Here is a 55,364-nt window from a genome sequence, read left to right on the forward strand (position 1 = left end):
GGAAAAACATTGTCGCCGGCCAGTCCGGCATCGACATTGTCACCCGCGTCAATCCAGACGATTTTCCAGCGAAAGTGGCGGCAGAAGTGAAAGATTTTGATCCGTCGTTGTTTATGGACCGCCGCGAAGCGCGGAAGATGGACCGGTTTACGCAATACGCCGTGGCGGCGGCGCTCATGGCGGTGAAAGATGCGAATTTGGAAATCGGTGAGCATAACGCCGAGCGGGTCGGTGTTTGGATCGGCTCTGGCATCGGCGGTATGGAGACGTTTGAGCAGCAGTTTGAAATTTTCCAGCAGCGCGGCTATCGCCGGGTGAGCCCGTTTTTCGTGCCGATGATGATTCCGGATATGGCTGCGGGGCAAGTCTCAATCATCCTTGGGGCGAAAGGAATGAATTCATGCACGGTCACCGCTTGCGCGACGGGCGCAAACTCGATCGGCGACGCGTTTCGGGTCATTCAGCGCGGCGATGCGGATGTGATGATCGCGGGGGGAACGGAGGCGCCGATTACGAAAATGTCGTTTGCCGGCTTTTGCGCGAATACGGCCCTTTCGACCAATCCGGATCCGAAAACGGCAAGCCGCCCGTTTGATAAAAACCGTGATGGCTTTGTCATGGGGGAAGGGGCAGGCATTATCGTGCTTGAAGAGCTGGAGCATGCGTTGCGCCGCGGGGCGAAAATTTACGCGGAAATTGTCGGCTACGGCGCGACGGCTGACGCATATCATATCACTGCACCGGCGCCGGGCGGTGAAGGCGGCGTGCGGGCGATGCGACTGGCGCTGCAGGATGCCGGCTTGCAGCCGGAGGACATCGACTACATTAACGCCCACGGCACAAGCACGGAGTACAATGACAAATATGAGACGATCGCCATTAAAGAAGTGTTTGGCGACCATGCCTATAAGCTTGCGATCAGTTCTACAAAATCGATGACCGGTCACCTGCTTGGCGCAACCGGCGCGGTGGAAGCCATTTTCTCTGTGTTGGCGATCCGCGATGGCGTCATTCCACCGACCATCAACTATGAAACGCCGGATCCGGAATGCGACTTGGACTATGTGCCGAACGAAGCCCGCCGGCAGACTGTGCGCGCAGTGTTAAGCAATTCGTTTGGATTTGGCGGCCATAACGCGACATTGATTTTCAAAGCGTATGCGCAATAGATAGCAATGAAGGCCATTAGCCTCGGCCGGACGAACCCGGCCCCGTTGGAAGACGGGCGCCGGGCTTCACTCCGGACGGGGCTTTTTTCGTTCACCGTCCCGGTTGCCTTGACATAAGGTAGCAAAAAGGGAGGGAAGACGATGGGACTGGCTCCAACTGATCGTTGGCTTGAACAAGATGAAGGCGATCCGCTCCGTGTTTGCGCCCGGCTGGCGCCGTTTTTTGCCGATGCACCAGCGCGCGCCATTCATCGTTATTTATGCTTATATGGCATGTATCGAAGCGCCCGGCAGGCCGTTCGCCTTTTGCCGGAGATGAAGGCAAAAGGCCTTTGGGAGCGGCTTGCCCGCTTATATGACGAACAGCGGGTGAGATGGAAAGGGCCTGACGTTCCGGTGTTTTTGCTGCCGGCCGATGATGAAAACCGGAAACTTTTGCGCGAGTTTCGCGGAAAAGGAGGAGTGGCGTTTGCCGATAAGCTCGTTTTCTTTTTGCTGCCCGATCATCGCGACGAGGAGGTCGCGGCATTGGTGGCGCATGAGTACAACCATGTTTGCCGGCTGAAGCAGCTGCCGTATGGCGGCAAAGAGGCGACGCTGTTAGATGCGGTGATTATGGAAGGGCTGGCAGAACATGCGGTCGCTGAAACAGTCGGACCGGAACAATGCGCCGACTGGACGTCGTATTATACTGACAGGGAGATCGAGCGGTTTTGGCGCCGCTACATCGCCCCCAATCAAGATGCCGCTGTTTCGCACCCACTCAGCTCCCGCATTTTATACGGCCTTGGGTGGTATCCGAACATGGGCGGCTATGCAGTCGGTTATGCCATCGTCCGCCGCTGTTTGGAGCGGGGGTATTCATTGGCTCAATTGATGGCGATGGAGGCGAAACAAATGGTTGCTTTAGCCGGTCTGGACAGCCGCGGGTAAGGCGGGATGGACCAGGGGCGATGATAGGCATCTTGTCCACCGAACAGGCATATACGTAAAGAAAGGACGTGGACAAGAAGGAAGGGAAGCCCGATGGTCCGCCTGTTTTTTTATTTGGTCGGCTTTGGTTTTTCGGTCGTCGGCGGCATGATGATGATCGTCTATTTAAACATCATCACCCCGGAGCGCGGGTTTGGTGAATACGCTGCTTATATCGCGACAAGGGCGGAATGTTATTTATTGCCGCTCGGCTTGTTGCTTATGTGGGCGAGCTTGTCGTTTCCAAGCCGTGGCTCATAGTGGGGAAAAGAGGGCGAAATGGAATAAAATTCTGCCCCTCTGCCTATACTGATGGACAAACACGTCTGGAAGTGAGGGGTATCACATGCTTTACCTGCACGACATTTGGGTGAACTGGTTTGAAGGTGAAGAGAACGGGTACAACGTCTGCCATTTTCACGAATGGCGCAAAGACGACCAAATTGAGTTGCTTGACCAAGTGCCGCTGTTAAAAGTGTCCCCGGCTCTATTCCAATATATTGAAAACAGTTTATCCGACCTTCCGAAGCCGCTTTTGGACGATGTGTACCAAAAAGCCTATGTCCGCAAAAACCATGAACGGATTCAGCTCGATTATTGTTTCGTTGTGACCGACGGAGCTGGCATTTTGGCCGTCGATACGATCGGCTATCATATTCCGATCCGCAAAAGCCGCCTCATTCCGCGGCAAGAGCAGCTTGTGTACGAGATGGCCGCCGAGACGGAAGAGCGGGCCTACCCGCTGCCGAAGTACGAAAAAGAGTACCACATTTTGTCGCCGGCGCCGGAGTTGATGTGCGGATTGACACGGAAAGAGCGGCAGTTGAAACAGCTGTTGTTTATGGCGCTTGACCAGCTGCATTCAACGAAAAACAGCGCCGAGGTGCGCTACTGGTATACAGAATGGGCCCCGGAAAAGTACGCAGATATTCAAAAAATGTCGTTTGAGGAAGCGTGGGAACGGCTGTACGAAGAAACGAAACACGGCTGGTCTGCACGGCACGAGCAGCTATGTGAAAACTTAATTAAAGGCCAGCCGTTTTTCGAAAAGCTTTGGGAAATGGAGCAAGAGCCGAAAGTGAATTAAAAAACGGGCCAGGGCGCTATGTGCCCGCCCGTTTTTTGTATGGCGCCTTCTTACCGCCGCCCGAGGCCCATCGCTTTCTCCATTTTTCGCACCATTTCTGAGGCGACGCGGTTCGCTTTTTCCGCTCCTTCATCCAATACGCGGTCAAGCTCCTCGCTTTCCATCCAATGGTGATACCGTTCTTGAATCGGCCGGAGCGTTTCGATGACCAATTGGGCCAGGTCGGCTTTGAAGACGCCGTATCCTTTTCCTTCGTATTGCTGTTCGAGCTCCTCGATCGATTGGCCGGATAACGTCGAATAAATATTGAGCAAATTTGAAATGCCCGGTTTTCCTTCTTTGTCGTAGCGGATCGTTCCTTCCGAGTCGGTGACGGCGCTTTTGATCTTCTTCTCGATCGTTTTTGCATCGTCAAGCAGTGTGATGTATGCTTTTGGGTTCGGATCGGATTTGCTCATTTTTTTCGTCGGGTCGACAAGCGACATGATGCGGGCGCCGACTTTCGGAATGCGCGCCTCAGGGATCGTAAACAGCTCGCCGTACCGTTTGTTGAACCGTTCCGCCAGATCGCGCGTCAGCTCGATATGCTGCTTTTGGTCTTCGCCGACCGGGACGATGTCGGTGTTATAAAGCAAAATGTCAGCGGCCATCAGCGGCGGGTACGTGAGCAGCCCGGCGCTGACCGCCTCTTTGCCGGCTGACTTGTCTTTAAACTGCGTCATCCGCTCGAGCTCGCCGATATACACAATGCACTGCAGCATCCACGCCGCTTGGGCATGCGCCGGCACTTCCGATTGGATGAACAGCGTCGCTTTTGTCGGATCGATGCCGACGGCCAAATACAAAGCGGCAAGGCGGCGGATGTTTTTCCGCAGTTCGTGAGGGTCTTGCGGAACGGTAATGGCGTGTTGGTCAACGATGCAAAAATAACAGTTGTATTCATGCTGCAATTCGACAAACTGCCGCAGCGCCCCGATGTAGTTGCCAAGGGTGATGACGCCGCTTGGCTGAATGCCGGAAAAAATGGTTTTCATCGATCTTCACTCCCTCAAGCCAAAAATAAAAAAGGCCCTGCCATCCCTCTAATAGGGACGGTAGGACCGCGGTGCCACCCTACTTATTGCGCGGAAAAGCGCAATCGCTCAGCCCATGCTTTGCGCATGGCCCCCTGTAACGCGGGGAACGTCCTCGCCTACTGCGTCGCCGGTTCGGCGGGAAGCTCGAAAGCCCATTCCATATGGCTAGCCGCTTGTTCGCACCTTCCACAAGCTCTCTGAAGGCATCGCCATATGTACTTTTCTTTCTCATCGCTCGGTCTATTCTAAACTTGCCTTATATTATACGGAAACCATTCAGCTGTTGCAACCTTATTGCACGGCATATCCGGCGGCGATCATCGCGAGAAACAAAAGGAGTCCGGCAAAAAGGAGCGGGTACGTGATGGCAAACCGCGCCGGACCGGGGGGCTCGTCCGCCTCGCTTTCCTCGGCCATTTCTTCCATATAGCGCTCCGCTTTCGTTGCGCTTTTGCGCAGCCGGCGGAATCCGTAGGCAAATCCGCTGAAAAACCCGCGCTCGTAAACGAACAAAAGCCCGCCAGCCGAAAGCGGCACAAGAGAGAGCAAAAAGGCGGTGTTAATAAAGGCAACCGCCGTCCATGCCCCTTGCCAGAAAACGATAAGCGCACTGGCCGCCAGCATAGCGGCCACCATCCACCCTGTTCGAACGGCGATCCGTTTCATTTTGTCTCTCCCGCCTTTCCAATTCGTTGTTTTTATTTTAACATATGTAAGAGGAAGGATTGTCAATGTTATTAACAACGTTATATCAGAAAATTTGTATTCATCTTGGAAACAGAGGAACAATTTGCTTTACAATAGGGATGAGGGGCGAAAAACCTATGTTGTAAGCGTTTTCTAATATATTGACAGAAATTTTTTATTTACAACAGCGTCAAAAGTCGGTAAAATGCAGATGTAAATACAAGCCGATCTTCCTGTCTGTTTTAAGTAATTAGAAATTTTTTATTTAACAAAATAAAAAAATTCTTTTCAGGTATACTAATACAGGATATAATAAAACATGTAAGTACAATCTTCTGAAAACTAATGGTTCAGAAGATTTGTAATACACTACATAAACCTAAGGGGGGTTTTTTAGTGAAGAAGCGATTTTCTTTCTTCCTCGTCCTGCTTCTCGCGCTGTCAACGTTCCTCGCGGCTTGCGGCGGGGGCAAGGACAACGACAACGCCCAAGGCGGCCAGGGCGGCGAAAAGCCGGCGGAGAAAAAGGAGCAGGTGCTGAACTTGCTTGATTCCTCAGAAATTCCGTCGCTTGATTCGGCGCTCGCCACCGACCAAGTATCGTTTATCGTGTTGAACAACGTCATGGAAGGTCTGTATCGTTTAGGCAAAGACAACAAGCCGGTTCCTGGGGTGGCGGAAAGCCATGAGGTGAGCGAAGACGGCAAAACGTATACGTTCAAGCTTCGCAAAGACGCCAAATGGTCGAACGGCGACCCGGTGACGGCGCACGACTTCGTGTTTGCTTGGAAACGGGTGCTTGACCCGAAAACGAAAGCGGAGTATGCGTACATTATGTACGACATCAAAAACGCGGAAGAAGTCAACACCGGCAAACTGCCAGTTGACCAGCTGGGCGTCAAAGCGCTTGACGACTACACGCTCCAAGTCGAGCTGAAAAACCCGATTCCGTATTTCATCAGCCTGACGGTATTCGGCACGTTCATGCCGCAAAACGAGAAATTCGTGAAAGCGCAAGGCGACAAATACGGTCTCGAAGCTAATACGACGCTTTACAACGGCCCGTTCGTCTTAAGCGAATGGAAGCATGAACAAGGCTGGACATATGAGAAAAACCCGAATTACTGGGACAAAGATACAGTTAAGCTTGAAAAAATCAACGTCAAAGTTGTGAAAGACACGGCGACAGCGGTCAACTTGTATGAAACGAAACAGGCCGACCGCGTCGGTTTGACGGCCGAATTTGTTGATAAGTATAAAAATGATAAAAACTTCAAAACGGAATTGGATCCAGCCCTCTACTGGCTGCGCATGAACACGAAAAAAGAACCGCTGAACAACGTCAATGCCCGCAAAGCGATTGCAATGGCAATCGACACGCAAGCGATGGTCGATACGCTCTTGAACAACGGTTCGATTCCGGCGAAGTTCACCGTTCCGAAAGACTTCGTCACTGGTCCGGATGGCAAAGACTTCCGCGATGTGAATGGCGATTTGGTCAATTACAATCCGGATGAAGCGAAAAAACTGTGGGAGCAAGCGAAAAAAGAGCTGGGCAAAGACAAATTTACGCTTGAACTGCTGAACTATGACAGCGACAGCGCGAAGAAAATCGGCGAGTATGTGAAAGCGCAGCTTGAACAAAACTTGCCGGGCTTGACGGTCAACATTAAACAACAACCGTTCGCACAAAAGCTCGAGCTTGAAAGCAAAATGCAATACGACCTGTCGTTCTCCGGCTGGGGTCCGGACTATCAAGACCCGATGACGTTCCTTGACTTGTGGACGACAACTAACCCGCACAACCAAACGGGTTGGTCGAACGCTGAATACGACAAATTGATTAAAGACGCGAAAACAACGTTGCTTGGCGATTTGCAAGCCCGTTGGGATGCGATGCTGAAAGCAGAAAAGATCGTCTTTGAAGAAATGCCGATTGCCCCGCTCTATCAGCGCGGTGTCGCCTACTTGCAACGCGAGTATGTCAAAGATATCGTTTCGCACCCGTTTGGCGGCGATTACAGCTACAAATGGGCATATATTGAGTAATCTGTTTTCTACAGCATGCCGAGGAGAGTATATGCGAGGGCATATACTCTCCTTTTGCCTGCCAAGGCGAAAAATGTCGAAAAACAACGAAGATTATAGAAAAGCAGAGGAGGTGCGGTCATGGCGCGGTATACGCTTCAGCGGTTCGTTTATATGATCATCACGTTGTTTATCATTGCGACGTTGACGTTCTTTTTAATGAAGCTGTTGCCTGGTTCGCCGCTTCAGAACCAAGAGAAATTAACGCCGGAACAGAAGGCGCTTATTTTAAAAGAGTACGGATTGGATAAGCCCGTGCCGGTTCAATACATTCAATATTTAGGGAATTTGCTGAAAGGAGACTTGGGGGTATCGTTCCAATATGACAACCGCCCCGTGACAGAGCTCATCAGCGATCGAATCGGCCCGTCGGCCCAGCTCGGGTTTCAGGCGATTGTGTTTGGGACGATCGTCGGGTTGATTCTCGGAATTGTCGCGGCGATTCGACATAATCATTGGGAAGATTACACTGCTACGGTCATTGCGGTGTTGGGCGCCTCGATTCCGTCGTTTGTGTTAGGGGGGTTTTTGCAATATTTTATCGCTGTGAAACTGCAATGGCTTCCGGTCGCTTTTTGGGAAGGCTTCAAATATACGATTCTCCCGACATTGGCGCTGTCTGTCGGGGTCATCGCTAGCATCGCCCGTTTTATGCGCACAGAAATGCTGGAAGTGTTAAGCTCTGACTACATTTTGACGGCTCGGGCGAAAGGGATCAGCCAGGCGGGGGTTATCATCAAGCACGCCATCCGCAACTCGCTTATCCCCGTCATTACCATTTTAGGACCGATGACCGTCAATTTAATGACGGGAACGCTTGTCATTGAGAAACTGTTTGCTGTCCCTGGTCTTGGGGAGCAGTTTGTCCGTTCGATTGAACTGAACGATTACCCGGTTATTATGGGAACGACGTTGTTTTATTCCGCCTTGTTGATTTTGGCAGTATTCATCGTTGATGTGTTGTACGGGGTTGTCGACCCACGCATCCGGTTAGCGGGAGGGAAAAAATGATGGCGAAACAACAATACGAACAACTGTCACCGGAATGGTTTCAGCCCGCCCCGCCGAACGTTGGTGAGCAGGAAAAAATCAATCGTCCAAGCTTGACGTTTTGGCAGGATGCTTGGCTTCGCCTTCGGGAAAACAAGGCAGCGATCGTCGGGCTCGTGATGATTATCATCTTGGCGCTCATGGCGATCATCGCCCCGATGGCGAGCGACCGGACGTATAAAGATCAAAACTTGCGGCATGCGAAACTTCCGCCGAAAATCCCGGTGCTTGAACATATTCATTGGCTTCCGTTTGACGGCCGGGATGCGAACGGCGTTGATGTGTATAAACAGCGCGGCGTGAAAGAGTACTATTGGTTTGGCACGGATGACTTAGGACGCGACTTGTGGGTGAGGACGTGGTATGGCACGCGTATCTCCCTTTACATTGGTTTGCTGGCGGCGTTGATCGACTTATTGATCGGCATTGCGTACGGCGGCATTTCCGGCTACTATGGCGGCCGCGTCGACAATGTGATGCAGCGGATCATCGAAATTTTAAACGGCATCCCGTATTTAATTATGGTCATTTTGTTCATTTTGATTTTTGAGCCTGGAATCATTTCCATCACGTTGGCGATGGTCATTACCGGTTGGACGACGATGGCGCGGATCGTGCGCGGACAAGTGTTGAAATTAAAGAACATGGAATACGTGCTGGCGGCAAGGACGCTCGGAGCGCCGACATCACGGCTCATTTTCAAACATTTGATCCCGAACGTCATCGGCCCGATCATTATTACGACGATGTTCACGATTCCATCGGCCATCTTCACTGAGGCGTTTTTGAGCTTTATCGGCCTTGGCATCCGTCCGCCGGAAGCGTCGCTTGGCTCGCTTGTCAATGACGGGTATAAATCGATTCAAACGTATCCGCATTTGATGATTATTCCAGCGGTTGTGATCAGCTTGCTCATTTTAAGCTTCAACTTGGTGGCAGACGGAATCCGCGATGCGCTTGACCCGAAAATGCGCAAATAACCGACGGAAGGGGTGAAACCGATGGAGAAAATTTTGCAGGTGAACGATTTGCATATTTCCTTTGACATCCACGCCGGTGAAGTGCAGGCGGTTCGCGGCGTCACGTTCGACTTGTATAAGGGAGAAACGCTGGCGATCGTCGGCGAGTCAGGGTCTGGGAAATCAGTGACTTCAAAAGCGTTGATGCGCCTGTTGCCGACGCCGCCGAGCCGAATCAAGCAAGGGGAAATTTTATTTGAAGGAAAAGACTTGACCAAGCTGTCGGAGAAAGACATGCAATCGATCCGCGGGGCGAAAATTTCGATGATTTTCCAAGATCCGATGACGTCGCTCAACCCGACGATGACGATCGGAAAGCAAATTATGGAAGCGATTTTAAAGCATCAAAAGCTGTCGAAAGAGGAAGCGCGCAAACGGGCGATTGAACTATTGCAGCTGGTCGGCATTAAAAACGCCGAGCTGCGCATGAAGCAATACCCGCACCAATTTTCCGGCGGGATGCGCCAGCGTGTTGTCATCGCCATCGCCTTGGCGTGCAATCCGAAAATTTTGATCGCCGATGAACCGACGACCGCGCTGGATGTGACGATTCAGGCGCAAATTTTGGAGCTCATGAAAGACATTCAGAAAAAGCTCGGCATGTCGATTATTTTCATCACCCATGATTTAGGGGTTGTCGCCAACATGGCCGATCGAGTGGCCGTGATGTATGCCGGGAAAATCGTGGAGATCGGCACGGTGGATGAAATTTTTTACAATCCGAAACATCCGTACACGTGGGGATTGCTGGCCTCGATGCCGAGCCTTGATCATAAAGATACGGAGCTGTATTCGATTCCGGGTTCGCCGCCGGATTTGTTAAATCCGCCAAAAGGCGATGCGTTTGCGCCGCGCAATCCGTATGCGCTCAAAATTGACTATGAGCTCGAGCCGCCGATGTTCCAAGTGTCTGATACGCACTATGCGGCGACATGGCTGTTGCATGAAATGGCGCCGAAAGTGGAACCGCCGGCGATCGTGCGTGAACGGATGAAACGGTTTGCTGACATCGTCGCCCGGAAAGGAGGAAAACCGCGTGGCTAGACAAAAGCTGCTTGAGGTCAAAAATTTGAAACAGTATTTCCCAGCTGGACGCGGTCAGGTGGTGAAAGCAGTCGACGGCGTCACCTTTGACATTTATAAAGGTGAAACGTTCGGCCTTGTCGGCGAGTCGGGCTGCGGCAAGTCGACAACGGGGCGGACGATCATTCGGCTGTATGAGGCGACAGACGGAGAAGTACTGTTTAACGGCGTTAACGTACACGGCAAAAAATCAAAAAAAGAGCTGAAAGAGTTAAACCGAAAAATGCAAATGATTTTCCAAGATCCGTATGCGTCGCTCAATCCGCGGATGACGGTCGCCGACATTATCGCTGAGGGCATCGACATCCATGGGCTGGCGAAAACGAAAGAAGAACGGATGCAACGCGTGTATGAATTGCTTGAGACGGTTGGCTTGAACCGCGAGCATGCCAGCCGCTACCCGCATGAGTTTTCCGGCGGTCAGCGCCAGCGGATCGGCATCGCCCGGGCGCTTGCCGTCGAGCCGGAATTCATCATCGCCGATGAGCCGATCTCGGCGCTGGACGTTTCCATTCAGGCGCAAGTCGTGAACTTATTGAAGCGCCTGCAGCGTGAAAAAGGGTTGACGTACTTGTTTATTGCCCATGACTTGTCGATGGTCAAATACATCAGCGACCGGATCGGCGTCATGTATTTCGGGAAAATGGTCGAGCTCGCTGAATCGGAAGAGCTGTACCGCAATCCGATCCACCCATACACGAAGGCGCTCTTGTCGGCCATTCCGCTTCCGGATCCGGAAACGGAGCGGACGCGCAAGCGGATCGTTTACGACCCGGCGCAACATGGCTACAAAGATGGAGAGGAACTTGAATTCCGTGAAATTACGCCTGGCCATTTTGTGCTTTGTTCGGAGGAAGAGTATAAGCGGTATCGGGCGATGTATGCCTAGCCGAATCGAAAAAAGCGCCGCTCTTTCACCGCCGCATGGTGCGAACGGCGAAAGAGGCGGCACCCACCTATGCGCCTGTTTTGGCGCGTTATTTTTTTCCCCCGACGACTTTCCATCCTTGTTGGATGCGGCGGGAGGCCTCGACATGCTTTCCACTTTTGTTTCGGCCGAACATCCGCTCTCCGATCGTGTTGCTGATGTTCCCCATCAATGCGGTGAGGACGACGATCAATGCCGAAGCAATGGCAAAGTCGATGAAATAGCCGGCCATCGGTTCTTCCTCCCTTTTCCTTTTCTACTTTGATTGTAGAGGATTTGCCTTTACTTTGGAAGAGGAAAGAAAGAAAATTGCATTTATCATCGAAAAACTATATCTTTCTTGGCCGATGTATTGTATAATATATCATGTTAAAGTCATTTCAATTTGCAAACGATTGGCAAAGCGGCTGATCGCCAGACTGGCGTTCAGGCCGTGTCGCTATGCTGTCAGACGTCAAACCGGCATAGCGGTGCACGTCTGTCGTCTGACGGACGAGGGAAGCAAGGGATTCCTTGTGAAAAAGGAGTGATCAAAATGGTCAAACTATACACATCACCGAGCTGCACGTCATGCCGGAAGGCGAAGGCGTGGCTCGAGAAGCACGATATTCCTTATGTAGAACGCAATATTTTCTCTGAACCGCTCACGGTTGAAGAGATTAAAGAAATTTTGCGGATGACGGAAACGGGGACGGATGAAATCATTTCGACCCGTTCAAAAGTGTTCCAAAAGCTGAACATTAACTTGGAAGCTCTGCCGCTGCAAGATTTGTACGAACTCATTCAAAAAAACCCAGGCATTTTGCGCCGGCCGATCATCATTGATGAAAAGCGGCTTCAAGTCGGCTACAACGAAGATGAAATCCGCCGCTTTCTGCCGCGCAAAGTGCGGGCCTACCAACTCCGCGAAGCGCAGCGGCTGGTAAACGGGTAAGAAAAACTTCTACATGGCTTGCCATGTAGAAGTTTTTTCACACTTGCCGGTCAGCGCACGGCGCGCGTCCGCCGGTGGGCCGCAAAGCCGAGCAAAACGGCAAGAATGGCCGTTAAGACCGGAAACAACGCCTCCCAGCGCGGGTCGTAAAACGGACGCAGCCGCTCTTCGGCAGTGATCATGTTTCCGGCTGTGTATGCCAAAAGGGCGCCGCCGGCATAAATGAGAATCGGGAACCGTTCCATGGCATAAAGGATGATTTTGCTGCCTAAAATGATGATAGGAACGGAACAGAGAAAACCGAACACAACAAGTCCGATATGGCCTTGAGCCGCTCCAGCGATGGCGATGACGTTGTCCATGCCCATAACGACATCGGCGGCGACGATCGTCTGGACGGCTTTCCAAAGCGACGGTTCGGCTTTAATGGCGGCATGTTTTTCGTCTTTTTGCCCCATGAGCTTCAAGGCGATCCAAAACAGGAGGAGGCCGCCAGCTAGCTGCAGAAACGGGATGGTCAACAGCCATACGACCGCTGCGGTCAGCAAAATGCGGACGGCGATCGCCAGCGCGGTGCCGACAATGATGGCCACATTCCGCTTTTGTTCCGGCAAGTTGCGGCTTGCCAGCGCAATGACAACCGCATTGTCCCCGCCAAGAATGACATCAATGCCGATAATCAGCAAGATGGAAACGATGTATTCATCCACCATAGGCGTCCCTCATTCCGTCCGTGTTCATCATCATTATAGTAGGGCATGGCCGGTTTCATAACCAATTTTTAAAAATACGTTTTTTTATTTCCCTTCTTTCGCTTTTTGTCATAAAATATAAAGTACAAGATAGAAGTTTTGAAGAATGTCCAGGGGAACGATCCCTTCCCTTTTTATTTCTTTGGTTTAGAAGGGAGAGTCGGAGAAGATGGAAATTGAACGCATCAACGACCATACGGTGAAATTTTACATTTCGTATGTTGATATAGAGGAACGCGGTTTTGACCGTGAGGAAATTTGGTACAATCGGGAGCGGAGCGAAGAATTGTTTTGGGAAATGATGGATGAGGTTCACGGCGAAAGCGATTTTTCGCTTGACGGTCCGCTTTGGATTCAAGTGCAGGCGCTTGAGAAAGGACTTGAGGTTGTTGTAACGAAAGCGCAGCTGTCCAAAGACGGCAGCAAGCTTGAGCTGCCGCTCCCGGAAGACAAGTGGCGCGAGTTTTCGCTCTCGGCTGATGAGAAGATCGAATCGCTGTTCGGCCATCACTTCCATTTCGGGCGGAACAATGCGGCCGGAGACGAAGAAGCGCAAGACGTGCTTCAATTTATCATTTCGTTCAAAGACATTGAAGACGTCATCTCCTTGGCTCACCGCGCCGACTTTTCAAGTTTGTCGAACCGTTTATTCCAGTTTGAAGGGCGTTATTACTTGTTCGTACAATTTACCGAACAATATAGCGAGCATGATATCGACAATATGCTCAGCCTTCTTCTGGAATACGGAAACGATTCACAGCTGACGATTTACCGCCTTGAGGAATACGGAACTGAAATTATGGGCGACAATGCGCTTGAGACCGTAAAACGGTATTTTCCAGCTCCATAACCTTTTCGTTCATTCGCCGATTTCGCCGCCAGAAATCGGCGTTTTCTTTGTTGGGGCGCTTGGAGGGGGCGGACAGAAAACGCGGGTTGACCCTGTTGTTTTCAAATGGAGAAGCTTTATAACAGCACGCTTTTTCGCACCCGTCGGTCACTTATTTAGAAAATGGCTGCTTTCCCGACCCTTCTAGATAGGAAAGAGAAGGGAAAACCGTGAAACCGTTGGCCGTGAAGTCAAGTATAAAGAATAAGGGGAAAGAGGAACATCAGTTGGAGGGGTTTGGTTGAGAAACGCATCAAGAGTGGCCATTCTTGCTGGCATCGTCGGCCTGTTGCTGGCTTTGACGCACGATTATTGGGAAGGGAAGCTCCTCGGCATTTTCAGCGTGCTCATCTCTTGTTCAGTGGTGTTTATTGCCTTTGTCATTTCGCTTGAAAACCGAAAGCCGGCACAAACGATCGCCTGGCTGGCGGTGTTAGGCAGTTTCCCGATCGTTGGCTTTTTGTTTTATTTATTGTTCGGACGCAACTATTGGCAACAACGGCGCTATAAAAAGAAAGCCGATTTTGATGAGGCGGTGCTGCTCAAGTTTCAAGAGCCGTCGCCGATTGCCGTCGAGCGGCTGCCGATGGCGCCCCATCAGCGTCCGTTGTTGCATCTTGCTTACCGCATTGGCCAACACCCTGTGTCATTGGCATCGCAAACGGCAGTATTGACCAACGGCGACGAGACGTTTGCGGCGATTTTTGCTGAGTTGGAGAAAGCGGAGCATCATATCCACTTGGAATATTATATTGTTCGTCATGATGAAATCGGACAAAAACTGAAGCGTGTTTTGATAGAAAAGGCGCGCCAAGGCGTGCGCGTCCGTTTTTTGTATGATGCTGTCGGCAGCTGGAAGCTGTCGAACGATTATATCGAAGAGCTGCGCGCTGCCGGGGTTGAGATGATCCCGTTTTCGCCGGTGCGCCTGCCGTTTTTAAGCAACCAAATCAACTTCCGCAACCACCGGAAAATCATCGTCATTGACGGGAGTGTTGGCTTTGTCGGCGGGCTGAATATTGGCGACGAGTATTTAGGAAAAAACGAGTATTTCGGATTTTGGCGCGACACGCATTTGTTGATCCGGGGCGAAGCAGTCCGGACGTTGCAGCTTATTTTTTTGCAAGATTGGTATTATATGACGGGAGAGCGGCTGCTGACGCCGGACTACTTGTCGCCGCCTCTCATTGTAGAAGAAGGGCAAGGCGGCGTCCAGCTCATCGCCGGCGGTCCGGATCAAAAGTGGGAGGTCATTAAGCAGCTGTATTTTGCTATGATCACAGCAGCGAAACGGTCGATTTGGGTGGCTTCGCCGTATTTTGTGCCGGATGAAGACATTTTGACGGCGCTGAAAGTGGCAGCGCTAAGCGGCATTGATGTGCGGTTGCTTGCGCCGAAGCGGCCGGACAAAAAAATCGTTTTTTACGCTTCTCGCTCGTATTTCCCAGAGCTGCTGGAGGCAGGGGTAAAAATTTATGAGTATGAACGCGGGTTTTTGCACAGCAAAGTCATTGTCGTCGATGGCGAGCTGGCTTCAATCGGCACAGCGAACATGGATATGCGCAGTTTTCATTTGAATTTTGAAGTGAACGCGTTTTTGTATTACACGGACAGCATCGAGAAACTAGTGCGTGACTTTTTGGAAGATTTCCGCCACTCGTCGCCGATTGACTATGAGCAATTTCAGCAGCGTCCATTGCGGGTGCGGATGGCTGAATCCGTTTCCCGCCTGCTGTCACCGCTGTTGTAACCTCGTTCGCCAGCGCGTCTGATTCCAGTCCGCCGCGCCCGGGCGGACTTTTTTGCTGCTTGGCAGGAAAAACAAGAACCATTGCCGAAGCCATAAACGAAGGATGGACAAAGGAGAAAAGGAGTGACCGAATTGTTTGTCGCGCTCTCGTCTGAAGGTCGTCCGGTCTCGCTTATCGGTGCAGAAGCTTGGGGGCGGGAGCGGCTTGAGCGCTTAAAAGGCGATGGACCGTTTTTTTGTCCCGCCTGCCGGAACGAAGTCGTGATGCGGTCCGGTGCCCATCGCCTGCCGCATTTCGCTCACCGGAAAGGAACGGCGTGCCCGTCTGAACATGAGCCGGAATCGGAACGGCATTTGACCGGAAAGCGTGATTGGTTTGTATGGCTGACGAGTCAAGGAATGGAGGCGAAGCTCGAGCCATATTTGCCCGCTATCGGACAGCGCCCTGACGTGCTGTTTCGCTGCGGCCCCCATTTGTATGCCCTCGAATATCAATGCTCCACCATCGATGAATCGCTCTTTTGCCAACGCAATGACGGCTACCGGCGCCTTGGCATCCGCCCGCTCTGGGTGCTGGGGGTCCACCATTTGCGCCGTCTGCCGAAACGGTCGGATGAGGTGAGGATTTCCCGCTTTCAGTGGCTGTTTGCCCAGCGCGCCCCGTTTTCCGTTGCTCTGCGTGTATGGTACTACTCCCCCGAAACGAAACAGCTGACTTGTTTATCCCGCCTGCAACCGCTGTCGGTGAGCCGGACGCTGGCGGTGATCGCTTCCTCCCCCCTTTCGCGGCTGTCCTTCAGTGATGTGATGACGGCTCATCCGCCGCTGCTTTCCCCTTCATTTTGGGAACAATGGCTTAACCAGAAAAAACAGTGGCGGCGGACGTTTCCGCTTTATCCTAACCGCAAGATGCGCCGCATTTGTTCGGATTTTTATCAGGCAGGCATCGTCCCGTCGCTGTTTCCGACGGAAGCCGGCTGGCCGTTGCCGCGCGGCTATGCATGGGAAACGGCCCCGTTCATTTGGCAGACGTACGTGCTTTTGCCGTTCCTCAGGCAGCCCGGGCGGCCGGTCACGATGGCGTCGTTGTTGGGATGGGTCGACGAGCAAATCCGCACCGGACGGCTTATGCCGCGCCGGCTGCCGCTTGTTGGACGGGATGATTACCGACAGGCGGTCAGCGAATATGTGCATTGGCTCAGGCTGCTTGGCTACGTACGTTGCAAGGACGGTGGACAGTTGTACTTAGCCAAACCGCTGTCATTCCCGGCGACGGTCGAAGATGTCATTCGCCAAGATGCCGCCCTTCTTGAGCAAATCGAGCGGACGCCGGCGCTTGCCTCGTACTGGACAGCGCTCGAGATGTCAGGAGGCGGAAAAAATAAGCAAAAGACAGGAAAAACAGCCAAAAATGGTGAATAATAATTCGTGTATCGATATTAAAAGGAGCAAATCGAGCGGACGCCGGCGCTTGCCTCGTACTGGACAGCGCTCGAGATGTCAGGAGGCGGAAAAAATAAGCAAAAGACAGGAAAAACAGCCAAAAATGGTGAATAATAATTCGTGTATCGATATTAAAAGGAGGGACATAAAGGTGGGAGACAATAAGGCCAAAAAATCGCTTCCATCCCGGAGCGAAATCCCCGTCGAGGAAACGTGGCGGCTTGAGGATATTTTTCCGACTGATGACGCCTGGGAGCAGGAGTTCCAACAGGTGAAAGCGATGATCCCGAAGCTCGGGGAGTACAAAGGACGGCTTGGGCAATCGCCGCAAGTGCTGTATGAAGCGCTGCAATACCAAGATGAAGTATCGATGCGCCTCGGCAAGCTGTATACATACGCCCATATGCGCTATGACCAGGATACGACCAACTCGTTTTACCAAGGGCTGAATGACCGCGTGAAGGGCTTATACAGCGAGGCGTCGAGCGCCATGGCGTTCATCGTCCCAGAACTTTTATCCATCGATGAAGCGGTGCTTCGTTCGTTTCTTGAGCAATACGAGCCGCTTCGCTTATACGCGCACGCCTTAGACGAAGTGACACGCCAGCGCCCGCATGTGTTGTCGGCGGAGGAGGAAGCGTTATTGGCGCAGGCGGCCGAGGTTATGCAGGCGACATCGAATACGTTCAGCGCGCTTAACAACGCTGATTTGACGTTCCCTACGATTGTGGACGAAAACGGCAATGAGGTAGAAGTAACGCACGGCCGGTTCATCCGCTTTTTGGAGAGCACTGACCGCCGCGTCCGCCGCGATGCGTTCCATGCGGTGTACCATACGTACGAAAAGTTTCAAAACACGTTTGCCAGCACGCTTGCCGGAACGGTGAAAAAACATAACTTTTTTGCCCGCGTCCGCCGTTATGAATCGGCGCGCCAAGCGGCGCTCGATGCCAACAACATCCCAGAGAGCGTGTACGACAACTTGATTGCCACGGTTCATGAACATTTGCCGCTTTTGCATCGCTATGTGCGGCTGCGCAAACAAGTGTTGGGGCTTGACGAGCTCCATATGTATGACTTGTACACGCCGCTTGTGCAAGATGTGAAAATGGACGTGACGTACGAGGAAGCGAAGCAATATATGCTTGACGGGCTGGCGCCGCTCGGCGAGGAGTATGTAGCGATCGTCAAAGAAGGGCTTGACAACCGTTGGGTCGATGTGCGCGAGAACAAAGGGAAGCGGAGCGGTGCGTATTCGTCGGGAGCGTATGGCACCCATCCGTACATTTTGCTCAATTGGCAGGACAACGTTCACAACTTGTTTACGCTCGTCCATGAGTTTGGCCACTCGGTCCATAGCTACTATACGCGCAAAACGCAGCCGTATCCGTACGCCCATTATTCGATTTTCGTCGCTGAAGTGGCGTCAACGTGCAATGAAGCGCTCTTGAACGATCACTTGCTGAAAACGATTGATGATGAGAAGAAACGGTTGTACTTGTTGAACCATTATCTTGAGGGATTCCGCGGCACTGTCTTTCGGCAGACGATGTTTGCGGAATTCGAGCATCTGATCCACCTGAAGGCGCAACAGGGCGAAGCGTTAACGGCTGAGACGCTCACCTCGCTTTATTATGATTTAAACAAAAAGTATTTTGGCGATGAGATTGTGGTCGACCAAGAAATCGGCTTGGAATGGTCGCGCATTCCGCATTTTTATTACAACTATTATGTGTACCAATATGCGACCGGCTTCAGCGCGGCAACAGCGCTCAGCAAACAAATCTTAGAGGAAGGCGAACCGGCGGTGAAACGGTACATTGACTTTTTAAAAGCCGGCAGCTCGGACTACCCAATCGAAGTGCTGAAAAAAGCCGGCGTTGATATGACGAGCGCCGAGCCGATCCGCCAGGCATGCCAAGTATTTGAGGAAAAACTTGAGGAAATGGAGCGGCTGCTTGGGAAATAAAATGGATGCAGCGCCACGCCTGCATCCATATCGAAAAACGTATATCGTCTTATTTTCCCTACAGCCGCAGCCGTTTTGACGAAAATCCCTTAAACTGGCGGCGGCGGTTCCAAGATGCCACGAGTCCAAGCAGCGTCAAAAACAACAGCGGCATCGTCGCCCACAAGGGAAGCAGCCGCATAAGGCCTAAAAGGTTAAGGAAAAATGCGGCGATGGCCGCTGCCGCCCAAACGCATAAAACGATTCGTTTTTTCACGTTGTTCGCCTCTTTCTCGGTTCTTTTATGTTCAATATATGTCCGCTGTCCATGCAGTCATGACAAACAGCGACGGGGAAGGGAATTATGACAATAATGTGAACAAACGAGCAAACGGGTTGTCAATCCGGTCGGGCGTTTGGTAAGATAAAGATGTGAACGGAAGACAAAACCTGATACCCCTTTGTTTGACCGTGAACAAATTCTCCCATCCCCTTTGTTGTCTTGACGACAAGAAAAAGCCCGGCTTCGGCCGGGCTTTTTCTTGTCGGTCGCACGCTACAGGCGGGCTTTTTCGATATAGCGCCAAAACGTTCCATGCTTGACAGGCACCCGCTCGACCTTTTGTTTCAGCTGCAGCTTTTTCATTTCCGTTTCCGCTTCTTGGATGGTCCAATTGTACACAACGGCAACTTCTTTCGTGGCGACGAACTTAAAATGGCTTAAAAATGATTCCAGTGGAGGGGGAGGAGACGGCTTGGGATGGAAGCCAAGCATTTCGGCGATCAGTTCGACGTAAATGTCATACGGATAGCATCCGGAAATTTTAATGCCTTCATCTTCAATGTTTTCATTAAATAAGACAAGCGTCGGTATTTCGTCGACATCCATTTCCGACGTGATTTTCAAATCACATTGGAACGCTTTTACCGCTCCCGGTGAGTGCATATCGCGCAGAAATTCATCGACGTCAAGACCAGCTTCGGCGGCGCATTCGGCGAGCACCGACAAATCAGAGACATTTTGTTTTTCGAGAAAGAGCTGTTCTTGCAGCTTGCGTAAAAAGCGGAGGCCGGCCCGCTTTCCTTGCATTTCCGCCGCTTTAATGGCGAGCGATGGGGCGAACGGGCTTGAAATCCGATTTTCGAGCCAAACGCTGCCGTCGCATGACATGCCGGTGCGGCAAGCCGCCCATTCCCATGCTTTGGCCATTGCCTCCGGCTTTGTTCCTTTGTGCGCGCCCCATGTCGCCCATGTTCCGCTCAATATGTGCCTTAAGGTAAAAAAACGGCCGTATTCGATTGTCAATTTTTTGATGATCGGTTCAAGCCCCCAGCATTCCGGGCATAACGGATCGATAAACAAATACAACTCAAGCGGTTTGTTCGTGTTGCCTAACGGCTGGGAGGAGGCGCAAGGCGGCGCCGCTTTCCCAGCAAACTTCTCACTCAAGGGAATGCTCCTTTCCGTCCGAATGATCCGGGGTGTTGACCATATGGTGGGCAGTGAGAACGAGCCGGTGATAAAACTGTTCGCGCGCCGGCCCGGACAGACCGATTTCATCCATGGCCGCCCGCATGCAGGCAAGCCATGCTTCCGCCCGCTTCGGCGTAATTTCAAAACGAAGATGGCGGGCCCGCATCATCGGATGGCCGTGTTCCGCCGTGTAAAGCGGCGGTCCGCCTAAATATTGTGTTAAAAACTGCTTTTGCTTGCGGGCGATTTCCGTAAAATCATCAGGGAAAATCGGCCGCAAGTCTGGATGAGCCGCGACGCGCCGGTAAAACGCTTCGACCAGCTTCGCAATCGTCTCTTCTCCGCCGATTGCTTCATAAAGAGTTTGCCATTGTCCTCCCATCGCGGATGCTCCTTTAGCTGTCGTTTGATTGCTATTTTATCAACAGCGGCTGTTTATCTCAAACAAAGTGACTCGCCTGCCATTTATGCACGGTAGCTTTGCAGCACGCGCTCGACGTAGGCGCGTGTTTCGGCAAACGGAGGCACGCCGCCGTAGCGGTCGACATGGCCCGGCCCAGCGTTGTAAGCCGCCAAGGCGAGGGCAACGTTGCCATTGTACCGGTCAAGAAGTTGGCGCAAATATTTAACTCCGCCATCGATGTTTTGCGCCGGATCAAGCGGATCATCGACGCCGAGCATTTTCGCCGTGCTCGGCATGAGCTGCATCAGCCCGAGCGCCCCCGTGCGGCTTTTCGCATCGGGGCGGAAGTTGGACTCGTGGCGGATGACGGCGCGAATCAGGCGCGGATCGACCCCATATTTGTCTGCCGCGGCATTGATGAGGCTATCAATGGAAGACGGTGCATGTGAAGCGGCTATCCCTTTCGCCTCCTGTGCGGCGAGGCTGCCGCCGGCAAATGTTGGACCCGGATTTTGCCGATCATTGGCCATCGCCTCCGCCTGGTTGCTGAGGTATTCGGCGAGCAAGCTTGAAAACAGCGGCGGAGCGGTCGATGGCAATAGGGTTGAGCGCCCGGGAGAGAACGTCTTGAGCGCCTGAAGCTCGACGAGCAACTGCAATGGTGAAATGGTCATGGTCTTTCCTCCATTTCGTATTTCCGGGCGTAGAAGCGGGCGATTTTGTTCGGCGCCGGGCGGCGCGGGATGCCAAGCGATGCGAGCAGGCGCAAAAATCGCTCCTCCCCCGTTTTGGCGTTGTCCGTTTCATATTCGAGTTCGTAATCTTCACTTTGCAAGTAGAAGTTGCGGTCAAGGAAAAGCGTACCGCCTTCGTACGGCCATTGGGCGCGTTCGGTGACAAGAGAGCCGAAATGGCGCACGTTGGATGGATCAATGCCCAGTTCCGCAAGCAAGGCCGCGATCGTTCCGTGCAGCGGCACGCCCGTGAGCAGCGCCTCCGCTTCGGAAGGGGTGAGCGGCACGTGCGTCTCGAGAAGCGCCCCATCCGCCCGCGTTTGTTTCAGCGTCAGCGTAAACCGCCCTTCTTTCGCCCGGATGCGCAGCGCTGCCGCCCGTTCTTTTAAGGCGAATGACGGAGTGTCAAAGTAATGGTTTTCCTGGCGGAAGAAAACGCCATCATCCAACCGGAAGGCGGCGCGGACGGCCGCAAATTCCGCTGCCGTTAACAAGTTTTTCAATTCGATTTCGACCTCTTGATGCATCGTGAATCTCCCTCGGGAAAGATCATCGTCTCCCTCTATTATCAGCTGTTTTTCGGCGAATATCAATTATTTCGCCCGCATAGGCTGAATATGGTAAAATAAAGGGCGGATGGTTGGTGTGGAAGGAGAGAAAGCATGAACGAAAAATGGATCGTCGAGCGGGCAGAGCGAAAAGACGGCCGGCTCTGGCTGAAGGTTGATGATGCGCTTGTTTTGCCCGCCGGTGTTATGCCGAAGCGCCATATGCTTGTTGACTCAGATGCATTGGCGTTTGTGTATATATTGGAAACCGAGGATCGCTTTCTATATGTCATGGTTCCGAAGCCATGGTGGCCCGAGCTGAAAGAGGCGCTTGACGCCAAGGAGCCGGTTTGGCTTCAATGCGGGGGAGAAGTGCTCGAACTTGAACAGTTTCACGATGAATTGTCATATTTGCTCGAAAATATTCGTGACAACGCCAACTATGGCGAGGCGCTTGAACGAGCAGTACAAGAGATGTTTTTTACCGGATGAGCCGTCCGGTTGCCTGCCTTTGGGCGTGAGGGGAGGCGGAGCGCGCCAAAGGCCGCTTACCGTCAAAGCGGCGCTGGGAAGGTGCGGATGCTTTCTCTTGGCCCAGGCTGTCAGGAAATTGAAAATAGATAGGCAGGTGGTACGATGGTAAACCATTGGGATTTGTTTTTAGCCCCGTATAAGCAGGCAGTCGAAGAGCTGAAAGTAAAGTTGCGAGGCATTCGCGCCCAGTTTGAGATGATTGAAGCGCACTCGCCGATTGAGTTTGTCACCGGACGCGTGAAGCCGGTTGCCAGCATTTTAGACAAGGCGCAAAAGAAAAACATCCCGCTCGACCGCCTCGAGGAAGAGATGCAAGATATTGCAGGACTGCGCATCATGTGCCAGTTTGTCGACGATATTAAAACGGTCGTCGAGCTGCTGCGCCAGCGCAACGATTTTACAATCGTCGAGGAGCGCGACTATGTCACGCAAAAGAAAGAAAGCGGCTATCGTTCATACCACCTCGTCATTCGGTATCCGGTGCAGACGATCCGCGGCGAGAAAAATATTTTGGCGGAAATTCAAATCCGCACGCTGGCGATGAACTTTTGGGCGACGATCGAACACTCTCTGAACTACAAATACAGCGGCCGCTTTCCGGAAGATATTAAAGCCCGGCTGCAGCGCGCGGCGGAGGCTGCCTACCGCCTCGATGAGGAAATGTCGAAAATCCGCGTTGAAATTCAAGAAGCGCAGGCCGCCTTTTCACGAAAACAAGAAGCAAAAGGGGAAGGACAATGAAACGAACTGATGCGCCGCTGGCCTTCGCCATTACGTCAAAAGGGGATGATGTGTCGAACGCCCTCGCGCAGAAGATGAAGACGTATTTGCTTGATTTTGATTTGCGCTATGATGAGGAAGCGCCGGATTTGGTCATTTCCGTCGGCGGGGATGGAACGCTGTTGTACGCGTTCCATCGCTATTGCCATCGGTTGGACAAGACGGCGTTTGTCGGCGTCCATACCGGCCATCTCGGCTTTTATGCCGATTGGGTGCCGGAAGAAATCGAAAAGCTCGTGATTGCCATCGCCAAAACACCGTATCAAGTGGTGGAGTACCCGTTGCTTGAGGTGACGATTCGTTACATTAACGGTGGGCGCGAGGCGAAGTATTTAGCGCTCAACGAATGCACGGTGAAATGTGTGAGTGGGACGCTCGTCATGGATGTTGAAATTCGCGGTGATTTGTTTGAGCGGTTCCGCGGCGACGGGCTGTGCATTTCCACGCCGACCGGGAGCACGGCCTATAATAAGGCGCTCGGCGGGGCGATTTTGCATCCTTCGCTTGAGGCGATTCAAGTGACCGAGATGGCGTCGATCAACAACCGCGTGTTTCGGACAATCGGTTCGCCGCTTGTGCTGCCGGCGCACCATACGTGCTTGCTGAAGCCGGTCAACCATATCGATTTTCAAATTACGGTCGACCATTTGTCGCTCGTACATAAAGAAGTCAAATCGATTCAATGCCGGGTCGCCGACGAGAAAGTGCGTTTCGCCCGTTTTCGGCCGTTTCCGTTTTGGCGGCGGGTGCGCGACTCGTTTATCGCCGACTGATGGAAAACCCGCCTCCTTGGTTAGGCAACGCTTCCCGTTTGCGGCGAGGTGATGGTCTTTTGGCGCGGATGCCGATTCCGTTTTAGCGGCGCCAAAGGAAAGTGGATGGAACACGATGAGCAAGACGGAGATTTTTGATCAGAAAGGTGACGAACATTGCCGCCGTTTACCATGACCTTTTCCATCGATGAACAGCACGACGGAAAGCTGCTGCGCCAGTTTTTGCAGGAGATGGGCATTTCAAGAACCGCGCTTACCGATATTAAATTCCATGGAGGGGCGTTGTTGATTGACGGCTGCCCAGTCACGGTCCGCCGCGTGCTGCGCGCCGGTGAGACGCTGTCGGTTGTGTTTCCGCCGGAGCGGACGAGCGATTGGATGGATCCGGAAGAGATGCCGCTTCATATCGTGTACGAAGATGATTACATCCTTGTCGTTGACAAACCGGCCGGGTTGGCCACGATCCCGTCGCGCCATCATCCGGGCGGAACGCTTGCCAACGGCCTGCTGCACCATTACCGAAGGCAGCGGCTCGATTCAACCGTCCATATTGTGACAAGATTGGACCGCGACACGTCCGGGCTTGTGCTCGTTGCCAAGCACCGCCACGTTCACCATTTGTTGTCCACGCTCCAGCAAAAAGGGAAGGTGGCGCGCACATATGAGGCCATTTGCCACGGCGTCATGGTTGATGACGAAGGGACGATTGATGCGCCGATCGGCCGCCGGGGAGACAGCATCATCGCCCGCGAAGTGCGGGAGGACGGCAAGCCGGCGGTCACTCATTTCCGGGTGCTCGAGCGGCTTCGCGGCTATACGCACGTGTCGCTGCAGCTTGAAACCGGACGTACGCACCAAATCCGCGTCCATTTGGCTTATGTTGGCCATCCGCTCGCTGGGGATGACCTCTATGGCGGGAGTCGGGAGATGATCGACCGCCAGGCGCTCCATAGCCGTCAGCTCTCGTTTTTCCATCCGTTTGCGCGCCGCTGGTTGACATTTGCCGCTCCGCTTCCCGGGGACATGGCGCATCTCATTGAAACGGTGCGCTCGTCAACTACCCCCACTTAGCTAACGCTTGAAGTGGGGGCTTGCAACTCCCCAGAAGTACAAGCGGACTTCGTCCTCCTTCCTTGACTTGGGGTTGCATCAGGGCAGGTTGACAACTACCCAACGACGCAGGTCATGCCTGCATCGTTACCGATTCTCTCGGTGTGTCTGTTGGCAGTACTTGGCTTCCACACACAACAGACGGATCTACGCTCGATGTTTTACGGTTACAACGTTTCCTGTAACCAACTCCATACATCGAGTAGCAGTTATTGGAGTGCCTTTATTAAACGGTTTTCTCCACGCCTTTATTCTATCATACACAAAAGAAAAGGGGAACGCGCATTCCTCTCCCACTTACTCCCTTTGGTCGTTGAAGTGGGAGTCTCCTGCGCGAAATAGGATGAAGCGCCGGTTACGGGAACGAACGGAATTTTTCCGGAACGTATGGCATCGATGACGGAACCGAGACGGTCTCCATTTCCGGGTAGCGCAACGCAGTGAGCGCACCGCCGAACACACAGCCGGTGTCAATGTTGACGGTTCGTCCGACAAACCGCGGAGTTTTGACAGGCGTATGGCCATAGACGACCCATGCGTCGCCGCGATACCGCTTCGTCCAGTCGCGGCGCACCGGCGTCCCGTCCGGGTTCGTTTCGCCGGTGATGTCTCCGTATAGGACGAACGTCTTGACTTTTTGATCCGTCCGCCCGATATAATCATGGCGAATGCCGGCGTGGGCGATGACAAGGCGCCCCTCATCCAAAACGGCGTACAGGGGCGCCTGCTCATACAGGCGGATAAATTTGCGGCGGACCATCTCCTGTTCGCTCGGGGGCAAGGCGCGATATTCCGCGACGGTCGTCTCAAGACCATGGGCGATTTGCACGTTGCGCCCTAAAAAGAAGCGGTACAGCTTATTGCAATGGTTGCCCGGCACGTAGTAAGCCAGCTTTCGCTCGACAAGGGCGGAGACGATCTCAATCATGTTTAGCGACTCGGGGCCGCGATCGGTCAAATCACCGACAAACCCGAGCTTTCGGCCGCCAGGATGAACGGGAATCCCTTCGTTCCATACATACCCTAGTTTTTCTGTCAACGCAACAAATTCTCGGCGACAGCCATGAATATCGCCGATAATGTCAATGGCCATAGGATGCTCTCCTTTCTGACTATGGTCGGTATACTACCAGTATGTCCGTCAGACAATAGAAAGAAAAGAGGAGATTGCGCCGGGACAGCCGCAAAATGGGTGGCGGCCGGCAAAAACGAAGCCGCCTGCCGGTGATGGGCAAGCGGCTATTCATCGCTCGCGAACATAAATTTCCGCGTCCGCGAATGGACATTTAAGACAAGGCCGATCGCCAGCATGTACGTGGCGAGCGAGCTTCCTCCGTAGCTGATAAACGGCAGCGGCAGCCCGGTAATCGGCAGCAGCCCGATCGTCATGCCGATGTTTTGGAACACTTGGAACGTGATCATGCCGACGACGCCGGCGCATAAATAGCTGCCATACAAATCGTTGCTCTCAAGCGCGATATGGACCATGCGGTAAACAAGCAGGAAAAAGAGCGAAACGACGATGCTCGAACCGACGAATCCGAACTGTTCGGCAATAACCCCGAAAATAAAGTCGGTATGCGCCTCAGGCAAGTACACTTGTAAATTGCCGAGCCCCTTCCCGTACAGCCCCCCCGAGCCGATGGCCATCAACGAACGGATGAGCTGAAACCCCTGGTCGGTCGAATATTCATACGGTGCGAGCCATCCGTAAAACCGGTTTAATTGGTAATCTTCTTCAATGATATATTTATGAAAAAAGTCCGGAAAATAAAAGTATATGAATACAATGGATGCCACGGCCGCCACTCCGGAAAAGACGATGCCGAAAATGATGCGCCAACGGATGCCGGAAACGAGCACCAAGGTGGCGGTGATGGCCGTAAATACCATCGACATGCCCATGTCCGGCTGCTTGGCCAACAAGATGAGCGGCGGCAACACGGTGAGGGCGATTTTGCCGAGCAGCTTGAAATCATCGCGGATCATGGGTTCAGGGTATTTTTCCCGATGATTGACGATGATGCGGCTTAGGACGATGATCATAAAAATTTTCATCAGCTCGGATGGCTGAAAGTTCCCGCCCGGGAGGCTGTACCAGCTTGTCGCTCCTTTAATCGTCACGGAGCCCGGAACGTTCAGTTCGAGTCCGAGCAACAGCAGCATCCCGAATCCGTACAAATACCAAGCGATTTGAAACAGCCGATCATAGTCGACGATCATGGTGAACGCAATCACGACGGCGCCGATCACGTACCATTGCAGCTGCTTGGAAGCGAAGTTGACGTTCTGCAGCTTCTCGGGAAGCATCGGCTCCGCGCTGTGAATGGCGATGGCGCTCACCACGGCCATTAAGAATAAAAGAAATAATAAGTGATAATCAAGCTTCGATTGGGAAAAACGGTCATGATCCATGGAACGATCCTCTCCATTCAAATGTACCATATACCATATTAGCGAATTGAGTCGGTTTTGCAAAGTGGGAAAAACCGCCGGCAGCAAGAAGGAGCCAAAAGGCAAAAAGAAAGCGCGCATTTACATTGTTTGCCGCATCGCCTATAATAGAATTATCACCTGGTGCTAAGAATAAATGATAATTGGGAGGATGAACGAATGGTCTTATCATTGGAAGGACGTACATATGTCGTAATGGGGGTGGCGAACAAACGAAGCATCGCCTGGGGCATTGCTCGTTCGCTTCATGCTGCCGGCGCTCGGTTGGTGTTTACGTATGCCGGCGAGCGGTTTGAAAAAGAGGTGCGGGCGCTGGTCGATACGCTTGGGGATGAACGCTCCCTTCTGCTGCCGTGCGATGTGGCAAAAGACGAAGACATCGTTCAATGTTTCGCGCAAATCAAAGAACAAGTCGGTGTCATCCACGGCGTCGCTCATTGCATCGCCTATGCCAATAAAGAAGACTTGAGCGGTGAGTATATGAATGTCAGCCGCGAAGGCTTTTTGCTCGCCCATAACATCAGTGCGTATTCGCTCACCGCGGTGGCTCGTGAAGCGAAAGAGCTGATGACGGAAGGCGGCAGCATCGTCACCCTTACGTACTTAGGCGGCGAGCGCGTCGTGCAAAACTACAACATTATGGGTGTGGCGAAAGCGTCGCTTGATGCGAGCGTGAAATATTTGGCGAACGATTTGGGCAAATACGGCATCCGCGTCAATGCCATTTCCGCTGGACCGATTCGCACACTGTCGGCCAAAGGGGTGAGCGATTTCAACTCGATTTTAAAGCAAATCGAAGGACGCGCTCCGCTCCGCCGGACGACGACGCAGGAAGAAGTCGGCGATGCGGCGCTGTTTTTGTTCAGCGACTTGTCGCGCGGCATCACCGGGGAAATTATTCACGTCGACTCGGGATACCACATTTTAGGATATTAAAAATGTGCGAGCAGCCGTTCCTGTTGATGGAGCGGCTGCTTTTTGCTTGACTTGGGCAATTATTGAGATCACGGGCATACATATATAAGGTAAGGCAAGCATGGAAAAGGGGGATCGACGTGCGGAAACAAAACGTTGTGGAGACGGAGCCGTTGCTTTACATTGTGCAGCCAAAAGCGATGCGGGCGGCGGCGCATATGCAAGAAACGTTTATGTGGACTAGCCGAACGCAACAGGAAGAGGAAGGAAATTCCAACGATGAACGAGGCGGCGAGGAGGAACCGACTGAATTTTTTGCCAAAAAAGAATTCCAAGCGATGGCGCTCGACGAACGGCTGGCCTTTTTGGCGGAGCTGCCCGGCCATTTGCCGCCGCTTAAATGTCAGTTTGTCACGCAGGAGCAAAGCTATGAAGGTGTGCTGAAGCGATGCACAGCGGATGAATTGGTGATCGCCGACGAGCGGGGGAACGAAACCGTTATCGGCCGCGCCGGACTTGTTTCCGTAACGATGATCGGATTTGTGCCATAACGGTTTCCCTTTCCCGCGTCGAAGCACAGCGTTGCCCGGATGCGGTGCATCGTCGGGAAAGGGATGGCCATAGTTCATGCCGCCCCCTCACTGTTGCAGGAGACATTCCCATTTGGCTTGCGGTTTATTTTTTGAGGCTTGCCGCTTTTCTTGCTGACGATGGTCCATTTGCGCCCGGAAGGCTTGCAATTACAAAAGGCTTGTCATCATGTTTTGCTTGAGCCCGTTTGCGGTTCAAATGCGTTTTTGTCGCCGAGCCTGGCATCTGTCGGTTGCCGCTTGCAATAGTAAAAGGTTTCGAATGGCGGCCGGTTTGCACGTTCCGGGGGGCAGGAGCGCCTTTTGCGCTTTCGGTTTGTGACGCCATCGCCTCTTTTTGTTTGGCGCTCTGTTGATCGTCTGCCAGTGAGGCGGCACGTTTTTTCTTCCGTTTTTCGTTTTTCACATTCGCTTTTTCTGTTTTGGGAGGCATTGTCCGCGCCGCTGTATTCTTTTTCGACCGTTCCGTTTCTTTTGGGTCCGTTTGAGGCGACACCGGTTGTCCGAATGCCTCTTCTGTTTGCAGTTCGGTTGTGAGAGCAGCTGTGGATTCGAATTCTTTGGCTTGCTCCCACACTTCCAATAGAAGCCATACTTTTTCCTTTTTTAGCTCGCCGGCGATATCCCCCTCGGTTTCCGACAGGCCGTAGCTGTGCAACACTTCAAACAACAGGCGGGATCGTTTTGAGGCTACGATCAGTTCCTCCTAGCGCCAATGGTCGGTTAATAAGAGTGTATGTAAAGGGAAACGAGTTGGTATAGACAGGTGCACTAGGCCATGGCGAAAAGGGGCGGCAAAAAATAAGGCCGACCGCGCTCTTTGGCGCTGGCCGGCAAGGCTTTTCTTGATTATTCTTCTCTTGTCTCTTGTGTTAAAAACCTATACTCCATCATATGATTGGCGTAGGAGAGCGTTTGGGTAAACGTCCGCACCGGAGCAGGTTCGCCTGCTGCCGGGCCGAGGAGGCGGAAAAAGCGCACGCCTCCTTTTGCGGCCGCGGCGAGCGGAAAGGGGAGAGGAACGTGGATGACCCGTTTTCCTTTATTCTTCTTTGTTTAGCCAGCTTTCGCCTGACGAGGCTCATCGTATACGATACGATCACCGCCTGGCTTCGCCGGCCTTTCCATGAATGGGTGGAGGAGGAGCTTCCGGACGGAAGAAAAGAAGTATTTCTCATTTTGAAGGGCAGCGGATTGCGGCGCTGGATCGGCGAACTGCTAAGTTGCTACTGGTGCACCGGGATATGGTGTGCAGCGTTTTGTTATATTGGGGTTGTTGCTTGGCCGGCCGTTTTCCAGCCGCTGATCGTGCTGCTCGCAGTCGCCGGCGGGGCGGCGCTGATTGAAACGGTTGTCAGCAAGTGGCTCTCGTAAGGGGAGAGACGCTATATAGATGCAACAAAGAAGTTTAACATATCCTTGACAGAAAAGTGGTTTGCCCATTTTCGACTGTCGAAGGCAAGCGTGTGGCTTGCCTCCGTCACGCCTTAGCGTGACGGAAGACCGAACAACGACTCGCTTCACAGACCCATTCATGGGTCTTTAAGCGGCGTTGTTCGGTCACTCGACAGTCGGATGCAATGACCGGCAAAGACGAAAAATGTTAAAGCTTTAAATTGCATCTATATAGCTTGCGTCATCCGGACCGGCTGCAGCGGAAAGCTGCCGCCTGGATGGCTGGCCGACGGCTTCCGCCGGTGGGAGATTGTCTTTCGGTTGGTCTTGGACACTTGAAGCATCATGCCCCCGCTGCTGCTGTCAAGCAAAGATCGTTGCTGCCGACAAGACGAGGCCGGCTGAAGCCGGCCGGGAAAAGCAGCCGCTCCATTGGATGGGGCGGGCTCCGTTTACCATTGGACGGTGATGCGGTTGGCCGCGGCGGCTCCTTTGGGCAGTTCAGCGCCATATACGAAGCCGTCGACTGTCAGGGAGCGGACGTTGCCGGACGGTCGAACCGCAATCTCAAACTGGGAAAAGCGCCGTTCTTCACCTGGTTCAATGGGGACGCCATGGAGCGGGGCAATCCAATATTCGCCGTTTTGCCGCACTTTTTCCCGCCAGTTTTCTTGGATGAACGTCCAACCTTCGGCGCCGCTGTCAGCCAGCCCCTCCTGTGCGGCGCGCCCGCTTTGGGGGAGCGCAATTTTTCCGCTCAGCACCGCTGCTTTCGGCGGCGAGATGCGGAGGCAGACGACCGGATGGTGAAGCGGCGCGGTTCCGCTGTTGCGGATGATGAAGTCGCCAATCACGACAATTTCTTCTTCATCAAGGTGCGTCGGGATCATAACCGAGTAATGAAACAGCGCCAGCACGGAAGCGGCTGGATCGGCGCCGGTGGTTTGTTGCGGTCCGGAGACGCGATGCTCTGCCTCTTCGAGCGCGATTTCATACAACAAAAGCTGGCGCTCCAAGGCCGCGATCTTTTTCTTGTACATTTCGGCGTTGACTGTTTCGGCTTCACGCAATTTTTCTTTTAGATAGGCGCTGCGCATTTTTTCTTTTTCCAGTTCGGCCTCAAGCTGCTTGATCTGTTGCCTGCACGAGGCGGCTTCAGACCGGTAGTGAATAATTTGCTGCTGCAGGCGGAGGTGCCGGTCATCATTCGCATTTTTCACTCGTTTTCCACCCCTTCCATTTTTATCTTATGTATACGCGGAAGGCAAATGCCATATAAAAAAGGCTGTTGTTGAGAACAACAGCCTAAGCGGTGCGGGACGTTACATTGCTGGGAATACGTCCGGGCATTGTGGCGGGAATTTGGTTGTCGGGCACAGCGTAGCTTCGGCAAGTTCTTCGCGCGGTTGGCAGAAGCGGGCTTCAACTTCGATTTTGACGTCAGCTTCCACTTGGACTTCAAGGCATAAGGTGATGGAAACGTCGAGTTGAGTGAAGTTGTCCGTGCAAACTAAGCTTGTATCGCATTCAAAGAAGGAAATATGGCAATTGAGCTGCGTGCCTTCCGGAGCGCATAAGATGAATGTTTGCGCCGTGGCAAACGGAATCGGCGCCGATTGGCTAATCACCGTGCCGGTCGGGCTGACAATTTGCACAACGACGTGTCCTTTGACGAGCGCTTTGACTTTTTGCAATGTCACGGTCTCCCCGGAAGGAAGGGTGACGTTGACGGGCTGCCGGCCGTTTGGCTGCATGATTTCTTGGCAAATCAGCGCATCCTGGTCAACAACCGGATCGATTGGATTTCCGGCAGCGTCTGTCAAGAAACAACGAATGGCAAAGTTTTGCGGGTCCATGTTTTGCGTTGCCAAAAAGTCGCAAATCGTCCCGTCTCCTGGACAAGTGTCCGATGGGAAAATCGTTTCCAAATCATCGCCGTTGAAGCTTTTTAATGGCACGTCGATTTGCCGCGTCACCCAGTCATAAATTTTGCGTGTTCTGATGCATACCCTTTCCGTATCGCGACGGTAATGGCCCATTTTCTCGTTCCTCCTATCGTTCATTTGTTCCCCAACGCCTAATGGTTTGGGACTACTGTATACTATGAATGATATAGGTAAATGTGTTGGGACAGATGTGGATTTTTTATCGGCAGGCGTCTGCCGGACGATGAAATAAAGGGGGAGATGACGAATGAGAGAACAACGGGGAGCGGCGAAGGCAGGAACAAAAGGGATAGATGAACGGCGGCTGGCTGAGCGGATTGCTGAGCTGGAGCGCCGGCTCGAAGAAGCAGAGGCAGAAAATGTAGTGTTAAGGGAACTGGCTTACCAAAGCAAGCAACGTTATGAGCAAATAAAGCAGCTGATGAAACAAAACGACGAACTTCGCCGCCAGCTGCAGCAGCTGCAAGGAGAGACGGGAGGAGTACGTGACGAAGAACGGCCGGACAGCTGGTTTTTCCGTACGCTGCGCCAAGAAAACGCGATTGTGCCCCACCCGGACGAGCGCAAGGAAAAATGAGGCGCACCCTTGGCCGATAGGGCCATACAATAGCAGTAGCCATACATTTTTTTTATCTGGAGGGATGAGGCCATGACGAAACCAATCTCGCCCAAACCGACGGCTTGGGTGCTCACCTCAACAACCCAGCCAGTGCGGCGCCCGAGAGGCTGCGGCTGCGGCCGGCCGCCGGTCGTAAAGAAATAGCACAAATCCGTGAGAAGCGCCTATACTCCGCTTCCTCTCCTTGCATAGTCTAACAGTGCAACTAGGCGAAAGGAAGGGGGGAAGGGCATGTCGGATCGGAAAAAAGCGAAAGTGATTCATGTCGATAAATTGATCATTCATGCCGATGACATCGTCATTATGCCGCGCGGCCGCATCCGCGATCCATGGTTGTTCCCGCACCGCGATGATACGGAAATGGGAGCCGTTGAAGATGCGCGGGACCGGGATAAGGAAGAACATGGTGAAGGAGGCTATGATCGAAACGAAGGAGAACAGAGACCGTTCTCGTGGATCTAGCCATAAAGCAAATGGGGGACGCCAACGGTGGAGCGTTTTAAAAATTACGGGCTTTGGCTGGCAATCGGATCGTTTGCCGTGATTGCGCTTGAGACATTCGGCGTCGACATTGATCTTGGCAAATATGAACAACTGTACCATGCCTTCTTAAGCATTTTGGTGATGGCCGGTATTTTAAACAACCGTCGCTCGGCCGCGGTTATTCCGATAAAGTTGATGACAAGTCGTAACCCGCATGGGCGCCTGCAGAAGGCGCCCTTTTCGTGCCCGGAAAGGCTGGAAAGGCGGGAGAACGTTTTGCAGAAAATGACAATTATAATTTGGCGGAAAAAAACCATTCTAAACATTGTCACCACCAATCTTACACCATATAAGGAGGACATGAATCATGACGGTTGCAACACAAGTGAAACAAACATTGGCGGGGTTAAAATCGGCTCAAGCGAGCTTCGAAACGTTTGCTTTGCAAACCGAAAACCAAGCCGCGAAACAGCTTTACCAACAAGCTGCCCAACAAACGCAGGCGGTCATTGATTTGGTGAACTCGCGCATGCAAGAAATTCAAAACGAAGAGCCACAATATAAACAACAATAACCTTCGCAGAAGCGAATGGGATGGTTCAGGCGGAAAGGTTGGCACAGCACGCCAACCTTTCCCGACTTGGCGGAAATACATAAAAACGAATGGGTTGATGAAGATGAAAAAATGGTGGTTGGCGGCCGTCGTTGCGATGATCGCGGTCGGCGGCTGCGCCAAAGAAGAAACGGAACAAAAACAATCGCTGCAAGGGGCAAACCTACTGAGAACCCAAACGTCCGGGACGGCGAAACATGCGGAGCTGAACCAAGGTCCGGCCGAGCGGGCGGCCAGCTATTTGCGCGGGCGCGACGATGTTCGGGACGTGGTGGCGGTCAACAGCGGGGATCGGTTGCTCATTGCTTATCAAATTCCCCATATGAAGCGGTGGAGTCGAAAACAAATTGAGAAAGACATTGACCAAAAACTGCGCGACCTGTTTCCTGGCTATGACGTTGTTTCCTCGAGCGATTTGAAAATTTTTTGGAAGACGAAGGAATTAAAAGCCAACATGGACAATCGACGCTGGGATGAACGAAAAGTCAATCGGGAAATCAGGCGTATTGAAAAGCTAAGCAAAGAGCAAACATAAGAGGTGTCATTATGGCGAATGAAAAACGGAAAAAGCTGACCCCGGTTCAGCAGGAATATCATTTATTCGAAAAAGAGCGGGAAACGAAGCGCCCGATCGTCCGCAACTGCGCCTGCGCGTTTCTCGTTGGCGGAATCATTTGCGTGATTGGACAGGCGATCTCTTATTTTTACATGTATTTTTTTGACTTTACCGAGCAAACGGCAGGCAATCCGACGGTGGCGACGATGGTCTTTTTGTCGATGATTTTAACTGGGTTTGGCGTTTATGACCGGATCGCCCAATTCGCTGGGGCGGGAAGCGCCGTGCCGGTGACAGGGTTTGGCAACGCCGTCATCTCGGCGGCGATTGAGCACCGGACGGAAGGATTTGTGTTAGGCGTCGGCTCGAACATGTTCAAGCTCGCCGGATCGGTCATCTTGTTCGGTACGTTTTCCGCCTTTGTTATCGCCCTTGTCAAAACGATTGCGACCCAGTGGGGGGGATTGTAATGCTGAAAGGGCACCGCACATGGGTGTTTGCGAACAAGCCGGCAATCATCGCAACAGCGGCGGTCGGCGGGCCGTTTGAGGCGAACGGCCGCCTCGCGGAAGACTTTGATCTTCTTCACGAAGATTTATGGCTCGGAGAGGAGTCGTACGAGAAGGCGCACCGCGTGTTGCTTGAGGAGGCGGCGTTTCAGGCGATGGAAAAAGCCGGCCTAGAGAAAGAAAAAGTGCAATTTCTCATCGCCGGCGATTTGATCAACCAGATGACGCCGACAAGTTTTGCCGCCCGAACGCTCGGCATGCCGTATCTCGGTGTTTTTGGCGCCTGCTCAACCTCCATGGAAGGGCTTGCGCTCAGCGCTTTTATTACCAACTATGGCGGGGCAGACTATATCTTAACTGGTGCGTCAAGCCATAACACCGCTGTCGAAAAGCAGTTCCGCTATCCAACCGAATACGGCGGGCAAAAGCCGCCGACAGCGCAGTGGACGGTAACGGGAGCTGGCGTGGCGATCGTCAGCCCGAAAGGGGACGGGCCACGCGTGACGGCAGCGACGATCGGCCGCGTTGTGGATATGGGCCTTGCCGACCCGTTCAACATGGGTGGAGCGATGGCGCCGGCGGCGGTCGATACGATTGAAGCGCACTTGCGCGACATGCAAATCGATGCATCGTATTACGATTTGATCGTCACCGGCGATCTAGGGCGAATCGGACGCCAAGTCTCCCTTGACTTGCTGCGTCAGCACGGCATTGACATCGATGAAGAGCGCTACCAAGATTGCGGACTTCTCATTTACCGTGACGGACAGCCGGTTTTATCCGGAGCGAGCGGGGCGGCTTGTTCCGCTGTCGTCGTTTACGGGCATCTCATCAAACGGATGCGCCGCGGCGAACTGAAGCGCATTTTGGTGGTGGCGACAGGGGCGCTGTTGTCGCCATTGTCGTTTCAGCAAAACGAAACGATCCCGTGCATCGCCCATGCGGTGGCGATCGAGTACGGAGGTGAGGCGTAGCGTGTTGGCCATGTTTTTTTGGGCGTTTGTCGTCGGCGGGCTGATTTGCGTGATCGGGCAAATTTTGATGGATGTGTTTAAACTGACACCTGCGCATACGTTGACGAGTCTCGTCGTCGTCGGGGCGATTTTGGATGGATTCGGTTTGTATGAGCCGCTCATTGATTTTGCCGGCGCCGGGGCGACGATTCCGATTACAAGCTTCGGCAATGCGCTCGTCCACGGCGCGATGCAAGAGGCGGAAAAACACGGCATTATCGGCGTATTGACCGGCATGTTTGAAGTGACGAGCGCCGGCATCTCCGCGGCGATCGTCTTTGGGTTTATCGGGGCGCTCTTGTTCCGCCCGAAAGGATAGGAGGGATCTTCCATGACCGTTGCTTCGCAGGTGAAACAAACGTTGGCGAGCTTAAAAGGCATTCACGCTGGGCTGCAACAGCTGGCGCTCACTTCCCAGGATGAAACGGCGCAGCGGACGTTTCATGAAGCGATGCTTGCGACAGAGGAGATCATCGCGGACATCAAAGACCGGATCGGCCGGCTCGAGTTCGAGGAGCCGCAATATCACGGAAAGTAAGGAGCATGATCGATGCCTATATGGTTAGAAACCGCCATTCGTTCGATTTGCATTTTAATCGGGTTGTTTGTGATCACCCGCATTCTCGGCAAAAAACAATTATCAAAATTGTCGTTTTTTGAATACATCGCCGGCATTACCGTCGGCGATATCGCTGGAACGATGTCGCTCGATTTAGGAATTTCGTTGCAAGAAGGCATCACCAGCATTTTGATTTGGGCGCTGTTTCCAGTGGCTGTCGCTCGTCTCTCGCTGCGCAACAAGAAATTTCGCAATTTTGTCGAAGGCAATTCCACGGTTTTTATTAAAAACGGCAAAATTTTAGAGGAAAACTTGAAACGGGAGAAATATACGGTTGACGAGCTGCTCGAACAGCTGCGCAAAAAAGATGTGTTCCGCGTCGCCGACGTCGAGTTTGCGGTGCTTGAGCCAAACGGCGACTTGAACGTGTTGCTGAAGCGGGAAAAGCAGCCGCTCACCGTCGGAGATGTGTTCCCAAACCCGTCGCGGGAAAAAGAGCCGCAAACGGTGATTATGGACGGCATGATTTTGGATGAGCCACTCGCTACGATGGGGCTTGGCCGCGGCTGGCTGAAGGAACAGCTTGACAAACAAGGAGTGGCAGTGGAAAACGTCTTTCTTGCCCAAGTGGATTCGTATGGGCAGCTGACGGTCGATTTGTATGACGACAAAATTCAAGTGGCGGAACCGCAAGAGAAAAAGCTGCTGTTGGCTGCGATGAAAAAAGTGCAAGCTGATTTCGAATTGTACGCACTGCAAACCGATTCGCAAGAGGCAAAAGTGCTCTATGAAAAACAGGCGGCAAAAATGACGGAGCTCATTCAAAAAGTCGAGCCGCTGCTGCGAAACTAACGTTGAGGAGGACAAAAACAATGGAAAACAAACGAACGAAAACAACCGATGAGGAAATCCAAATCCAATTAAAAACGAACGGCCGTCCGGAGCGAACGCGGACGACCGATGAGGAATTTTCGATTGAATTCATGTTTGACAGCCCGCAGCTGATGCGCCAGCCGAAAGACTACGACGAAATTGAATATTGACGGCTTCCGTTTCCACAATCAGCGATCCATAAGGAGCTGTCTGTTCATTCGCATGGCTGTCCGAGAAGGAAAGCTTCCTTCTCGGACAGCCTCTTTTTGTTGCCCTTCTTCTCTGGCGAGGCAAGGATGCCGCCCCGTCTTACTCCGGCAGGGACTGCAAAAAGGCGCGCACTTCTTCCGGCGTTTTCGCATCAGCGCTATGCAGATGGGCGATTTTTTCCCCGTTTCGGAACACAAGAAGACTTGGAATGCCAAGCACTTGGTATTTCTCACCAAGATCTGGAAACTGATCTCGGTCGATTTCGAACCAGTCGTACTGCCCGTAATCGCGGATGATGTCATCGATGAACATGTTCAGGCGCACGCAGTCTGGACACCAAGTTGTGTAAAACTTCATAATCGCTGGCTTATCGCCGGAAATGGCCGCCTCGAATTGCTCAACTGTTTCAATTTGTCTCACATTCGTTCCCTCCCTTTCATGTTGCCGTTCATCTTTACTTTACCATATGGCAAGGCAAAAAAAGAACGGGGACGCCTTCACCTCGGGCAGTCGTTTTTGCATACAACAGTAAGAGAGGAGGGGAAAGTGTGAGCAAAGAGTTGGAAAAAGCGCTCGAAAATTGGGTTGCGTCGCGCAAAGAAGGGCATGAAACGTTCATCCGCCTGTTTGAACAATGGGGAAAGGACTTTAACAAACAGCTGCAAGAAATCGAAAAATTGAACAATGGATTTTTAAAAAGTGTACAAGGCAACTTGGACTACATCGAGCAATGGTTTGCGAAGAAGGAGCGGGAATTTGCCGAGCTGTTCCGCCGATTTGGATGACAAAATGGCCTTTGCGCCCATACGCTCCGCTAAGCCGGTGAATACGATACAGTAAACGGAGAAGGAGGTGAACATTATAATGGGCTTCTGCGGTTATGGTTATCCTTACGGCTATGGCGGTGGCTATGGCGGTGGCTTTGTGCTGATTGTCGTGTTGTTCATTTTGTTGATTATTGTCGGCGCGGCATTTGTCGCCTAACGGAAAAAGCGAATGGGATACGGGCCGTTTCGGCGCCACGGAGCGGCTCGTATTTTTCTTTCCCTAATTTGATGCACGCCGAGGCGGGAGCATCATACGATATAGCAGGGAGAAGGAGGCGGAACGATGGATCAGCAATTTTTTAAAAACATCGAACAGAAAACAGGTGTCAATATGAAAGACGTTTTTGAGCTCGCCAACTCGCTGCAAAACGCCAATTTCAGCGATGAAAAAACGGTGCGCCAAGTGGTGAAGCGGGTGGCGCAAATTGCCAACCGGAAAGTGCCAAAAGAACTTGAGGATCAAATCGTCAAGGCGATCGTCCATAACGGCAAACAAATTGATTTGAACACGATCGCCAATATGTTGAACAACAAAAAATAAGCAAAAGGGAGCTTGCGTGCGCAAAGCTCCCTTTTGCTCTGCTTGGCTCAGGAGAGCGAAACGATGTTCGATGATCCCAAGCCTTGGATCAGTGTAGACGAGGCTGTTCTATGGCCATCATTCGAGTGATTTCACCATCGTGACATGTGGGATGCCGGCGTCCATAAAGACGCCGGAGACGGTCGTATAGCCGAGCTTTTGGTAAAACGGTTCTGCGTGCGTCTGGGCGTTCAGTTTCGCCGTTTTCGCCCCTTTTGTTTTCGCAAGCTGCTCCAACGCCTCCATCACCATCCGGCCGACGCCGCGGCCGCGGTAAGCCGGCAAAACGCAGATGCGCTCCGCTTTGCCAACCCCTTCATCGACCAGGCGAAACCGGCCGGCTGCGACTGCTTGTTCGCCATCGTATAGGACGAGATGGAACGATTCATGTTCAAATGCATCGATTTCTTCTTCTTCCGGCACGTTTTGCTCTTCGATGAATACAATCCGACGGACGCGCAACGCGTCTTCATACAACGCGCGGTCTTCCGTTGTTCCAATGGCGACGTTCATTCTCCCGTTTCCTTTCCTCCAACGATAAAGGTTTCATAGACAGTCCATGATCCGTTCTCGAGCTGGTAAAGAAGGTGGAACCGGTCGACCGTCTCTTCAAAATGGACGTTTTGCAGCCGCAGTTGGCTGTAGACGTCAGCGTATTCCGCATTCGGCAAATCGCGGCCAATTGTAATGTGCGGCACGAACACGAATTCCGGCTCCCCGGCAAACAAGCCGCTGTGCAGCTGCTCGTGCAACCGTTCCAGCACTTCGTTTGGCTCGACTTTCAAATAAATGATAGGGCTTGTCGGGTAAAACGAGCTGAATTTCGTCACTTTGATCGGAATTGGCTCCGTTTCCGCTGCGATGCGGCGCAGCTCTTTCGTCATTTCTTTGATTTGCTCCTCATCCGCCTCAAACGGGTATTTCAATGTAATGTGCGGCGGGATGAGGGCGTAATGGCTGTCGTACCGCTTCCGGTACGAGTTGGCGAAGTCTTGAATCCGCTTTGGCGGAAAAATGACAATGACGTACTTCATTCCGCTTTCCCTCCTTCAGATGGTTCGTTTGCCGTTATTTACAGCGACAAAATGGCCGATACCGCCCGGGGCACATCCGGCTGCCAATACGTCCATGCATGCCCGCCGGCAAATTCATGGTACGTGTAGGGAAACCGCTTTTCGATCAATAAGTCCCGTGCGGCCCGGTTCGGGGTGATAAAATCGCGTACATGGCCGTCCGTCGTTTTGACCGCCGTTTCTTCTGCGCCGACGGAATGGTAAAGGGAAAGAAGCGACGGGGCGCGGAACGCGCGGATGCGTTCGAGCACCGAGTCGTCAATGTAAGGAGACTGCATGGCGATTTTTCCAAATGTATGCGGATACAACAGACCGGCTAGAAGCGATACGGTTCCTCCCAGCGAATCGCCAATCAGCGCTCGTCCTTTGCCCATTTGATACGTCGGCAACTCGCGATCCAAAAACGGCGCGAGCTCATGGGCCAAAAAGCGGATATAGGCTTCGTTTTTTCGACCGGCTGGGTGGTATTTCTCGTAGCGGTCGCTGACGTTCCGGTACGGGATGCCGACAACGATCGTTCGGTCGATCGTTCCTTCGTCCATGAGTGTCTCGATCACGGTTTTGATTTTTCCGTACATAAAATAATCCTTGCCGTCTTGCGCGATTAATAAAGAATATTTATGCAACGGAGAAAAATTGCTTGGCAAGTAGACAAGCAACCCGATTTCTTCTTGCAGCTCCCTGCTGTAAAGCGTATAATCGCGCATCGTTCCTGATGCTGTCGCCATGATCATCCTCCATGAAAGCGCAAGTTCACTTGTTATTGTAACATATTTAGGCAAAAAGATGTTAACGAAGGGCTCGAATTTTTCGTGAACTTGCCGAACATTGGCGCCGGCAAAAAAAATGACTTGCAAAAATGGCCGGAATGCGTTACAATTTTCTAACATCTTTTTCCAAAAGAAGTATCCCACTTCTAAACGAAGTGAAAGTGGGAGATGAATTTCGGTTGGCGTTAGCCAACGAATATGATAGAATATGGTTAGAACGGACACCTTCGGAACGAAGGGAAGCGTAAAGGGTTCTTGTGTGTGGCTTACCGTTCGGCGAACACACACAAGTCGCTTGAAGCCCCCACCTCTAAGCGAAGTGTAGGTGGTGGGTAGTTCACTAAATTAACAATTAACAAAATTAAATACGCAGCGGTTCTTATCAAGAGAAGCGGAGGGAACTGGCCCAATGAAGCTTCAGCAACCAGCCGCCCGACGGCCAGGTGCTAAATCCAGCGAATTGAGCATTCAATTCGGCAGATAAGAAGAAGCATGACCATGTGCGTATGGAAAAGTCTTCTTCTTAGAAGACTTTTTTTATTTGCTCAAGCGGCTGTTCCCTCAACCGAGAGGCGTCGAGGATCAAGGCCCTCAGCCGCTGCTTGACCAACAGCGGCGCTTCGTTGGGCGTTAAGTGGTTGGTTGTTGATCCATGATGGAATTTTCAACAGAAGGAGAGAGATGAGATGGAGAAACTAGAGACGTTGTTAGCGCAAATTGGCAACCGGAGCGAAACGGTGACGGGGACGGTCAACCCGCCAGTTTATTTTTCCACCGCCTACCGCCATGCCGGCATCGGGGAGTCGACCGGGTTTGACTATATCCGCACCGGCAACCCGACGCGCAAAATCGTCGAAGAAGCGATCGCGAGACTGGAAGGCGGCGACCAAGGCTATGCGTTCAGCTCCGGCATGGCCGCCATTCAGACAGTGCTCGCCTTGTTTGAGAGCGGAGACGAGTTTCTCGTATCGGCCGACCTTTACGGCGGGACGTACCGCCTGTTTGAGCGCGGCTGGCGCAAGTATGGTCTTGGATTCCATTACGTCGATTTTGCTGATCTCGCTGCGGTGGAAGCGTGTATCACCGAAAAAACGAAAGCGATTTTCCTGGAAACACCGACGAACCCGCTTATGCATGAGACCGATATCCGCGCCGTCTCCGAATTCGCCAAGCGGCATGGGCTTTTGTTGATCGTTGACAACACGTTTTATACACCGGTGCTTCAACGCCCGATCGAACAAGGCGCCGATATTGTCATCCACAGCGCCACGAAATATTTAGGCGGCCATAACGACGTGTTGGCTGGCCTTGTCGTCGCCAAGGGCGAGGAGCTCTGTCAACGCCTGGCCGAGTATCAGAACGCCATCGGCGCGGTTTTGTCGCCGTTTGATTCGTGGCTGTTGATTCGCGGGATGAAAACGCTGGCGCTAAGGATGCGCCAGCATGAAGAAAACGCCAAGCGCATCAGCGCCTTTTTGCGCGAACATGAAGATGTTACAGACGTCTTATATCCAGGAAGAGGCGGGATGCTGTCGTTCCGGATTGCCGATGAAAAGTGGGTGAACGGGTTTTTAAAAAGCTTGCGCCTCATTACGTTCGCGGAAAGCCTGGGCGGAGTCGAAAGCTTTATTACGTACCCAGCGACGCAGACGCATGCGGACATTCCTGAGGAAATCCGCATCCAAAACGGTATTTGCAACCGGCTGCTCCGCTTCTCGGTCGGCATCGAACATGCGGATGATTTAATCGCCGACTTGGCGCAGGCATTGAAAAACATGAAAGAGGTGTAAGCGATGGAACGGGAATGGTCGTTTTCAACGAAACTGCTCCACAATGAATGGAAAGTCGATCGCCACACGGGAGCGGTGAGCGTGCCGATCCAGCACGCCTCCACGTTCCATCAGTTCGATTTCGATTCATTCGGCAAATACGACTACAGCCGCTCCGGCAACCCGACGCGCGAGGCGCTCGAGGAAACGATCGCGGCGTTAGAAGGCGGCGTGCGCGGATTCGCCTTCGCTTCTGGCATGGCGGCCATTTCGACGGCGTTTTTGCTCTTGTCCCGAGGCGACCACGTCCTCGTGACCGAAGACGTCTACGGCGGCACGTACCGGATGATTACGGAGGTGCTCGGCCGCTTTGGCATTGAATATACGTTTGTCGATATGACCGATTTAAACGCAGTAGCGGAAAACATCCGGCCGAACACGAAAGTCATTTATATGGAAACGCCGTCCAATCCATTGTTAAAAGTGACCGATATTCAAGGCGTCGTCAAGCTGGCGAAGGCGCATGGCTGTTTGACATTCTTGGATAATACGTTCATGACGCCGGCGTTGCAGCGGCCGCTTGACCTTGGCGTCGATATTGTCCTTCACAGCGCCACGAAATTTTTAGCCGGCCATAGCGACGTCGTCGCCGGATTGGCCGTGGTGAAAGATGAAGAGTTGGGAAAAGAGCTGTACAAACTGCAAAACGCGTTTGGCGCCATCCTTGGCGTCCAAGATGCGTGGCTTGTGCTGCGGGGATTAAAAACGCTCCACGTCCGGCTGAAGCAGTCGTCCGAATCCGCACTGGCCATCGCTGAGTATTTGGCGCGCCATCCGAAAGTGGAAGATGTGTATTATCCGGGGCTTTCGCACCACCCAGGCCATGACATCCAGCGCCATCAGGCGGCCGGGTTTGGCGCTGTGCTGTCGTTCCGTTTAGCCGATGAAGAATCGGCCCGGACGTTCGTGCAAAACGTCCGCCTGCCCGTGTTCGCCGTCAGCCTTGGGGCGGTCGAGTCAATTTTATCGCACCCGGCGAAAATGTCGCACGCCGCCATGCCGAAAGATGAGCGGCTTCGTCGCGGCATTACCGACGGCTTGTTGCGGCTGAGCGTCGGGCTTGAGGATGTCAACGATTTGATCGCCGATTTTGAGCAGGCGTTGTCGTTTGTTCAGGAGCGGCCGTCAGTTTCAACGCCATAGCCATCAGCCCGCCAAGCCTTCACAGCTCGGCGGGCGGGTCAAGATGCCGCTGAGGTTGACAACAGCCGCTCCTCTTTTAAGTGCTTCAAAAAGAGATCGACGAGTTCGCCGTCCCACTGGGTTCCCTTTCCTTTTCTCAAGATGTCTGCCGCTTGATGAATATCCATCCCTTTACGGTACGGACGATCCGAAGTCATGGCGTCAAATGCATCGGCCACGGCGATGATTTTGCCAAACAACGGAATCTCGTCGCCTGTTAAACCGTCTGGATATCCTTTCCCATCGATGCGTTCGTGATGGGAGCGGATGCCGGCTAACAGCGGCTCAATCGCTTCGATCGGCCTAATCTCGCGCAAAATGGCTTCTCCAAGGGCGGGGTGTTTTTTGATCCGGGTAAATTCATCATCGCTTAGCTTTCCCACTTTAAGCAAAATGGCATCGGGAACGCCGATCTTTCCGATATCATGCAGTAGAGCGGAGCGATACAAGGCATCAAGCTGTTCATTCGGAAGGGAAAGCTTTTCCCCAATCGCGAGTGCGTAACGGGCCACGCGCAGCGAGTGCCCAGATGTATAAGGATCGCGGACGTCAAGCGCCGCTGTCAGGACAGTGATGAAACGGTTGAGCAGTTCTTTGTTCGTTCGGTCGCGTCGATGCACAGCGTCGATCATATGATTAAATCCGCGAAGTAAATAAGCAAATTCATCGGTATACACATTGTGGGCGACGGGTTTATACGTTTCGTTTTCCGCCCGTTTCATATGACTTAACAGCACACTGACCGGCTCATGGATCTCATCGACCAACAAGCGAGTCAAGAAAACGGAAAACGCGATCGAAAACAGCAAAATCACGGCTGCCCAGGGCCAATACGACCAATGGGATGCACTCGGTCCGGCGAGCGACCATTTGATTTCCATCGCTAAGCTGAACAATAAAACAGGAAATGTGCTGCTGAACAAGACCGTCAGCTGCAATTTGGTTTTGAGTGGCACCGGAAGCGGCGTGCGTTTTTCATCAATTCCCCCAGCCTTTGCAAGCAAATTCTCGTTTGATAGAACAATCAAAAACATATCAATTTAAGGCTCTCATTCCTCTTAAAGATTTTTTGGATGAAATGCATCCTGCTATAGATGAAAACGACAATCATAACGATAATAGCATGGATAACACGGGGACGATAACTATTCAGAGCCATAAATCCCCTCATATTCCTTGTAATGATTATAATGGCGTAGATTCAGATGGCAGACATGTGCATGACTGGACCCACTTCAAAGGAAGCGATTGCTATTGGGTATTTGCGGTTTGGATGCGTACACCTCAATGCGCTTTAGATAAATGGGACAGCACAGAATATTGTGATGGTACGAGAAATTGCTCACCAGCTATGGGACATCCTACAAAATTCCACTGGCACGATAATTTCGAAGGAACTAAATGGCATTACTAATATAAAAAAATAAAGGGGCTTGCCGAAAAGCATTCAGCCCCTTTATTTTTTGCTTGGTATGTGATCTGCATAAGGATCATATATTCCTGTTACAAGTAAAAATACAATAATAATTAAAATACCAATAAAAGTTAGCCCCATTTTGAATAAATTAGGTTTAATTTTTTTTAAAGGAATTAAAAACATTGATAAGAGAATAATAATTATCAGGCGTGTTGATTAACCAATAATATCCATAAAAAACATAGAAAAAAGAGCACCTTTCCTGTAGAATGTAAGTAACAACACAAACAAACCTAGGAGGTGCTCTCTATGCACAAGCATACCACACTCCCAAATTTGATGCAAAAAATTGTTTCTGATGAAGATCTCCAGTCGATTACCGAAGCCGTTGGCTACCATGACACTTCGCGGACGTTTACGGTGCGCACGTTGGTTGATTTTTTTCTGCTGGCGGCACTTCACGAATGGAAAAGTTTCCGTCATGGTGCCGATGTGGCGAAAATGTACGGATTGCCGACGTTTCATTACTCGACGGTTTCTAAGAAAGCGAAAGAAGTTCCGTACGAGGTGATGAAGCGCTTATTTGCTTTGGTTGTTTCTAAGTGCAATCGCCAAACCCGCCGTTCGCTTCGCTTTCCAAAAGCATTGCGTATAGTAGACTCCACGACCGTCACCGTGGGGAAAAACCGCCTGACATGGGCACCCTATCATGGGGAACGATCCGGAGTGAAAATGCACGTCGCGTATTCCCCTGAGCAACAAATGCCGAGCGACATCGTAGAAACCGTAGGGTTGCGCCACGATGGACCGGTGGGAGAGCGGCTCACAGACGTACAAACGGTTCTTGTCGAAGATCGAGCGTACTTTAAAATTGAACGCCTCGATCGGTTTGTCGAACAGAAGCAACCGTTTGTGATTCGGATGAAAGACAATGTCGAGATCCATCAAAAAAAGAGCCTAAAGCGCCTTTCTTCCTCCTCTTCTTCTATTGTGGCGGATTTTACTTGCCAGTTAGGAACGAAACAATGTCGTTCCAAAAAGCGCCATCGCGTCGTGATCTTTCAGGATGCGAACGGGCATGAAATCCGTGTGGTCACGAACGTCTTAGAGGCATCGGCGGAAAAGATTGCCGAGATGTATCAAGAACGTTGGACAGTGGAAGTGTTTTTCCGATGGATCAAGCAATATCTAAACGTTCCGACCTTATTTGGCAACAACGAGCATGCGGTATACAACCAACTTTTTGCGGCATTTATCGCTTATGTGTTACTGAGATGGCTATATCATCGAACGGAAAAACGGACAACCTCGTCCCTTACCTTTCTTTCGTTTGTCCGTCGTTTTTTCTCTGGGCAACTTCCTCTCGAATGGAAATCCGAGATGGCAGCTGTCTTATTTGAGTATGCCCGAATATATGGGAGGAGTATGCCTAATTTTGGATAATCAACAGCCGTGAATAATTATAATTAATAAAATGGCTAATCCGATATTCATTGTTTCACCTTCTTGTTTTTGATTTATAATCAAAAAACACACTTAAAAATGTTTGTGTTGTAAATCGTATATGAGTAGATTGCAATTATAAAAAACTTAGTACCATAAGAACAAATCAAGGAAATATAACCAATAATTACAAAAACAATTTCGAATTTATTCTAACATTAAAAATAATTTTGATCAACAAAAATATTAAATTGGGGACAGAGAGGTTTATCAAAAAACAAAAGCTCAAATTTACCCGACTAAAATTCCAGCATAATACCAAATTATTTCCATTAATGAAAGCTCTTTACCTGTTCTCACACAACGGCTTATTTAAAAAAGCAATAAGTAAAATTGGCATGGAAAAGTTCCATGAGCAATTTTTGCTCTCCACCCGGGCATGAAAATCCCCCTTTTCTTCCCATAATGAAGAATAGGCGCAAACAGTTCAACAGGACGTTATGCTTAATGGTGGCTTAGACCCTGTACGGAAAAGTGTTTGAATCCACTGGGTGCACCACCCATTGTCCGCCCTTTCCCGATGCGGAGGAAAGGTGACGACGAACGGAAAACTGCCGCATTTCTCCCGTGGATTCGCTGTTTGCGCACTCGATCATCGAAAAGGAGGATTTTCATCATGGATGTCATCTATCCTCGCTGCGCAGGATTGGATGTTCATGCCGAAACCATCGTCGCCTGCGCGCTATGGGAAGAAGATGGACACATTCAAAAGGACATTCAAACCTTCTCCACGTTCTCGAAGGGACTTGGTGACCTGCTCGAGTGGCTCGAAGAACATGGCGTTACCCATGTCGCCATGGAATCCACCGGCGTGTATTGGAAACCGGTCTTCGCCTTCCTCGAGGGCTATGTCGACTTGACACTGGCCAATCCGCAGCGGATCAAAAATGTCCCGGGAAGAAAAACCGATGTCTCTGACGCCGAGTGGATCGCCAAGCTGCTCCGCCATGGACTCGTTGAAAAAAGTTTCGTCCCCCCAGCGGATATTCGCGAATTGCGGGATTTTACCCGCCTCCGCAAAAAGTGGGTCGGACAGCTGACTTCGGAGAAAAACCGGATTCAAAAAGTGCTCGAGTCTTCCAATGTCAAACTCGGCTCGGTCCTCTCCGATCTCTTCGGCGTTTCCGGAAAAGACATCCTCGCCCGGCTGCTGGAGAAGGGATACGTGGACAAGGACGAGTTGGATCAATGCCTGCGCGGAAGGCTCAAAAAGAAAAAGCAAGCGGTGTACGATTCGCTGCTCGGCACCTTGACCGAACACGAGCTCCGTCTCCTTCGCCTCTTGTGGAAACACGTTGAGGAATTGGAGCAGTTAATCGAAGAAGTCGACCAACACATCGACCGCCTGCTCGAGCCGTATCGCGAGGAAGTGAACCTGCTGATGACCATGCCCGGAGTGAAAAAACAAACCGCCGCCGTCATCATCGCCGAGATGGGAACCGACATGAGCGTCTTTGAAACGCCGGAACGGGCGGCTTCATGGACTGGATTGTCCCCCGGCAACCATGAAAGCGCCGGAAAGCGAAAGAGCACGCGCACGACAAAAGGCAATCCCCATCTCCGATCGGCGTTATGCGAGGCGGCATGGTCAGCAGCTCGATCCAAGACGCATCCCTTGTCCCGAAAGTTTTGGTCGTTGGCGGCCCGGTGCGGGAAGAAAAAAGCCCTCATCGCCATTGCTCGGCGGATGTTGGTGATCATCTTTTGCATGATCTCCCGCAAAGAGCCGTTCCGCCAACCACAACTTATTTAGTCTAGCCAAAAGGCAGACAGGTTATACGAGATGCCTAAAATCGGGCACCTCTGCTTTCCTATTGCCTTTTTTGGCCATTTTCAGTATACCCTCACGGATCAGGAGCGTATACCGCACTCACCAAGTGGTGGGGATTTTCACGGAAAAGTTCCATGAGCAATTTTTGCTCTCCACCCGGGCATGAAAATCCCCCTTTTCTTCCCATAATGAAGAATAGGCGCAAACAGTTCAACAGGACGTTATGCTTAATGGTGGCTTAGACCCTGTACGGAAAAGTGTTTGAATCCACTGGGTGCACCACCCATTGTCCGCCCTTTCCCGATGCGGAGGAAAGGTGACGACGAACGGAAAACTGCCGCATTTCTCCCGTGGATTCGCTGTTTGCGCACTCGATCATCGAAAAGGAGGATTTTCATCATGGATGTCATCTATCCTCGCTGCGCAGGATTGGATGTTCATGCCGAAACCATCGTCGCCTGCGCGCTATGGGAAGAAGATGGACACATTCAAAAGGACATTCAAACCTTCTCCACGTTCTCGAAGGGACTTGGTGACCTGCTCGAGTGGCTCGAAGAACATGGCGTTACCCATGTCGCCATGGAATCCACCGGCGTGTATTGGAAACCGGTCTTCGCCTTCCTCGAGGGCTATGTCGACTTGACACTGGCCAATCCGCAGCGGATCAAAAATGTCCCGGGAAGAAAAACCGATGTCTCTGACGCCGAGTGGATCGCCAAGCTGCTCCGCCATGGACTCGTTGAAAAAAGTTTCGTCCCCCCAGCGGATATTCGCGAATTGCGGGATTTTACCCGCCTCCGCAAAAAGTGGGTCGGACAGCTGACTTCGGAGAAAAACCGGATTCAAAAAGTGCTCGAGTCTTCCAATGTCAAACTCGGCTCGGTCCTCTCCGATCTCTTCGGCGTTTCCGGAAAAGACATCCTCGCCCGGCTGCTGGAGAAGGGATACGTGGACAAGGACGAGTTGGATCAATGCCTGCGCGGAAGGCTCAAAAAGAAAAAGCAAGCGGTGTACGATTCGCTGCTCGGCACCTTGACCGAACACGAGCTCCGTCTCCTTCGCCTCTTGTGGAAACACGTTGAGGAATTGGAGCAGTTAATCGAAGAAGTCGACCAACACATCGACCGCCTGCTCGAGCCGTATCGCGAGGAAGTGAACCTGCTGATGACCATGCCCGGAGTGAAAAAACAAACCGCCGCCGTCATCATCGCCGAGATGGGAACCGACATGAGCGTCTTTGAAACGCCGGAACGGGCGGCTTCATGGACTGGATTGTCCCCCGGCAACCATGAAAGCGCCGGAAAGCGAAAGAGCACGCGCACGACAAAAGGCAATCCCCATCTCCGATCGGCGTTATGCGAGGCGGCATGGTCAGCAGCTCGATCCAAGACGCATCCCTTGTCCCGAAAGTTTTGGTCGTTGGCGGCCCGGTGCGGGAAGAAAAAAGCCCTCATCGCCATTGCTCGGCGGATGTTGGTGATCATCTTTTGCATGATCTCCCGCAAAGAGCCGTTCCGCCAACCACAACTTATTTAGTCTAGCCAAAAGGCAGACAGGTTATACGAGATGCCTAAAATCGGGCACCTCTGCTTTCCTATTGCCTTTTTTGGCCATTTTCAGTATACCCTCACGGATCAGGAGCGTATACCGCACTCACCAAGTGGTGGGGATTTTCACGGAAAAGATCCATGGGCAATGGTTTGCCCTCCACCCAGGGATGAAAATCCCCCTTTTCTTCCCATAATGAAGAATAGGCGCAAACAGTTCAACAGGACGTTATGCTTAATGGTGGCTTAGACCCTGTACGGAAAAGTGTTTGAATCCACTGGGTGCACCACCCATTGTCCGCCCTTTCCCGATGCGGAGGAAAGGTGACGACGAACGGAAAACTGCCGCATTTCTCCCGTGGATTCGCTGTTTGCGCACTCGATCATCGAAAAGGAGGATTTTCATCATGGATGTCATCTATCCTCGCTGCGCAGGATTGGATGTTCATGCCGAAACCATCGTCGCCTGCGCGCTATGGGAAGAAGATGGACACATTCAAAAGGACATTCAAACCTTCTCCACGTTCTCGAAGGGACTTGGCGACCTGCTTGAGTGGCTCGAAGAACATGGCGTTACCCATGTCGCCATGGAATCCACCGGCGTGTATTGGAAACCGGTCTTCGCCTTCCTCGAGGGCTATGTCGACTTGACACTGGCCAATCCGCAGCGGATCAAAAATGTCCCGGGAAGAAAAACCGATGTCTCTGACGCCGAGTGGATCGCCAAGCTGCTCCGCCATGGACTCGTTGAAAAAAGTTTCGTCCCCCCAGCGGATATTCGCGAATTGCGGGATTTTACCCGCCTCCGCAAAAAGTGGGTCGGACAGCTGACTTCGGAGAAAAACCGGATTCAAAAAGTGCTCGAGTCTTCCAATGTCAAACTCGGCTCGGTCCTCTCCGATCTCTTCGGCGTTTCCGGAAAAGACATCCTCGCCCGGCTGCTTGAGAAGGGATACGTGGACAAGGACGAGTTGGATCAATGCCTGCGCGGAAGGCTCAAAAAGAAAAAGCAAGCGGTGTACGATTCGCTGCTCGGCACCTTGACCGAACACGAGCTCCGTCTCCTTCGCCTCTTGTGGAAACACGTTGAGGAATTGGAGCAGTTAATCGAAGAAGTCGACCAGCACATCGACCGCCTGCTCGAGCCGTATCGCGAGGAAGTGAACCTGCTGATGACCATGCCCGGAGTGAAAAAACAAACCGCCGCCGTCATCATAGCCGAGATGGGAACCGACATGAGCGTCTTTGAAACGCCGGAACGGGCGGCTTCATGGACTGGATTGTCCCCCGGCAACCATGAAAGCGCCGGAAAGCGAAAGAGCACGCGCACGACAAAAGGCAATCCCCATCTCCGATCGGCGTTATGCGAGGCGGCATGGTCAGCAGCTCGATCCAAGACGCATCCCTTGTCCCGAAAGTTTTGGTCGTTGGCGGCCCGATGCGGGAAGAAAAAAGCCCTCATCGCCATTGCTCGGCGGATGTTGGTGATCATCTTTTGCATGATCTCCCGCAAAGAGCCGTTCCGCCAACCACAACTTATTTAGTCTAGCCAAAAGGCAGACAGGTTATACGAGATGCCTAAAATCGGGCACCTCTGCTTTCCTATTGCCTTTTTTGGCCATTTTCAGTATACCCTCACGGATCAGGAGCGTATACCGCACTCACCAAGTGGTGGGGATTTTCACGGAAAAAACAAAAGCTCAAATTTACCCGACTAAAATTCCAGCATAATACCAAATTATTTCCATTAATGAAAGCTCTTTACCTGTTCTCACACAACGGCTTATTTAAAAAAGCAATAAGTAAAATTGGCATGGAAATTAAGTAATATCTTCAAAAAAGAGAATGTAGAAAAAATACGATGTCGAACCGTTCCAACACGCATTATTCCTTTCGGGGAAGGCACCTTTCCTTTTTTCATCATGAATAGCGATTTTTTTAAAAAAGTTGTTGACAACCAACTTGCCCGTCTATATAATTAAAAATGTGTTCGATAGCGAACAACAAAATATGATTCCGTAGCTCAGCTGGGAGAGCGCCACCTTGACAGGGTGGAGGTCGCTGGTTCGAGCCCAGTCGGAATCATCAAGTGAAATCCCTTGAGCCACAAGGCTTCAAGGGATTTTTTATTTCTGTTGTCATTCTTTATTTTTGGTGTTTTTGGTGACTTGGTGTGATTTTTGGAGTGATTGATTTAAAACTTTATTCCTCCTCAAACAATTGCTCGAATTTTTCGGCTGCTGTTTCTTGTATGCTTGGAAGCAAATGAGAGTAAGTATCCATTGTCATTTTGATACTCGCATGTCCTAACCGTTCCGAAACGATCTTCATATGAACATTTTGTTGTAACAGCAAAGCTTATTTGAATATAATAAGTGCCCTATTCAAGAAACTGGGTCTGCCTCAATTGATTGACCATCTCGTGCCCGTCGATCCGCAGTGCCAAACGCGAGTCAGCGATGCCGTTCAGGCCATCCTCTACAATGTGTTTGACGGCCGGCAAGCCCTTGTTCACTTGGAACATTGGGCTCAGGAGGTCGATTGTGAGAAACTCATCCGTCCCGATCTCCATCCCTCCTGGTTGAACGACGATGCGTTGGCCCGTCATCTCGATCGCCTGTATGAGGCTGGCATTCACAACGTCATCAGCACTTGCTTGATTCATATTTATCGAAAAGAAGGCCTTTCCCTCCGAGCCTTCCACGCCGATACGACGGACAAGACCGTTTACGGCGCGTATGAATCGGCCTCGTTAGAGGCCTTACAAATCACACATGGCTACAACCGCCATCATCGTTGGCAAAAACAGATCGGTTTCGGACTGGTCGGCAACGAGGACGGCATCCCGTTTTACGGCGATGTGCACGATGGCAACCTGCCCGATAAAACATGGAATCCCGAGGTGCTGTCTCGTGTCCATGAACAGCTGAAGCAGGCCAAAATCGAAGACGAATGGATTTACGTGGCCGATTCCGCCGCGATGACGAAAGAGACCCTGGCGCAAACCAAAGCGGCCAACGCTTAAGGAATGGAAGGGCCAACCCATGGATGCCCAAGAGATCTTGAAGCTGTATAAAGGGCAGATCTCGGTGGAAATGAACTTCGCTTTTTTGAAAGATCCGTTTTTCACGGATGAGATTTACGTCAAAAAACCAGAACGGGTCGCCGTATTGGGCTATTTGTTTCTGTTGGCCTTGGCTATTTACCGCGTTTTTCAGCGCCGAGTGCGTCAGTTTATTACTCCAGAACACCCGTTGAAGGGTCCTGGAGGCCGCAAGCTGACCCGGCCGACGGGACAGGCGATTTTTCAGCTATTTCAATATGTGAACGTCGTCCTGTTCAAGCTGCCGGATGGGCGCATCCAACGCTCACTGGATCGCTCCCTTACCCCTGATCAGCGAAGGATTCTGCAGGGATTGGGCATGGATGAGAGCATCTACGTGTAACGTGATACGGAACGACCAGCGATGGTAAAAAAAGGATTGCCATCGCTCGTTGTGTTGGTCAAAAAGTTATTCTGAAAAACTAAATAAAAAATCCTTTGTTTTGACCTTGTTAGGGTGCGAAATGGGAGTCCAGCGATGAAAAAAGCCATTCAAGGGGTGTGTCCGGAAGCGAAACATGTGGTCGATTATTTTCATGTGATTCAATTGTTTACGGAAGCGTTGGATCGATGCCGCCAATCCTTCGGAAAAGGGAACAAGAAACACGGGCATGTTCGGTATGTTTGCCGCTTATTGACCCAGTGTCCCGAGAAACTCACCGAGGAGGAGCGCCAAACGGTGCGGGAGTGGCAGAAAGAGAGCGATTCCTTGCAGGCTGTCTATCAATCCCTTCAACATTTTCGTTATGTATCCAAAAGCCAAAGCGAGCGACAAGCGAAACGTCGTTTGAACGCCTGGGTTCATCGGTATTTGTTTTGTCCTTGTTCTGCTGTTCGCGCCATCGCAAAATCACTTGTCAAACGAACAGACGAAATCATATCGTGCATTTTATCCCCTTATTCAAATGGGAAAATGGAGGGAACAAATAACAAGATCAAGCTGATGAAACGTCGGGGATACGGATACAGAAATATCCAGCGTTTTGCATTGCGGGTTCGGCTAGAAACAGCTAACATACTTTCATGACAGGTGCAAGTACAACTTTTGGTGATGAACCTTGTTTCTTTTTACATGGTAATTATTGTTATGAAAATTGCTCATCTACAGTTATATTATTTGCTTTTAACCATTCTTCAAATAGCTTACTTCCGACTTCATAAGATAAATCATCTGCATCAACAGTAAAAATCTTGTAACCATATTTTTCATGGAAATCATACTTATCTAATATTTTTTTAACTAATGTAGTATCTTGTTCATTATCTAAAAAAACTACCCATTTATTTTCATTCTGAATTTTATATGCGACTGCTTCTAAATCAACATTGTTCTCATAATATCCTAAATGAAGATGCTGATTTGGATCAAATTTCACGTTTATTCACTCCCTATAATTGATTTGATTACCATATGAAGTGATGTTTTTTCATATTAGGAGCTACATGATAATGTAGATAAGGTCCTTTTCCGTCAATATAATGATAATCTAATCTAAAACCCGTGGTGCTAGATAAACTCAAACAAGCATAAAAATAGCCCTTGCATGAGGATCTCCTTAAAATGAAAGTGCAACCAAACATTGAAAGGAGAATCCCTATGCAAGAACACTTTCATTTTACTACAGATCGAGCCAAGATTCAAAAGCAATATGCCGCCATTTTCTTTTTTGTCTCTGCCCAACTGTCATCGATTCAGATGTACCTACAGCGTCGCAACCGCCATTTGGTCAAACAGGAAGACGCCGCGGTCATCGCGATTCATCTTTTAGGAAAGTTGCTCGGTTTTACTTCTGAAC

The 55,364-nt window shown here is 51.6% G+C and carries 60 protein-coding genes, 1 tRNA gene, 5 pseudogenes, 1 riboswitch and 1 other annotated feature (2 of these 68 running past the window's edge); of the genes and pseudogenes, 46 read left to right on the top strand and 20 right to left on the bottom strand.

The window, feature by feature from the left end; translation table 11 throughout:
• The 4 genes from fabF to ACR1UW_RS05650 all read left to right on the top strand — a co-directional run.
• A protein-coding gene (gene fabF / locus ACR1UW_RS05635; RefSeq protein WP_033009311.1) for a beta-ketoacyl-ACP synthase II crosses the window boundary here: on the top strand, positions 1–1,169 show its 3' portion. 73 nt of this gene lie to the left of the window's left edge; only the last 1,169 of its 1,242 coding nucleotides appear in the window; its start codon lies beyond the left edge, outside the window; its stop codon occupies positions 1,167–1,169.
• A 141-nt stretch (positions 1,170–1,310) separates the two neighbouring features.
• A complete protein-coding gene (locus tag ACR1UW_RS05640) occupies positions 1,311–2,102 on the top strand; it encodes a DUF2268 domain-containing putative Zn-dependent protease (RefSeq protein ID WP_050368361.1) in 792 nt (263 codons plus the stop codon).
• 93 nt (positions 2,103–2,195) lie between these two features.
• Entirely contained in the window at positions 2,196–2,402 is a 207-nt protein-coding gene (locus ACR1UW_RS05645) for a YuzI family membrane protein (RefSeq protein ID WP_289667338.1), read from the top strand.
• Between the two features lie 85 nt (positions 2,403–2,487).
• Positions 2,488–3,228, top strand: coding sequence for a YjbA family protein (locus ACR1UW_RS05650; protein WP_033009307.1), 741 nt, complete (start codon positions 2,488–2,490; stop codon positions 3,226–3,228).
• 50 nt (positions 3,229–3,278) lie between these two features.
• Here ACR1UW_RS05650 and trpS read toward each other — a convergent pair whose 3' ends face one another.
• Together trpS and ACR1UW_RS05660 are read right to left on the bottom strand one after the other, a co-directional pair.
• Positions 3,279–4,262, bottom strand: coding sequence for a tryptophan--tRNA ligase (trpS, locus tag ACR1UW_RS05655; RefSeq protein WP_289667339.1), 984 nt, complete (start codon positions 4,260–4,262; stop codon positions 3,279–3,281).
• Positions 4,263–4,312: 50 nt separating this feature from the next.
• Positions 4,313–4,545, bottom strand: a binding site (T-box leader).
• A 50-nt stretch (positions 4,546–4,595) separates the two neighbouring features.
• Positions 4,596–4,970, bottom strand: a complete 375-nt coding sequence (locus tag ACR1UW_RS05660; protein WP_498934842.1) for a DUF3899 domain-containing protein — start codon at positions 4,968–4,970, stop codon at positions 4,596–4,598.
• 417 nt (positions 4,971–5,387) lie between these two features.
• Between ACR1UW_RS05660 and ACR1UW_RS05665 the strand changes: the two genes are divergently transcribed.
• The 5 genes from ACR1UW_RS05665 to ACR1UW_RS05685 all read left to right on the top strand — a co-directional run bounded on the left by ACR1UW_RS05665 (position 5,388) and on the right by ACR1UW_RS05685 (position 11,120).
• Positions 5,388–7,040 (top strand): peptide ABC transporter substrate-binding protein, encoded by a 1,653-nt coding sequence (locus ACR1UW_RS05665; protein WP_168368226.1) that lies wholly within the window; start codon positions 5,388–5,390, stop codon positions 7,038–7,040.
• 120 nt (positions 7,041–7,160) lie between these two features.
• Positions 7,161–8,090, top strand: coding sequence for an oligopeptide ABC transporter permease (gene opp3b, locus ACR1UW_RS05670; RefSeq protein ID WP_011230313.1), 930 nt, complete (start codon positions 7,161–7,163; stop codon positions 8,088–8,090).
• Positions 8,087–9,109: an oligopeptide ABC transporter permease gene (gene opp3C / locus ACR1UW_RS05675; RefSeq protein ID WP_044743398.1), complete on the top strand. Its 1,023-nt coding sequence runs from the start codon at positions 8,087–8,089 to the stop codon at positions 9,107–9,109. Before opp3b ends, opp3C begins: the two co-directional genes overlap by 4 nt.
• Positions 9,110–9,130: 21 nt before the next feature.
• The gene (locus tag ACR1UW_RS05680) at positions 9,131–10,192 is read left to right on the top strand and encodes an ABC transporter ATP-binding protein (protein WP_060788912.1); all 1,062 of its coding nucleotides are present in this window, start codon (positions 9,131–9,133) and stop codon (positions 10,190–10,192) included.
• Positions 10,185–11,120, top strand: a complete 936-nt coding sequence (locus tag ACR1UW_RS05685; RefSeq protein ID WP_068894952.1) for an ABC transporter ATP-binding protein — start codon at positions 10,185–10,187, stop codon at positions 11,118–11,120. Before ACR1UW_RS05680 ends, ACR1UW_RS05685 begins: the two co-directional genes overlap by 8 nt.
• 88 nt (positions 11,121–11,208) lie before the next feature.
• Here the strand turns inward: ACR1UW_RS05685 and ACR1UW_RS05690 are convergent, their stop codons facing one another.
• The gene (locus ACR1UW_RS05690; protein WP_011230317.1) at positions 11,209–11,391 is read right to left on the bottom strand and encodes a hypothetical protein; all 183 of its coding nucleotides are present in this window, start codon (positions 11,389–11,391) and stop codon (positions 11,209–11,211) included.
• Between the two features lie 303 nt (positions 11,392–11,694).
• On the opposite strand from ACR1UW_RS05690, the gene spxA reads away from it, so the two are divergent.
• Positions 11,695–12,093 carry a transcriptional regulator SpxA gene (spxA, locus tag ACR1UW_RS05695; protein ID WP_033010430.1) on the top strand — a complete coding sequence of 133 codons (399 nt, stop codon included), beginning with the start codon at positions 11,695–11,697 and terminating at the stop codon, positions 12,091–12,093.
• 50 nt (positions 12,094–12,143) lie between these two features.
• Here spxA and ACR1UW_RS05700 read toward each other — a convergent pair whose 3' ends face one another.
• Positions 12,144–12,806, bottom strand: a complete 663-nt coding sequence (locus ACR1UW_RS05700) for a TerC family protein (protein WP_498934847.1) — start codon at positions 12,804–12,806, stop codon at positions 12,144–12,146.
• A gap of 208 nt (positions 12,807–13,014) precedes the next feature.
• Between ACR1UW_RS05700 and mecA the strand changes: the two genes are divergently transcribed.
• From mecA to pepF, 4 genes are all read left to right on the top strand, one after another.
• Entirely contained in the window at positions 13,015–13,695 is a 681-nt protein-coding gene (mecA, locus tag ACR1UW_RS05705; RefSeq protein ID WP_033010433.1) for an adaptor protein MecA, read from the top strand.
• 280 nt (positions 13,696–13,975) lie between these two features.
• Positions 13,976–15,484, top strand: coding sequence for a cardiolipin synthase (gene cls, locus ACR1UW_RS05710; protein WP_160268918.1), 1,509 nt, complete (start codon positions 13,976–13,978; stop codon positions 15,482–15,484).
• Positions 15,485–15,607: 123 nt separating this feature from the next.
• Positions 15,608–16,906, top strand: a complete 1,299-nt coding sequence (locus tag ACR1UW_RS05715) for a competence protein CoiA (protein WP_498934849.1) — start codon at positions 15,608–15,610, stop codon at positions 16,904–16,906.
• A 124-nt stretch (positions 16,907–17,030) separates the two neighbouring features.
• The gene (gene pepF, locus ACR1UW_RS05720; protein ID WP_498934852.1) at positions 17,031–18,896 is read left to right on the top strand and encodes an oligoendopeptidase F; all 1,866 of its coding nucleotides are present in this window, start codon (positions 17,031–17,033) and stop codon (positions 18,894–18,896) included.
• A gap of 58 nt (positions 18,897–18,954) precedes the next feature.
• Here the strand turns inward: pepF and ACR1UW_RS05725 are convergent, their stop codons facing one another.
• The 5 genes from ACR1UW_RS05725 to ACR1UW_RS05745 all read right to left on the bottom strand — a co-directional run bounded on the left by ACR1UW_RS05725 (position 18,955) and on the right by ACR1UW_RS05745 (position 22,013).
• Positions 18,955–19,152: a hypothetical protein gene (locus tag ACR1UW_RS05725; RefSeq protein WP_033010435.1), complete on the bottom strand. Its 198-nt coding sequence runs from the start codon at positions 19,150–19,152 to the stop codon at positions 18,955–18,957.
• A 279-nt stretch (positions 19,153–19,431) separates the two neighbouring features.
• Complete coding sequence (gene spxH / locus ACR1UW_RS05730; protein WP_498934854.1) at positions 19,432–20,325, bottom strand: ClpXP adapter SpxH family protein; 894 nt, start codon at positions 20,323–20,325, stop codon at positions 19,432–19,434.
• Positions 20,318–20,731: a globin domain-containing protein gene (locus ACR1UW_RS05735; protein ID WP_033010437.1), complete on the bottom strand. Its 414-nt coding sequence runs from the start codon at positions 20,729–20,731 to the stop codon at positions 20,318–20,320. The genes spxH and ACR1UW_RS05735 overlap by 8 nt, the downstream gene beginning before the upstream one ends.
• An 83-nt stretch (positions 20,732–20,814) precedes the next feature.
• On the bottom strand, positions 20,815–21,426 hold the full coding sequence (locus ACR1UW_RS05740) for a lytic transglycosylase domain-containing protein (RefSeq protein ID WP_498934856.1): 612 nt from the start codon (positions 21,424–21,426) through the stop codon (positions 20,815–20,817).
• Entirely contained in the window at positions 21,423–22,013 is a 591-nt protein-coding gene (locus ACR1UW_RS05745; RefSeq protein ID WP_429880588.1) for a CYTH domain-containing protein, read from the bottom strand. Before ACR1UW_RS05745 ends, ACR1UW_RS05740 begins: the two co-directional genes overlap by 4 nt.
• 135 nt (positions 22,014–22,148) lie before the next feature.
• Between ACR1UW_RS05745 and ACR1UW_RS05750 the strand changes: the two genes are divergently transcribed.
• From ACR1UW_RS05750 to ACR1UW_RS05765, 4 genes are all read left to right on the top strand, one after another.
• Positions 22,149–22,526, top strand: a complete 378-nt coding sequence (locus ACR1UW_RS05750; protein WP_044743407.1) for a UPF0738 family protein — start codon at positions 22,149–22,151, stop codon at positions 22,524–22,526.
• A 144-nt stretch (positions 22,527–22,670) separates the two neighbouring features.
• Positions 22,671–23,309 carry a GTP diphosphokinase gene (gene yjbM, locus ACR1UW_RS05755; protein ID WP_033010443.1) on the top strand — a complete coding sequence of 213 codons (639 nt, stop codon included), beginning with the start codon at positions 22,671–22,673 and terminating at the stop codon, positions 23,307–23,309.
• Positions 23,306–24,121, top strand: a complete 816-nt coding sequence (locus ACR1UW_RS05760) for an NAD kinase (protein ID WP_044743408.1) — start codon at positions 23,306–23,308, stop codon at positions 24,119–24,121. The genes yjbM and ACR1UW_RS05760 overlap by 4 nt, the downstream gene beginning before the upstream one ends.
• A gap of 156 nt (positions 24,122–24,277) precedes the next feature.
• The gene (locus ACR1UW_RS05765; RefSeq protein WP_498934860.1) at positions 24,278–25,192 is read left to right on the top strand and encodes an RluA family pseudouridine synthase; all 915 of its coding nucleotides are present in this window, start codon (positions 24,278–24,280) and stop codon (positions 25,190–25,192) included.
• Positions 25,193–25,586: 394 nt separating this feature from the next.
• Here the strand turns inward: ACR1UW_RS05765 and prpE are convergent, their stop codons facing one another.
• Both prpE and ACR1UW_RS05775 read right to left on the bottom strand, forming a co-directional pair.
• Positions 25,587–26,324: a bis(5'-nucleosyl)-tetraphosphatase PrpE gene (gene prpE / locus ACR1UW_RS05770; protein WP_044743410.1), complete on the bottom strand. Its 738-nt coding sequence runs from the start codon at positions 26,322–26,324 to the stop codon at positions 25,587–25,589.
• A gap of 146 nt (positions 26,325–26,470) precedes the next feature.
• Entirely contained in the window at positions 26,471–27,646 is a 1,176-nt protein-coding gene (locus ACR1UW_RS05775; RefSeq protein WP_237420489.1) for an FtsW/RodA/SpoVE family cell cycle protein, read from the bottom strand.
• A 198-nt stretch (positions 27,647–27,844) separates the two neighbouring features.
• Here ACR1UW_RS05775 and fabI point away from each other — a divergent pair, with 198 nt between their 5' ends.
• Together fabI and ACR1UW_RS05785 are read left to right on the top strand one after the other, a co-directional pair.
• On the top strand, positions 27,845–28,621 hold the full coding sequence (gene fabI, locus ACR1UW_RS05780) for an enoyl-ACP reductase FabI (RefSeq protein ID WP_498934863.1): 777 nt from the start codon (positions 27,845–27,847) through the stop codon (positions 28,619–28,621).
• Between the two features lie 119 nt (positions 28,622–28,740).
• A complete protein-coding gene (locus tag ACR1UW_RS05785; RefSeq protein WP_050368376.1) occupies positions 28,741–29,151 on the top strand; it encodes a CotO family spore coat protein in 411 nt (136 codons plus the stop codon).
• Between the two features lie 124 nt (positions 29,152–29,275).
• Here ACR1UW_RS05785 and ACR1UW_RS05790 read toward each other — a convergent pair whose 3' ends face one another.
• Positions 29,276–29,860, bottom strand: coding sequence for a hypothetical protein (locus ACR1UW_RS05790; protein WP_498934866.1), 585 nt, complete (start codon positions 29,858–29,860; stop codon positions 29,276–29,278).
• Positions 29,861–30,213: 353 nt separating this feature from the next.
• On the opposite strand from ACR1UW_RS05790, the gene ACR1UW_RS05795 reads away from it, so the two are divergent.
• Complete coding sequence (locus ACR1UW_RS05795; RefSeq protein ID WP_033015715.1) at positions 30,214–30,564, top strand: DUF1360 domain-containing protein; 351 nt, start codon at positions 30,214–30,216, stop codon at positions 30,562–30,564.
• A gap of 473 nt (positions 30,565–31,037) precedes the next feature.
• Here ACR1UW_RS05795 and ACR1UW_RS05800 read toward each other — a convergent pair whose 3' ends face one another.
• Both ACR1UW_RS05800 and ACR1UW_RS05805 read right to left on the bottom strand, forming a co-directional pair.
• Positions 31,038–31,805, bottom strand: coding sequence for a tropomyosin (locus ACR1UW_RS05800; protein WP_498934868.1), 768 nt, complete (start codon positions 31,803–31,805; stop codon positions 31,038–31,040).
• A gap of 102 nt (positions 31,806–31,907) precedes the next feature.
• Positions 31,908–32,624: a BMQ_0737 family morphogenetic spore coat protein gene (locus ACR1UW_RS05805; protein ID WP_498934870.1), complete on the bottom strand. Its 717-nt coding sequence runs from the start codon at positions 32,622–32,624 to the stop codon at positions 31,908–31,910.
• Between the two features lie 154 nt (positions 32,625–32,778).
• On the opposite strand from ACR1UW_RS05805, the gene ACR1UW_RS05810 reads away from it, so the two are divergent.
• From ACR1UW_RS05810 to ACR1UW_RS05860, 11 genes and pseudogenes are all read left to right on the top strand, one after another.
• Complete coding sequence (locus ACR1UW_RS05810; RefSeq protein ID WP_047817949.1) at positions 32,779–33,108, top strand: spore coat protein regulator protein YlbO; 330 nt, start codon at positions 32,779–32,781, stop codon at positions 33,106–33,108.
• A gap of 273 nt (positions 33,109–33,381) precedes the next feature.
• Positions 33,382–33,612, top strand: a complete 231-nt coding sequence (locus ACR1UW_RS05815) for a hypothetical protein (RefSeq protein ID WP_498934872.1) — start codon at positions 33,382–33,384, stop codon at positions 33,610–33,612.
• Between the two features lie 27 nt (positions 33,613–33,639).
• Positions 33,640–33,842, top strand: a pseudogene (locus tag ACR1UW_RS05820) (holin).
• 158 nt (positions 33,843–34,000) lie between these two features.
• A complete protein-coding gene (locus ACR1UW_RS05825; RefSeq protein WP_011230352.1) occupies positions 34,001–34,207 on the top strand; it encodes a DUF1657 domain-containing protein in 207 nt (68 codons plus the stop codon).
• Between the two features lie 97 nt (positions 34,208–34,304).
• Entirely contained in the window at positions 34,305–34,781 is a 477-nt protein-coding gene (locus ACR1UW_RS05830) for a YhcN/YlaJ family sporulation lipoprotein (protein ID WP_011230353.1), read from the top strand.
• An 11-nt stretch (positions 34,782–34,792) separates the two neighbouring features.
• The gene (gene spoVAC / locus ACR1UW_RS05835) at positions 34,793–35,272 is read left to right on the top strand and encodes a stage V sporulation protein AC (protein ID WP_498934875.1); all 480 of its coding nucleotides are present in this window, start codon (positions 34,793–34,795) and stop codon (positions 35,270–35,272) included.
• Positions 35,272–36,285: a stage V sporulation protein AD gene (gene spoVAD, locus ACR1UW_RS05840; protein ID WP_498934877.1), complete on the top strand. Its 1,014-nt coding sequence runs from the start codon at positions 35,272–35,274 to the stop codon at positions 36,283–36,285. Before spoVAC ends, spoVAD begins: the two co-directional genes overlap by 1 nt.
• A gap of 1 nt (position 36,286) precedes the next feature.
• On the top strand, positions 36,287–36,643 hold the full coding sequence (gene spoVAE, locus ACR1UW_RS05845) for a stage V sporulation protein AE (RefSeq protein WP_096225658.1): 357 nt from the start codon (positions 36,287–36,289) through the stop codon (positions 36,641–36,643).
• 12 nt (positions 36,644–36,655) lie between these two features.
• Positions 36,656–36,862, top strand: a complete 207-nt coding sequence (locus ACR1UW_RS05850) for a DUF1657 domain-containing protein (RefSeq protein ID WP_011230357.1) — start codon at positions 36,656–36,658, stop codon at positions 36,860–36,862.
• A 12-nt stretch (positions 36,863–36,874) separates the two neighbouring features.
• Complete coding sequence (locus tag ACR1UW_RS05855) at positions 36,875–37,735, top strand: DUF421 domain-containing protein (RefSeq protein ID WP_498934880.1); 861 nt, start codon at positions 36,875–36,877, stop codon at positions 37,733–37,735.
• A gap of 20 nt (positions 37,736–37,755) precedes the next feature.
• Positions 37,756–37,926, top strand: coding sequence for a hypothetical protein (locus ACR1UW_RS05860; protein WP_498934882.1), 171 nt, complete (start codon positions 37,756–37,758; stop codon positions 37,924–37,926).
• Between the two features lie 139 nt (positions 37,927–38,065).
• Here the strand turns inward: ACR1UW_RS05860 and ACR1UW_RS05865 are convergent.
• Positions 38,066–38,401: pseudogene (locus ACR1UW_RS05865) on the bottom strand (thioredoxin family protein); the annotation flags it as partial.
• 113 nt (positions 38,402–38,514) lie between these two features.
• Here ACR1UW_RS05865 and ACR1UW_RS05870 point away from each other — a divergent pair.
• The 3 genes from ACR1UW_RS05870 to spoVIF all read left to right on the top strand — a co-directional run bounded on the left by ACR1UW_RS05870 (position 38,515) and on the right by spoVIF (position 39,334).
• Positions 38,515–38,751, top strand: coding sequence for a hypothetical protein (locus tag ACR1UW_RS05870; RefSeq protein ID WP_015374185.1), 237 nt, complete (start codon positions 38,515–38,517; stop codon positions 38,749–38,751).
• A gap of 79 nt (positions 38,752–38,830) precedes the next feature.
• Entirely contained in the window at positions 38,831–38,950 is a 120-nt protein-coding gene (locus ACR1UW_RS05875) for a YjcZ family sporulation protein (RefSeq protein WP_498934884.1), read from the top strand.
• 126 nt (positions 38,951–39,076) lie between these two features.
• On the top strand, positions 39,077–39,334 hold the full coding sequence (gene spoVIF / locus ACR1UW_RS05880) for a sporulation-specific transcription regulator SpoVIF (protein WP_033015693.1): 258 nt from the start codon (positions 39,077–39,079) through the stop codon (positions 39,332–39,334).
• Between the two features lie 117 nt (positions 39,335–39,451).
• Here the strand turns inward: spoVIF and ACR1UW_RS05885 are convergent, their stop codons facing one another.
• From ACR1UW_RS05885 to ACR1UW_RS05895, 3 genes are read right to left on the bottom strand one after another with little or no spacing between them, the layout of a single operon-like run.
• Entirely contained in the window at positions 39,452–39,886 is a 435-nt protein-coding gene (locus ACR1UW_RS05885; protein ID WP_033015695.1) for a GNAT family N-acetyltransferase, read from the bottom strand.
• A complete protein-coding gene (locus ACR1UW_RS05890) occupies positions 39,883–40,407 on the bottom strand; it encodes a YjcG family protein (protein ID WP_498934887.1) in 525 nt (174 codons plus the stop codon). The genes ACR1UW_RS05885 and ACR1UW_RS05890 overlap by 4 nt, the downstream gene beginning before the upstream one ends.
• A 38-nt stretch (positions 40,408–40,445) precedes the next feature.
• Positions 40,446–41,174 (bottom strand): GTNG_0744 family esterase, encoded by a 729-nt coding sequence (locus ACR1UW_RS05895; protein WP_498934889.1) that lies wholly within the window; start codon positions 41,172–41,174, stop codon positions 40,446–40,448.
• A gap of 418 nt (positions 41,175–41,592) precedes the next feature.
• Positions 41,593–41,703: riboswitch (SAM riboswitch) on the top strand.
• 199 nt (positions 41,704–41,902) lie between these two features.
• Between ACR1UW_RS05895 and ACR1UW_RS05900 the strand changes: the two genes are divergently transcribed.
• Together ACR1UW_RS05900 and metC are read left to right on the top strand one after the other, a co-directional pair.
• Positions 41,903–43,006 (top strand): methionine biosynthesis PLP-dependent protein, encoded by a 1,104-nt coding sequence (locus tag ACR1UW_RS05900; protein WP_011230367.1) that lies wholly within the window; start codon positions 41,903–41,905, stop codon positions 43,004–43,006.
• A gap of 3 nt (positions 43,007–43,009) precedes the next feature.
• Positions 43,010–44,188 carry a cystathionine beta-lyase gene (gene metC / locus ACR1UW_RS05905; protein WP_498934892.1) on the top strand — a complete coding sequence of 393 codons (1,179 nt, stop codon included), beginning with the start codon at positions 43,010–43,012 and terminating at the stop codon, positions 44,186–44,188.
• Between the two features lie 38 nt (positions 44,189–44,226).
• Here metC and ACR1UW_RS05910 read toward each other — a convergent pair whose 3' ends face one another.
• Entirely contained in the window at positions 44,227–45,183 is a 957-nt protein-coding gene (locus ACR1UW_RS05910) for an HD-GYP domain-containing protein (RefSeq protein WP_498934894.1), read from the bottom strand.
• Here ACR1UW_RS05910 and ACR1UW_RS05915 point away from each other — a divergent pair.
• From ACR1UW_RS05915 to ACR1UW_RS05950, 8 genes and pseudogenes are all read left to right on the top strand, one after another.
• Positions 45,177–45,641: a hypothetical protein gene (locus ACR1UW_RS05915; RefSeq protein WP_498934896.1), complete on the top strand. Its 465-nt coding sequence runs from the start codon at positions 45,177–45,179 to the stop codon at positions 45,639–45,641. The two genes, ACR1UW_RS05910 and ACR1UW_RS05915, sit on opposite strands and share 7 nt — an antisense overlap.
• Before the next feature lie 312 nt (positions 45,642–45,953).
• Positions 45,954–47,087 carry an IS4 family transposase gene (locus ACR1UW_RS05920; protein ID WP_064214037.1) on the top strand — a complete coding sequence of 378 codons (1,134 nt, stop codon included), beginning with the start codon at positions 45,954–45,956 and terminating at the stop codon, positions 47,085–47,087.
• 676 nt (positions 47,088–47,763) lie between these two features.
• Entirely contained in the window at positions 47,764–48,900 is a 1,137-nt protein-coding gene (locus ACR1UW_RS05925; protein WP_014195317.1) for an IS110-like element ISGka2 family transposase, read from the top strand.
• A gap of 417 nt (positions 48,901–49,317) precedes the next feature.
• A complete protein-coding gene (locus ACR1UW_RS05930) occupies positions 49,318–50,454 on the top strand; it encodes an IS110-like element ISGka2 family transposase (RefSeq protein ID WP_014195317.1) in 1,137 nt (378 codons plus the stop codon).
• Between the two features lie 418 nt (positions 50,455–50,872).
• Positions 50,873–52,009, top strand: coding sequence for an IS110-like element ISGka2 family transposase (locus ACR1UW_RS05935; RefSeq protein ID WP_014195317.1), 1,137 nt, complete (start codon positions 50,873–50,875; stop codon positions 52,007–52,009).
• 468 nt (positions 52,010–52,477) lie between these two features.
• Positions 52,478–52,550, top strand: a tRNA-Val gene (locus tag ACR1UW_RS05940).
• Between the two features lie 277 nt (positions 52,551–52,827).
• Positions 52,828–53,911, top strand: a pseudogene (locus tag ACR1UW_RS05945) (IS1634 family transposase).
• Positions 53,912–54,037: 126 nt separating this feature from the next.
• Positions 54,038–54,595 (top strand): annotated as a pseudogene (locus ACR1UW_RS05950) (ISL3 family transposase); the annotation flags it as partial.
• A gap of 58 nt (positions 54,596–54,653) precedes the next feature.
• On the opposite strand, the gene ACR1UW_RS05955 reads toward ACR1UW_RS05950, so the two are convergent.
• On the bottom strand, positions 54,654–54,944 hold the full coding sequence (locus ACR1UW_RS05955) for a DUF3986 family protein (RefSeq protein WP_498934898.1): 291 nt from the start codon (positions 54,942–54,944) through the stop codon (positions 54,654–54,656).
• A 221-nt stretch (positions 54,945–55,165) separates the two neighbouring features.
• Here ACR1UW_RS05955 and ACR1UW_RS05960 point away from each other — a divergent pair.
• Positions 55,166–55,364, top strand: a pseudogene (locus ACR1UW_RS05960) (IS982 family transposase) (it continues 678 nt past the right edge of the window).

It is taken from the genome of Geobacillus lituanicus (assembly GCF_050994965.1).
Classification (GTDB): domain Bacteria; phylum Bacillota; class Bacilli; order Bacillales; family Anoxybacillaceae; genus Geobacillus; species Geobacillus stearothermophilus.

What these genes read in the sequence shown, in the direction of transcription:
- ACR1UW_RS05640 (WP_050368361.1), top strand. Translation starts at nt 1,311, where the DNA reads ATGGGACTGGCTCCAACTGATCGTTGGCTTGAACAAGATGAAGGCGAT.
- ACR1UW_RS05645 (WP_289667338.1), top strand. Translation starts at nt 2,196, where the DNA reads ATGGTCCGCCTGTTTTTTTATTTGGTCGGCTTTGGTTTTTCGGTCGTC.
- ACR1UW_RS05650 (WP_033009307.1), top strand. Translation starts at nt 2,488, where the DNA reads ATGCTTTACCTGCACGACATTTGGGTGAACTGGTTTGAAGGTGAAGAG.
- trpS (WP_289667339.1), bottom strand. Translation starts at nt 4,262, where the DNA reads ATGAAAACCATTTTTTCCGGCATTCAGCCAAGCGGCGTCATCACCCTT.
- ACR1UW_RS05660 (WP_498934842.1), bottom strand. Translation starts at nt 4,970, where the DNA reads ATGAAACGGATCGCCGTTCGAACAGGGTGGATGGTGGCCGCTATGCTG.
- opp3b (WP_011230313.1), top strand. Translation starts at nt 7,161, where the DNA reads ATGGCGCGGTATACGCTTCAGCGGTTCGTTTATATGATCATCACGTTG.
- opp3C (WP_044743398.1), top strand. Translation starts at nt 8,087, where the DNA reads ATGATGGCGAAACAACAATACGAACAACTGTCACCGGAATGGTTTCAG.
- ACR1UW_RS05680 (WP_060788912.1), top strand. Translation starts at nt 9,131, where the DNA reads ATGGAGAAAATTTTGCAGGTGAACGATTTGCATATTTCCTTTGACATC.
- ACR1UW_RS05690 (WP_011230317.1), bottom strand. Translation starts at nt 11,391, where the DNA reads ATGGCCGGCTATTTCATCGACTTTGCCATTGCTTCGGCATTGATCGTC.
- spxA (WP_033010430.1), top strand. Translation starts at nt 11,695, where the DNA reads ATGGTCAAACTATACACATCACCGAGCTGCACGTCATGCCGGAAGGCG.
- ACR1UW_RS05700 (WP_498934847.1), bottom strand. Translation starts at nt 12,806, where the DNA reads ATGGTGGATGAATACATCGTTTCCATCTTGCTGATTATCGGCATTGAT.
- mecA (WP_033010433.1), top strand. Translation starts at nt 13,015, where the DNA reads ATGGAAATTGAACGCATCAACGACCATACGGTGAAATTTTACATTTCG.
- pepF (WP_498934852.1), top strand. Translation starts at nt 17,031, where the DNA reads ATGGTGAATAATAATTCGTGTATCGATATTAAAAGGAGGGACATAAAG.
- ACR1UW_RS05735 (WP_033010437.1), bottom strand. Translation starts at nt 20,731, where the DNA reads ATGGGAGGACAATGGCAAACTCTTTATGAAGCAATCGGCGGAGAAGAG.
- ACR1UW_RS05740 (WP_498934856.1), bottom strand. Translation starts at nt 21,426, where the DNA reads ATGACCATTTCACCATTGCAGTTGCTCGTCGAGCTTCAGGCGCTCAAG.
- ACR1UW_RS05745 (WP_429880588.1), bottom strand. Translation starts at nt 22,013, where the DNA reads ATGCATCAAGAGGTCGAAATCGAATTGAAAAACTTGTTAACGGCAGCG.
- ACR1UW_RS05750 (WP_044743407.1), top strand. Translation starts at nt 22,149, where the DNA reads ATGAACGAAAAATGGATCGTCGAGCGGGCAGAGCGAAAAGACGGCCGG.
- yjbM (WP_033010443.1), top strand. Translation starts at nt 22,671, where the DNA reads ATGGTAAACCATTGGGATTTGTTTTTAGCCCCGTATAAGCAGGCAGTC.
- ACR1UW_RS05760 (WP_044743408.1), top strand. Translation starts at nt 23,306, where the DNA reads ATGAAACGAACTGATGCGCCGCTGGCCTTCGCCATTACGTCAAAAGGG.
- prpE (WP_044743410.1), bottom strand. Translation starts at nt 26,324, where the DNA reads ATGGCCATTGACATTATCGGCGATATTCATGGCTGTCGCCGAGAATTT.
- ACR1UW_RS05775 (WP_237420489.1), bottom strand. Translation starts at nt 27,646, where the DNA reads ATGGATCATGACCGTTTTTCCCAATCGAAGCTTGATTATCACTTATTA.
- fabI (WP_498934863.1), top strand. Translation starts at nt 27,845, where the DNA reads ATGGTCTTATCATTGGAAGGACGTACATATGTCGTAATGGGGGTGGCG.
- ACR1UW_RS05805 (WP_498934870.1), bottom strand. Translation starts at nt 32,624, where the DNA reads ATGGGCCATTACCGTCGCGATACGGAAAGGGTATGCATCAGAACACGC.
- ACR1UW_RS05810 (WP_047817949.1), top strand. Translation starts at nt 32,779, where the DNA reads ATGAGAGAACAACGGGGAGCGGCGAAGGCAGGAACAAAAGGGATAGAT.
- ACR1UW_RS05815 (WP_498934872.1), top strand. Translation starts at nt 33,382, where the DNA reads ATGTCGGATCGGAAAAAAGCGAAAGTGATTCATGTCGATAAATTGATC.
- ACR1UW_RS05825 (WP_011230352.1), top strand. Translation starts at nt 34,001, where the DNA reads ATGACGGTTGCAACACAAGTGAAACAAACATTGGCGGGGTTAAAATCG.
- ACR1UW_RS05830 (WP_011230353.1), top strand. Translation starts at nt 34,305, where the DNA reads ATGAAGATGAAAAAATGGTGGTTGGCGGCCGTCGTTGCGATGATCGCG.
- spoVAC (WP_498934875.1), top strand. Translation starts at nt 34,793, where the DNA reads ATGGCGAATGAAAAACGGAAAAAGCTGACCCCGGTTCAGCAGGAATAT.
- spoVAD (WP_498934877.1), top strand. Translation starts at nt 35,272, where the DNA reads ATGCTGAAAGGGCACCGCACATGGGTGTTTGCGAACAAGCCGGCAATC.
- ACR1UW_RS05850 (WP_011230357.1), top strand. Translation starts at nt 36,656, where the DNA reads ATGACCGTTGCTTCGCAGGTGAAACAAACGTTGGCGAGCTTAAAAGGC.
- ACR1UW_RS05855 (WP_498934880.1), top strand. Translation starts at nt 36,875, where the DNA reads ATGCCTATATGGTTAGAAACCGCCATTCGTTCGATTTGCATTTTAATC.
- ACR1UW_RS05860 (WP_498934882.1), top strand. Translation starts at nt 37,756, where the DNA reads ATGGAAAACAAACGAACGAAAACAACCGATGAGGAAATCCAAATCCAA.
- ACR1UW_RS05875 (WP_498934884.1), top strand. Translation starts at nt 38,831, where the DNA reads ATGGGCTTCTGCGGTTATGGTTATCCTTACGGCTATGGCGGTGGCTAT.
- spoVIF (WP_033015693.1), top strand. Translation starts at nt 39,077, where the DNA reads ATGGATCAGCAATTTTTTAAAAACATCGAACAGAAAACAGGTGTCAAT.
- ACR1UW_RS05885 (WP_033015695.1), bottom strand. Translation starts at nt 39,886, where the DNA reads ATGAACGTCGCCATTGGAACAACGGAAGACCGCGCGTTGTATGAAGAC.
- ACR1UW_RS05890 (WP_498934887.1), bottom strand. Translation starts at nt 40,407, where the DNA reads ATGAAGTACGTCATTGTCATTTTTCCGCCAAAGCGGATTCAAGACTTC.
- ACR1UW_RS05895 (WP_498934889.1), bottom strand. Translation starts at nt 41,174, where the DNA reads ATGGCGACAGCATCAGGAACGATGCGCGATTATACGCTTTACAGCAGG.
- ACR1UW_RS05900 (WP_011230367.1), top strand. Translation starts at nt 41,903, where the DNA reads ATGGAGAAACTAGAGACGTTGTTAGCGCAAATTGGCAACCGGAGCGAA.
- metC (WP_498934892.1), top strand. Translation starts at nt 43,010, where the DNA reads ATGGAACGGGAATGGTCGTTTTCAACGAAACTGCTCCACAATGAATGG.
- ACR1UW_RS05920 (WP_064214037.1), top strand. Translation starts at nt 45,954, where the DNA reads ATGCACAAGCATACCACACTCCCAAATTTGATGCAAAAAATTGTTTCT.
- ACR1UW_RS05925 (WP_014195317.1), top strand. Translation starts at nt 47,764, where the DNA reads ATGGATGTCATCTATCCTCGCTGCGCAGGATTGGATGTTCATGCCGAA.
- ACR1UW_RS05930 (WP_014195317.1), top strand. Translation starts at nt 49,318, where the DNA reads ATGGATGTCATCTATCCTCGCTGCGCAGGATTGGATGTTCATGCCGAA.
- ACR1UW_RS05935 (WP_014195317.1), top strand. Translation starts at nt 50,873, where the DNA reads ATGGATGTCATCTATCCTCGCTGCGCAGGATTGGATGTTCATGCCGAA.